This window comes from Macrococcus sp. DPC7161 (genome assembly GCF_004117835.1).
Classification (GTDB): domain Bacteria; phylum Bacillota; class Bacilli; order Staphylococcales; family Staphylococcaceae; genus SDSC01.
Genome location: NZ_SDSC01000004.1, coordinates 1 through 57,671 on the forward strand (window position 1 = coordinate 1; position 57,671 = coordinate 57,671).

Here is a 57,671-nt window from a genome sequence, read left to right on the forward strand (position 1 = left end):
TTATATGGAATATTATAATTTCGTTAGAAAGAAGAGAAAATTAAAAAGCAAGACTCCTGTAGAATACAGAAATCTTGCTTTAATGAAAGTAGCTTAATAAAAAGTTCAACTTTTTGGGTTCACTACATTTTTAGGCTTTTTTGTATGGAGTTATTTTTTACATTATTCATACAAGAGCGTACGAAAATGATTATCGATTACATGAATTATTTCTAATAAATTTTTTTTACAAATATAATTGAGAATATAGCATTTAATATTTCTATTAATCCAACGAATTTTCGAGGTGATTGAATGTCTGAACATGTTCAAATTGATGAAGTTCTGAAACAATATCGTGCATTAACACAGAAAGAATGTATTCGCATTAAGACACACGAAAGAACACCTGAAAATGTCTTTGACAGTAAGTTCGGGGGTTTACCGTACTTACCACATGATACATCGTGTCCAGTAACTGAGTCAGGTGAACAATTGCATTTTCTTGCGCAATATCATTTAGATGAGTTACCACCGAACAATATCGGATTACCTTCTATAGGTATGCTGCAATTCTGGGTTTTGATGGATGAATATATGGGGATTAATAATGATAATCATATTATTAATGACAAACATCGCGTTATTTATTACGAGACGATTGATCAGTCGGTAACACGTGATGATGTTCAGAAGAAATATACTTATCCTGAACATGAAATTTACAATCCAGTATTTAAAGAGTTAGCGATAACATTTGAATTAGGTCAAAATGTCATGTCATTTGGAGATAGGTATTCCGATGGTATTAGAAGTAAGATTGATGGTTTTTCTAATTTAAGTGAAAGTGATCATAATAAATTCTGGTTAGCAGTAAATGAAGAAGGGCATTTTATTGGTGGTCATCCTGTATATCCAGCACATGATGTACGTGATACACGTTATTCAGAAACGTTCAACAAGCTCAATATAGATTACTCTAAACATGATGTATTATTACTTCAAATGGATTCTGAGATGAATGACGATGGCAAAAACCTGATTGTTTGGGGAGATGTAGGTAATGCGCATTTTCTAATTACGAAAGATGATCTCGCATGCCGTGATTTTAGCAATGTCTTATATGAATGGTCATGTTATTAGGAGGGATAATATGTTTAATATTCAAGACACAAGTCATTTAACTGTAAAGGAGCAATTGGCTTATCAAAGGTTTGTGGATCAATTGATGGATGTTGAATTACCAACACGTCCGTATATTAAACTAACGTCTTTTGAACTGATTGATGAAACTTTATTAAGTAGTAAAGTTGGTGGCACACCTTTTTTAAAATCTTTTGACGATATACCAGTCGATGCAAATGATGAACATATGGCGTTACTTTTTCAGATTAATTTAAGTGATTTGCCGGATGAACAAGAAATTATTCCAGCGAAACGTGGTTTAATACAATTCTGGATTAGTGCTGATGAGGATTTATATGGTTGTGACTTTAATAAGGTGTCAGAGAAGGTCAATAATCGATTGATTTATATTGAAGATTTAGAGACGGGTTTAACGTTTGAAGCGATTAAAGCTCATTTTGAAGAATTAGAGATTGATGAAGATGTATTACCTTATAGAGGTGTCATCGGATTTGACTTTGAGCTCAGTGAACAATCGATTGTTCAATCGGCAAGTGAATTTCATCCGATAATGGATGACATATGGAAGAAAGCCAACCCTGATTTTGATTACAAACAAAATATAAGTGAGCATATTGAGTTAATGCATGTGGTACATAAGACATTTTCATCCAATGATGTATTCCACCAAATTGGAGGCTATCCTTTCTTTACACAAGAAGATCCTAGATACGGTTTTGAAGATTTGAGTGATTTTGATACTTTATTAATTCAAATTGATTCAGATAATGTAGCGGATGACACTGACGCTTCGATTATGTGGGGGGACTGTGGCGTTTGTAATTTATTTGTGAGACATGAAGATTTAGCCCAGATGAAATTTGATGACTATATTTATAATTGGGATTGTTTATGATGGAAAATCAAAAGCATGACTATTTTAGTCTAACCGCTCAATCTAAATCGAAGATGATGGATGATGTTACTAAAGAATGGATTAATAAAGGTTTAAATATTTATAAGATGGTAACCTTTGAGCGATTAACCAAAACGAAATATATATTAAATAATAATTTTTTCTTTTCGTACATTCATGGAGAATACATTATTGATACTGTAGTACACATCGGAAATACCATTAAAACAAAATCAAATGAAAAGTCTAAAGAAATTAAACATATATTAACTGTGTATGTGATTGATAAGCATACCAAAAAATTGGTTGAAGAAACCGATAAAATTTTAGCTGAGTTTTCAGAGCGGTTCTTTGAAGTGAAAGATGTTGTTAAACATGATTATATTGAAATTGACGATGAGGTCATTAATAAAGTGACTATGCCTTTGAAGAATCAAATTGAACAAGTATTAGATACAGAAGTGATTGTTTCAATGGATAGGGCAAGAACAAAGTTAATAAAGGATAATATCTATCGATGGATCCTTGTTATTTGTGATGAGGATACAATTGTTCCGATATCGGTAGCTGTTAATATGGAAAATTTACATATAATAGATATAGATGAGGCATCGAGACATTATTTTGAAGAAAGAAATGATAAATATCATACGACAAGTATTAGAATAATGATGGCTTTTCATAAACTGGTAGATGATTATTTTATGACACACGTTAATACGGCTTCAAATATAGATAAGAAATTAGAAGTCGGTTTGAAAAGGATTAACTGCACTTTTAAATATGACTCAGGTAATGAAAGAAAGATGTTAAGATTTGTATACTATTTTGGACATCCTAATATAAAAGTATATGAAGATAAAGTTTTGGTAAGTGAAGTCGATTTAATGTCTGTTTTATGAATGACTTATGTAACTGAAGGTATCATTCTTCTTACTAATGAACGTTTTTAATAATTAAGTTTGATGACGTGTGCAAATTTTGCACACGTTTTTATAATGTGTGCAAAAAATGATAAAATTTGCACAGGTTATTCATATATATAATTTGAAAAATATTTAAGATGATTTATGTGTTGAGTGAGCGAAGATAAGTGATAAACGCTCACTCACTATCAAATATCGATGATTTACGTATCGAGTGAGCGAATACAACCAAATATCGCTCACTCATCACACCATCCACTCATTTTATTCTCTTTTTTCACTTTTTATAACCGATTTGCATACAAAAGTGCTAAACTGAGTTTAAATAAATATTAAAGGATGTTGATAAGTATGCGTGAGCAGGATGGGATGAAGCGGTCTGGTTTGATTGTAACAGGAATTGTGTTATCGATTTTGACGTATTGGTTGTTTGCACAGACGTTTTTAAATTTAGGTGGGGTGCTGAATGGTACGTTCCATACGTCTGAGAGTATTATTAGTTTATCGATCAGTTTAACATCTTTGATTACTGGGATTTTTATGGTAGTGGCAGGGAATTTCTCTGATAGAATTGGTCCTATTAAGCTAGCATTAACTGGGATTGTGTTAAGTATTATTGGTTCTTTATTAATTATCATTTCACCAAGTAGTGTCTTATTGATTACAGGTCGTGTGATTCAAGGTTTCTCAGCAGCGATGTTAATGCCTTCGACGATTTCTATCATCAATCAATTATTTGAAGGTGATGCACGTCGTAATGCGTTAAGTTGGTGGTCGATTGGTGCATTTGGTGGTACTGGTTTCGCTTCTTTATTTGGTGGTTTTATTTCGACGTATTTCGGTTGGCAGTGGATTTTTGTTTTATCGATTATATTTGCTGTGATTGGTTTTGTATTATTGTTTGGTTTAAAAAATCATCCATTCGTGAAAGCCTCTACGCATCAAAAGTTTGATGTAGCTGGTTTATTTATTTTTACGGTAATGATGGCCGCACTGAGTATCTTTATTACACAAGGTAGTAAGTTAGGTTGGACGAGTTTAATCAGCATTGTGCTTTTACTTACTTTTATTATTGGAACGGTTGTATTTATTCAGTTTGAAAAGCGTCAAGCTGTGCCGTTTATTGATTTGTCTATTTTCAAACACCGTGATTATACGAGTGTTGCGATTGGGAACTTCTTAATGAATATGTCGGTTGGTACGATTGCGGTGTTTAATATGTTCGTTCAGTTGAACTTCCATATGACGCCATTCCAAGCTGGTTTAATGACGTTACCGTATGTGATTTTCTTATTGTTACTTGTTAAGATTGGTGAGAAGAGTATTAAGAAGTACGGTCCTAAGAAAGCGTTGGTAATGTCACCGATTATTTTAGCGGTAGGTGTATTGATTATTTCGTTGACGTTCTTAAGTGGTCAAGTATATTTGATTGCAGCTTTACTTGGTTTCGTACTATTCGGTGCAAGTGTTGGTTTATTTGCAACACCTGCTTTGGATACAGCAATTTCTTCTTTACCTAAAGAGAAAACAGGAGTTGCTTCAGCAATCTTTAAAATGGCTTCGACTTTAGGTGCTGGTTTTGGGATTGCGATTTTAGTGACGTTATTTATGGTATTGAAGTCATTTTTATCTATACAAATGGCAGCGATGTTTGCTTTTTATGTGAATATTGTTTTAGTATTCGGGGCATTTATGGTAATGAAAATTTATTTACCAGATAAAAAAGGTTAATTTAAATTTAAAAGAGATTCAGCGCGTTTTCGCACTGAATCTCTTTTTTATCCCATTCTGTTTAATACGATTTCAGCCAATGATTTTGCACAAATCATCATCGCATCTTCATTGATTGTGAATTTAGGATGATGATTTGGATAAGGTGTTTCAACCCCTTCTGGTTTTGCTCCTACGATGTAGAATGTACCAGGTGTTTTTGTTAAATAGTAAGCGAAGTCTTCAGATCCTGATAACGCTTGACCTTCAACAACTTTATCAAAGTATGTGCCTTCGCTTTGTTTTAATATATCACGAACGGCACTTGTTTGTTCTGGATAGTTATAAAGCACTGGGTAGTCGAATTTATAGTCTAAATTCACTTTTACGCCGAACGTCTTTTCTAATCCTTCGACTTGGTTTTTAATTTCTTCGTAAGCCGGTTGTTTAGACGCTTCGTTTAAATATCTCACCGTACCTCTTAACGTCACTTTATCTTGGATAACATTGTAACCACCAGGTGCTTCAAACGCACCTACAGTCACAACAACAGATTCCCTAGGATCCATACGTCTTGAAACAACCGTTTGTAATTGTGTTACCAAGTAAGCACCTGCAACTAAAGCGTCATTTGCTGTTTGAGGAAGAGCTGCATGTCCACCTTTACCTTGAATTTCAATGTCAAAGTTAGAGCGACCAGCATATGTTTCTTTTTCATGAATTTCAATCTTACCTTGGTCTACAAATGGGAATACGTGAATACCATAAACTTCATCTAAATTATCTAAAATACCAGACTCAACAATCCCTTTGGCACCACCAGGAGGTACTTCTTCTGCATGTTGATGAATGATGCGAATCGTACCAGATAATTCATCTTTCATTTCAATTAATGATTCAGCAAGAATTAATAAATAAGCCGTATGCGCATCATGACCACAAGCATGCATCACACCATCATTTTGAGATTTAAATTCAACATCTGTTTCCTCTTGAATCGGTAACGCATCAAAATCAGCTCTTACGCCAATAGTCTTACCAGGATGATTCGTTTCAATATCAACAATAACCGCATAACCTCCACCAACATTCGTGTGAAGGGTTACATCTTTGTCCTTGTAGAAATCTTGAATATACTTCGCAGTTAACTCCTCATGGAAAGATAACTCAGGATGTTGATGTAAATAACGACGAATCTCTAACATACGAGATTGCTTTTCTTCAAGCTTTTTGAATAATGCCTCTTTAATTTTCATATGTGAAAACCCTTTCTTATTTTTTCTTAAGCTTATCAAAACTTTGGAATTCAATGTTGCTAGAAGGGTTGTGTTCAATGATTTGTAAAGAATGAGTAGGGTTTATAGGGGATTTGGGGAGATGATGTGAGAAATTTCACATGAATGGATTAGATGTTGGGTGGAATGGTTAGTGGATTTTGTGTCGAGTGAGCGAAGATAGTCAAATAACGCTCACTCAACACCAAAAACCAATGAATTCTATACTGAGTGAGCGAAGATAGTCAAATAACGCTCACTCAACACCAAAAACCAAAGAATTCTGTACTAAGTGAGCGAAGATAGTCAAATAACGCTCACTCAACACCAAATAATTTACGGTCTATAGGATGCCCATGTTTTTGGAGTTTCAGAGATTTTTACTTCAACGATTTCTTTGATACCAAGTTCATTTTTTGTCTTATCGAATAAGTATTTAGCAATATTCTCAGCAGTTGGTTGCATTGGTAGAACATCATTCAGGTGTCTGTGATCTAATTCGTTATCTATATAATTTTTTATACTATCAAGTTCTCTATAATCCACCACAAAGCCAACTTCATTTAATTCATCTGCACCTAACACAAATACAGCGATGTAGTTATGCCCGTGTAATCTGCCGCAAGGGTGTGATTCTGGTAATCCGTTAAGTACATGGCTACTAGAAAAATGAAATTGCTTTTCGATTTCGTAAACGCATCTTTTCATTGTATTCTTCCTTTCAGGTTAATTTACATTTAATAGATGAGTTATTGTACCACGATTATTGAGATGAGGAAGGTTGTGAATATGACAAAGTGATTAATTTTGTATATATAAAAAGACCTTACGCACTTTTGTATTGCGTAAGGTCCAAGTTTTTATTTTTCTTCTTTATCAGCGTTATCTTTGTTTTCGCCGTTACCGAAACGGTCGTTCACGTAATCTTTACCTTGTTGGATGTACTCATCTTTGTTTTCGTTTAAGTGGTCTTGTCCTTGTTTTTTTAAATCATCGAAATTCATTGATTATACCTCCTAGTATAAATTAACTTACAGTTACTTTTTACCCTAGTGTGATGACTTTAAACACCAATGGAATGAAAATTTTATATAAAAAAAACAGCATTCCTTCGAATGCTGATGTATGATTAATGACTATTGTAAATTAACTGAGAAACCACCAAAACTGCGACCTACAGAGATTACTTGTGATTTTGATTGTTTTTCGTTTTGTTTATTGCTGAAGTTTTCTTTGTAAGTATTAAGAGATTTTTTGTTTGTTGTGTCCATCATTTGTAGATTCTCCTTTATTAAATAAAGTTTACTTTATACATACTCTAGCACAATTTAATATCGATTTGTGGATTTCGGCGCATTATTAAGGTAACTTTAAGGTTGGGTATACTTTTACACTTTTTATAGGTGGTGTCTTATATTTAAGTTGTTTATTGTTAATAGATGTTATAAACTTATACCAATTACAAAAAAAGTAAAAACAACAAATAATCATCACAAATATATAACAGGAGGTACAAATATGATTCCAAAGATGACGATGGGGGAAGCGTTTAAGCGTTTCTGGATAAATGGTTTAGTGTTTACGGGTAGATCGAGAAGACGTGAATATTGGTTGAGTATGTTAGCTAACTTATTTATATTAATTCCATTGTTTATATTAATGGGTTTTCTTATAAGTGGTTTTGGTGTTAGTGAACGTTTGATGGATGGCATTGCTTCTATTATAGGATTAATATTTTTAGTGCCAGGCACTGCTATGATGGTTCGTCGTTTTCATGATGTGAATTTAACGGGTAAAATTCCGGTGATATTTGCGATTTTATACGGTATTTATCTTATTTTAGATGCAACACCATTAAGTAACAACATGAGTTTTATTATAACTACTGGTTTAATCAATTTTGTTACGGGTTTATTTGAATTCATTGTAACGTGTATTGATGGTACTGCTGGCCCAAATAAATATGGTGAAGATCCGAAAAGAATGATTGTCGGATAATTGATAAGCATGTCTCGCATGCTTATTTTTTTGTTTACTGACACATTTATATGATTCTTCTATATAATAGATTCAAAAGGGGTGGTTTGATGTTAGGGTTTAAAGATACGTTTAATGATTCAGAAGTATTTGAGGATAATCAGCGTTATACGCACTATCATACGCCAAGCCAATTGATTAAGTATTATGCCAATTATTTTGAGTATAAAGTAATGCCTGATTTGAAGACATTTCAGTTGGATGAGGCTTATCAAGCGCGCTTTCATAGTGAGCGTGGTCAAAAGCATGGTTTATTCATGTTTCCTGATAATGAAGTGATTCCTGAAGATATTGTGCAGTATGCATTAAGTATGGGATATGGTTTAGAGAAGATGGAATTGTATGAGTTGGTTAAAAAGCCTGAGGATCGTGCGATTGATGAAGTTGTTTGTCAGCGTGTTGTGGCAGATGATGATGTGTTTTTAGACTTTTTAGAAGTTTGTCGTGAGGGTGAAATTCAATATGGTGAGGATTTTGTTGCGTTGAAAGATCAGCTTCACCGTCGTGATTTAGAGGACCCACGTAAAATTCAAATGGTAGCGTATATTCATGGTTTTCCGGCGGGTAAGATTGAAGCGATTATTGGTAAAAATACGATTGAGATTGATGATTTCTTTGTGGATGAAACGTATCGTAATCAAGGTGTTGGGACAAAGTTACAGCAATCGATTTGGCAAATGGCAGATGGTAAACGTGTCATACTTATTGCGGATGGCAATGATTCACCGCGAGAGATGTACCAACGTCAAGGCTATGAACTTGTTTGTGAACGTTATGAGTTATTGAAGAAACCAGAATAGGTGATAATATGAAAGACTATCAAGTGTCGTTTAATACATTTGTTGAAGATAACAATTTAAGATATTCAGGGTTAGGTATTGGGCTTGTACTAGAAGGTGAACTTTCATTGATGCTCAATCATGAAATGTCGACGATTCGTCCCGGAGAGTTATTTATTTTAAATCATAAAGCGTTAATTGAGTGTCACAATCAATCAGCATTAACGGTTATGGTTCAGTTAGAGCAAAGTTTTATTAAGAAATATGTACATGACTTTAATCATTTTCAATATGTGCTTTCTAGTAATACTGAAGCACAAGATCATTTGAAAAATATTATTGCTAGAATGGGGATTAATGCGATACGTCATGAACAAAATGAAGCATTAATGAATGACCAATTAAGTTTGTCATTACTTCAACATAGTATGCAATCGTTTGAAAAGTTGAAGACACAATCTATAAATGAAGGTGAAGCGCGTGTAGAACAGATTGTTCAGTTTATTGACAGTCACTACGATGAAGTTTTGTCTTTAGAAATACTTTCAGATGCATTAAATTTATCTCCAACTTATATTTCGAAATTATTTTCAAAATCAATGGATATGGGATTACATCAATATATTAATCACGTCCGTTTGCAGCATGCGAAAGAAGATTTGGTGAATACAGATTTATCAATGACAGATATTGCGATGAATAATGGCTTCTTAAATACGTCTTCATTTTCTAGAGCCTTTAAACAGTATGAACATTGTTCACCATCAAGTTATCGCGCGAATTATCAACAAGAAATCGCGCCAATCAATAAGCCGTATGAAGTGCATGATAAATATTTGATTCATTTATTAAGTGATTATTTATCCCATGAACAATCATTTTTAGAACCGATGAATATGGATAAACGTATTCATCGCATGCAGTTGAATGCGCCAACGGTGAAATTACGTCCGTTTAAACATATCGTACAAATTGGTGATTTAAAAAATGTGTTGATTGGGTCTTATCAAGAGCAATTATTGGCTTCTAAAGATGAAATCACGTTAGAACGTATATTGGTTACAGATATTATTGGCTCACAAATCATTACGAGCGATGTGCAAACGGATGAGAAGATTCCACATTCTCATAAGTACTATCAAGTAGATGCATGTATTGATTTTCTTGTGAAGCATCAAATTGGTTTGACTGTAACTGTGAAACCGACAATCGCCTTTGAAGCGTATAAGTCTGCATTTAAAGATTTGTATCAGCATATTGCAATGCGCTTAATGCACGGTAAAGATTTAAATTTGAAGTTATATTTTAAACAAATACCTCCGCGTCAAATTGAAATTTTATTGGATATTGTTCAACATTATTTTAAAGATTTGAAGATTGATGTCTTTGTTGAATTAGATGGGGCAAGACGTACGGATTTTGAAGCGTTGAAAGCTTTTGAAGCTTCTATAGACTTATTTGTTTTTGATGCCAATCAAAATGACTTAGTGGACTTTGATTCTATGAGTGACGCCGGATTTCAAAAAGCAAAAAATTTAATTTTAAATAAGACTAATGATTTAATTGCCCAAATGAAGCAAAGTGGTATTGTTAAGCCTTTAGCGTTACTTAACTGGAACACGTTAACGGGTAATACGATGTTGACGAATGGAGAATATTTTAGAGGCGGTATTATTTTTGAGCAGTTTATTCAGTTGAATCAAATGATTGACTATATTGGCTATTGGTTAAACTATGATTTGCATATGAGTCAATGTGTAACCAATCATGACTATTTAAATTCAATTGAACTGTTCCATCAATATCATGGTAAACGCCCGGCTTATTTTACGAGTTTCTTATTTCAAAAGTTAAGAGGCGAAATTTTGTTTCAAAATAAGGAATGTTTGATTACAGGACATGCGGATCATTTCCAAGTCGTTGTATTTGATGCGGTGCACTACAATCCGCATTTAACATTACATGAACATTTAAATCGCTCAGTATACCATGAAGCGGTGATTAAAGATCTTTTACCTTCAACATATCGTGTGAAGCATTATACGTTAGATAAAGAACATGGTGCACTTTATAAAGTGTGGCAAGCGTTTAATACATCGCAAGGGATTGATCGTGAATCGATTGCATACATCAATCGTATCAGTTATCCAAAGTTTGAAGTTGAAGAGCGAATTGTAACACAAGACTTGAACCTACAATTAATGATGCAAACGAATGCCATTCATTTGTTTGATGTTAAAAGAATGCGATAGAACAATTTTTGTTATACAAAAATTGTTCTTTTGTTTTTTGGGTATATAAATTTATATAAAATGTATAGAAAATATGCAATTTATGCAAAGAGGAGCCTTTGTATCTGTCCTATAATAAAACCAAGGAGATGAGCGATATGACAAAATTAATCGAAACTTTAAAAAACAAAGAAGAGAAAATGATTGAAATCAGACGTTATCTACATGAACATCCAGAATTATCATTCCAAGAAGAGAAAACGTCACAGTACATTGCAGATTTTTATAAAGGTAAAGACGTGCAAGTAGAAACAAACATTGGCGAACGTGGTATTAAAGTAACAATTGATTCAGGCAAACCAGGAAAAACATTAGCAATCAGAGCAGATTTTGATGCATTACCAATTCAAGAAGATACAGGATTACCATTTGCATCTAAAACGGCTGGCGTAATGCACGCATGTGGTCACGATGCACATACAGCATACATGTTAGTTCTTGCAGAAACTTTGGCAGAAATGAAAGATGCATTTACTGGTAAAGTCGTAGTCATTCACCAACCAGCAGAAGAAGTGCCACCAGGTGGTGCGAAAGGTATGATCGCTGATGGCGTATTGAATAAAGTGGATCACGTATTAGGTGTTCACGTTATGAGCACAATGGAAACTGGAAAAGTATATTACCGACCAGGATACGTACAAACAGGACGTGCATTCTTTAAATTAACAATTAAAGGTAAAGCAGGACATGGTTCTTCACCACATATGGCAAATGATGCAATCGTTGCAGGTAGCGCATTCGTAACAGAAGTACAAACCATTGTTGCACGTCGCTTAAGTCCATTTGAAACAGGTGTTGTTACGATCGGATCATTTGATGGTAAAGGGCAATTCAACATCATCCAAGATACAGTAGTTATTGAAGGTGACGTAAGAGGATTAACAGATGCAACAAAACAAACGATCGAAACAGAAATCAAACGTATTTCAAAAGGTATTGAAGCAATGTTCGGTGTAACTTGTGAATTAGATTACCAAGATGATTACCCAGCATTATACAATGACCCAGAATTTACGGAATATGTTGCTAAAACATTAAGAGATGCAGATTTAGAATTTGGTGTTGAATTATGTGACGCACAACCACCATCAGAAGACTTTGCTTACTATGCAAAAGAAGTACCAAGCGCATTCATTTATACTGGTGCAAGTCCTGAAAGTGGAGAAATTTATCCACATCATCATCCAAAATTCAATATTAGTGAAAAATCATTATTAATCTCAGCAGAAGCTGTAGGTACTGTCGTATTAGATTACTTAAAAGGAGAGAACTAACATGGAAACATACAAAGGCGGCAATAAATTAATTTTAGGGATTGTATTAGGTGTTATTACATTCTGGTTATTTGCACAATCATTAGTAAACGTTGTACCAAACTTACAACAAAGTTTTGGTGCAGATATGGGTACTATTAGTATTGCAGTAAGTTTAACAGCATTATTCTCAGGAATGTTCGTAGTAGGTGCAGGTGGTATCGCAGATAAAATCGGTCGCGTAAAAATGACTAACATCGGATTGATTTTAAGTATTGTAGGTTCAGCATTAATTATCGCAACAAACTTTCCAGCATTATTAATCGTAGGTCGTATCATTCAAGGTTTATCAGCAGCATGTATCATGCCTTCAACACTTGCAATCATGAAAACTTACTATGAAGGTAAAGAACGTCAACGTGCACTTAGCTTCTGGTCAATCGGTTCTTGGGGCGGTTCAGGTGTATGTTCATTATTCGGTGGAGCAGTAGCAACAATGTTAGGTTGGAGATGGATCTTCATCTTCTCAATCGTTATCGCAATCTTAGCAATGATCTTAATTAAAGGCACTCCAGAAACAAAATCAGAATCAACAACAACAGCAAAATTCGACGTAAAAGGTTTAATCGTTTTAGTTATTATGTTATTAAGTTTAAATGTTGTAATCACTAAAGGTTCAGCAATTGGTTACACATCATTATGGTTCTTTGGTTTAATCGCAGTTGTATTAGTATCATTTGTTGTATTCTTAAAATTAGAAAACCAAGTCGACAATCCATTAATTGACTTTAAATTATTTGAAAACAAACCATACACAGGTGCAACAATTTCTAACTTCTTATTAAACGGTGTTGCAGGAACATTAATCGTTGCAAATACATTTGTACAACAAGGTTTAGGATACACTTCATTACAAGCAGGATATTTATCAATCACATACTTAGTAATGGTATTATTAATGATTCGTGTTGGTGAAAAATTACTTCAAAAAATGGGTTCTAAAAAACCAATGTTATTAGGAACATTCATCGTAATCGTTGGTGTAGCATTAATTTCATTAACATTCTTACCAGAAACAATTTACGTAATTAGTTGTGTAATCGGCTACTTATGCTTCGGTTTAGGATTAGGTATTTACGCAACACCATCAACAGATACAGCAATCTCAAATGCGCCAGAAGATAAAGTAGGGGTTGCATCAGGTATTTACAAAATGGCTTCATCATTAGGTGGTGCATTTGGTGTAGCAATCAGTGGTGCAGTATACGCTGGTGCAGTAGCAGCAACAAACGTATACACAGGTGCAATGATCGCATTATGGGTCAACGTATTAATGGGTGTTATCGCATTAGTCGCAATCATGTACGCAGTACCAAACGACGACAAACGTGTTAAAGCAGTTAACGGCACAGTTGTAAAAGCAAAATAAAAGATAAATGAATTGAAGATTTTTGTGCTGAGTGGCTAGTATTTAGGTAATACTAGCCACTCGCTACTGTTTTGTGGCTAATTTTGAGCTGACTGGCTAGTATTTAGATAATACTAGCCACCCGCAAAATTCAAATAAGCAAATATATTTATAAATCTCGACTAACTCACTCTGATTATTCGAGTTTTTTGTTATTTTTCATATAAATTTAGTAATTACGACATTTTTTGTCTTTTTATTCAATTATAATCAAATATATATTGTTTCAGACTTTAGGGAATAAGTAAGAAATGCGCATATAGAGATAAAACAGAATGGATGATGAATGATGACATATAGCAATAAGACTTTTTCGGTTTTAGATTTGTATTATCAATTTATGAACAGAAAAAAGATTACATTATCAGAAATTGAATTGAAATACGATAAAGATCTAAGAACGATTCAACGCTATATTGATATGATTGAAAAGTTCATTAATCATATTGAAAGTAATCAAGGGGTTCCTAAAGAGAAGTTAACAAAGATTAAATTTGAGAAAAAAGAGAGTGCTTATGTTTTATACAGCGAACATTTATCAGTTGATACGGCAGCTGTACTTTCAGTGTTAATTCAAATGAAGAGTTTAACGCCATTTATAGCCCCTGAAGCAATTCAATTATTTCAGTATTTATCACAGCGTTTGAATATGCATGAACGCTTACTGATTAATCAAATGTTAAATCGTTTTAATAAAGATACCGAAAAGTTTCCAGAGGATTTAGTGCCTATACAAGATGCGATTGATAAAAGGCATCGTTTAACAATGGAGTTAGATACTTCTGATGAGTCTTGGACTAAAAAAGATAAAGAAACCTTACACCGAGTGCAACCTGTCTCAATCGTGTATCAATATTATCATTATTATTTAATTTTTCATCATAAAGGCGAAGTGAAGTCATGTAAGATTATTGATATTATTACCTTTAAAAGTTATCCATCTGAAATTAAAGAAATTGAAATCACACGTCCTATTGTACTGGAAGTTACAGATGATTATTACAGATCATTTAAAGAGACGTATTCAATGGGAAAAGAACGATTTTGTCCAGTAGAAGGTAAAAGACGTTTTGAAGTGAAAATGTCACGTGAAGATGCATTTTTCTTATGTTTCCGCATTCCTGAAAAATTAAAAATTGTAGAACCGATTGAATATGTGAATTTATTTAAATCAGATATGCAACGCATACTCAATCAATATGAATAAATGATGAAACTTGCTATTTTGCGAGTTTTTTTCTTTTTATATATTTGATTTTTGAGATATGATATTGGTATCAAAATGATCGGAGGACGGTTATGTCTAAATTAAGTAAAGATTTCTTATGGGGTGGTGCATTAGCTGCACATCAATTTGAAGGTGGCTGGAATCAAGGTGGTAAAGGCCCATCTGTTGTAGATGTATTAACGGCTGGTGCACATGGCGTGCCAAGACGTATTACTGATGAGATTGAAGCGGATGCATTTTATCCAAATCATGAAGCCATTGATTTTTATTCACATTACAAAGAAGATATTGCATTATTTGCTGAAATGGGTTTGAAAGTATTAAGAACTTCAATTGCATGGACACGCATATTCCCTAATGGTGATGAAACAGAGCCGAATGAAGCAGGTTTACAGTTTTATGATGATGTGTTTGATGAATTATTAAAGCATGGTATTCAGCCTGTTATTACGTTAAGTCACTTTGAAATGCCACTCCATTTAGCACGTGAATATGGTGGGTTTAGAAATCGACAAGTAGTAGACTTTTTTGTACGTTTTGCTGAAGTGGTATTCAAGCGTTATCAACATAAAGTGAAGTATTGGATGACGTTCAATGAAATTAATAATCAAATGGATGTTAATAATCCATTATTCTTATGGACAAATGCTGGTATTCAAGTAGAGCAGGGTGAGGATGCACGTGCGGTAATGTATCGCTCAGCACATCATCAATTGCTTGCGAGTGCAAAAGCAGTGATTGTAGGTAAAAAAATCAATCCAGAATTTAAAATTGGTGCGATGGTATCTCATGTACCTGTGTATCCATATTCTTGTGATCCTAAAGACATTATGGCAGCTGAAATTGCCAATCGTGAACGATTCTTCTTCCCTGATGTGCATGTAAGAGGGAAGTATCCAAACTATGCGTTAAAAGAATTAGAAAGATTAGGTGTTTCATTACCGATTGAACCTGGAGATGAAGCGGTTTTAGCGGAAGGTACAGTGGATTATATCGCATTCAGTTATTACATGTCGACAGCTGTGAAACATGATGCAGTTTCAGATACAACGAGCATATTAAATGGTGGATTAAAAGGTGGCATCGATAATCCTTATTTAGAAGCATCGGATTGGGGCTGGACGATTGATCCAATTGGTTTGAGATATGTGTTAAATACTTTGTATAATCGCTATCAATTACCGTTGTTTATTGTTGAGAATGGCTTTGGTGCCATTGATAACATTGAAGCAGATGGCTCAATTAATGATGATACTAGAATCAATTACTTTAAGTCACATATTGAAGCGGTGAAAGAAGCAGTCCTTACAGATGGTGTAGATTTAATCGGTTACACACCTTGGGGCATTATTGATGTTGTGTCATTTACAACAGGTGAAATGAAAAAACGCTACGGCATGATATATGTTGACCGTGACAACGAAGGGCATGGCAGCATGCAAAGGATGAAGAAAAAATCATTTGAGTGGTACAAACAAGTCATCGCATCAGATGGTGAAATATTGTAATAAAAAATGGATGAGCATGCTCATCCATTTTTTTATTCTCCATTTCCGATGTTCACAAGGGCGAATGGGTAAACTGTTTTAGCTTGTGGAAGGAGTTTTGAAGCACAGACAGTCATTGTCCATTTAGAATTAATCATTGAATCGATAAGTAAAATATTTTTACCTTGTATATCTACTCGTTCATCAAGTTGTATTGTATTTTGAATGTTTTGTTCTTGCATAATTGAATTGAGCATTTCTCTTTGAATATGACCTGGATTAGTTTTAATGAGTGGCTCTAAGTATTGTAATTGATACGTATTTGCAATGTGCTTTGCAAGTGTACTGACTAATTGTGGCTGCCTTAAGTTTGGCACAGGCACAATGGTATCAATTTGATGTGTTTGTATTAAATCTTTTAAGAATGTTTCAATAGTTTGGACAGTTTTTTCAGAATAGCTGCCATTGGATGCTTCAATCATCATTCGTGTACCTATTGGTGAGTATGGATCTGATGTAAAAGTCCAACCGGGTTGATATTGCAATGAATCATCTAATTTTTTATTGTTTGACCAACGTTTACGTGGCAATATTTCACCGTGCAATTTATTTTTATATTGGGCTGCTTTTTCTATGTAACTGCTTTGTTTGTCTAATGTGATAAATTGCCTGTTTCTACAATGCGCGCATATACCACATGTTTCTTTTAAATCAGGTGCATCGAGTTCTGTTGCGATGAATTTCATATAACAGCCATCGTAGTTAATAAATCTTTTTAAATTTGCAAGTTCATCTAAACGAGATTGATTTAATTGTTCTTGTGTCTTGCTATGATGTGCTATGTCAAAATGCTTATTTGGATTGTTCACATATTTGCGTTTATTCATCAAAATATATTCATGAACAAATAAATATTTCAAGACTTCACTTAGCTTAGAAACATTTAAATTAAAATGCGGTAATAAGTCATTTCGACCGAGACCTTCTGAACTTTGATTGATTAAATCTAAAATTTGAGACAGTAACATTGGATCTTTATTAGAAGACTCGATGAATGACTTTAATATTTCATCATCCTCATCACCATGCAATAAAATTGCAAGTGCAGGTTGACCATTACGACCCGCACGGCCAATTTGTTGATAATAAGCAATTAAATTTTGAGGGAGTTGAAAATGAATTACAAAACCAATATTTGATTTGTCATAACCCATTCCAAGTTTAATAGTTGCAACAATTACACGTGTTTCACCAGAATGAAAGGATTCTAAGATTTCCTCGGAAATATCCTCTCCAAATGCATTTTTCACACCAGAGTAATATGCCACAGCATCCACACCATTTTGATTTAAAAAGTTGGCAACAGATTCACACTCTTTTTTCGTTAAACAATAGATGATCCCTTGAGATTGACTTAAAAATGGATGGCTTGTCAAAGCATCTGTAACAAATGCAAGCCGTTCAACTTTAGATTGAGATGGATTAACTTGGATGGAAATATTATTTCTCATCAAATCGCCACGAAATACTTGTAAGTCATCTCCAAGTTGTGCCTTAATATCAGCGATGACGCGATCATTCGCTGTTGCAGTCGTTCCTAATATTGCTATATGATCAGGTAAATCCTTTATTAGATTTACGATACGCTGATAATCAGGCCTAAAATCATGCCCCCAATCAGAAATAGAGTGTGCTTCATCAACAACAATCAGTTCAATATTTTGTATCTGGGATAACGCTTCAATGAATCTAGGATCTGAAAGCTTTTCAGGAGAAACAATAATGGCATCAACCAAACTCAGATTTTCATAGATTGCGTCCCATTCCGTACGATTGTTACTATTAATGCTTACTACATCTAATCCTAATTTACTGGCGGCATCAATTTGATTATGCATTAAAGCGAGTAGTGGGCTAATAATTACAGTAGGACCAGCACCTTGTTCACGTAAAAGTTTAGTTGCTATAAAATAAACAATCGACTTACCCCAACCGGTCTTTTGAATAACCAATGATTTTTGTTTGTGTACTACAGATAAAATGGCCTCTAATTGACCCTCACGAAATGTACTATTAGGACCATATGAATCTTTCAATAAAGTAATGGCACGTTCTTTAAACATCGTATCTCCTCCAATATTAATATTATTGTAAGGTTATTTGGTTTGTTTTTGAAATCATATGATGTTAGAGTGTGTTTCGGGGCCATTTCGAGGTGCAAAAAGAGTCCGAAGTGTGTTTCTGGGACATTACGCGTCCAGTTATGAGTCATAAATGAAAATATGGGACACAACTTCTATCGTTGTGTCCCATAAAATCATTTGATTAATGTGATGCGTGCATGATTGATTTGTTTGTATAGGAAATATATATATCTACAAAGGACATAAATGACCATGGTAAAGCATAATATGAATTTAAAAAGTATACCTATCCACATGATACTTTGTATAAAATCAGGAAATAACTGCATTTGATATACACTCAATGATACAGTTGCACTGATCACAAGTGGAAATGTAAATGCTGAGTAACTTGGATAAAACGGTAATCTTAAAAGTTTAGGTAAGTGTATCACCGCAATCCAATAACATGTTTGTGATAGTACATAAAACAAGATGACGAATAATTGGTTTTTATGATCAATTACTGCTAAATAACCTGCTAAGCATAATGAACCAGGTGTGGATAATATTGTAATTAAAGGTTTCATCATATCTTTTAAGTCTTTTTTGATGAGTATTTTATAAAGTATAAATGGTAGTAATACTAAATAGCCAATTACAGATAGCCATAACATCCATTGTCCGAGTAGCCACTGATTAAATATTGGTGAAGTAGTCGTGATGACACCAAATCCTACAAATGGAATGAACCAACTTGGAAATAAGTCGTTCATAGTGATTCTTTTTAATGCGTGTCTCTTTATAAATAGGATAGATAGATACGTATGAAAAATGATTGCAATCAACCAAATGATTGCTGCTACCACTGGCATGAAATCATGTAACAAAACGGCACTCATCATAATAGACATACTGAATGTCGGTGAAACACTTAATACCACTGGATTATCTAATTGTTCATAAAAGTTATCATGTGCAAATATATATTTCGCTATCAATAAGATTTCTATACCCACCGCAATACCAATAAATAGATTGTAATAAGGTAATTGATGTGTTTTTAAAAAGATGCCACATGAAAATAATGCGAGCATTAAGCCACTCATCGGTACTGGAATGACATTCAATTTATTCATAATTTGTCACCTACTTTATTAATACCTCTATCGTATCAGTCATTGAAGCATTAATAAATACTTTGTTATAAAGTTCACAAATGCGTCATTTTAAAATAAAATAGTGTGATGTTTGCGTTATTTTTTGATATGTTACACTGTATGTTGAGGTGATACCATGTACAAATTAGTTTTATTCGATAAAGATGGCACGTTGTTAAATTTTGAAAAAGTTTGGCTTGCTGTTGGTATTAGGTTTGTTGATGATTTTATTGAGCATTTTAATGTGAGTGAAGATCGACTAACACTTCAACGCAAGATTGGGATAGATGGGAGAAAGATTAATCCAAATGGTGCACTTGCGAGCGGTACTGCAAAAAGCTATATAAAAATATTAAGTCAATATACGCAGGAAGCATCGTTACAAACATGGATTGACAAACAAATGAAATATTACGCACATCAATATGCGAACCGATTTGAAATGATTGAAGGTACGGATAAGATAATAAAGCAATTGAAGCAAGATGGTTATATGGTAGGTATGGTAACGAATGATGATTTAGCGAGTTCAAAGCGTTTTTTAGATCAATTTGATTTGTTGTGTTACTTTGATATTTTAATAACAAATGATAGTCAACCTCATCAAAAGCCTGATGCACGTGTGTTAATTCCTGCTTTAAAATACGCTCGTGCAGAAGAAATCATTATGATAGGCGACACACCATCTGATATATTGTTTGGAAAGCAAGCAGAAGTTGGATTAACAATCGGTGTGTTAAGTGGTACTGGAGGACAATCTGATTTAAAGGATGCCGATTTGATTATAGAAAGTGTTGACGCAATTTATAAAGGTGATTATATATGGAAAAAAGACTAGGTGAATCATCCTAGTCTTTTTCGTATTTATGTAAAATTTTATCCCACTTTTCAATCATTTGATTATCTGAAACACGCTTGAATTTCATTTTCTTTTTAGAAATAGGCTGTTCTTTTCCATAGTCATCCATTGGGGCAAAACCGCTACAAAAATCAATAATTGACACATCAACAATGAGTTCATAAACATTGCCATTGTCTACAAGGATATATTTATGAACTTGAGTATTAGGTTTTACTACTTTTTTATAGTTACTAGTACTTATGTATTTATAGATTTCATTTGTCTTTCCAGTGATGCATTTATTGGATGTATACATGGAAAGGCCACCTATAAATTGTGTGCTATTTTTAATATTATTTTATCACATTTTAAAGCGATACAATTTGCCAAATGACAAAGCGAGTAATATAATTTCTTAATAGTAATTATTACGGTTTAAGGAGTTAAAGATGATAGCTATTATAGGTGCTGGACCCACAGGTATCGGTTTGGGTTATTTATTAGAACAATTAAATGTGAAAGATTATATGATTTATGAACGTGAAACGGTTGGTGAATCATTTTATACTTGGCCAAAGGAAACGAAATTAATTACACCAAGCTTTAATGGACATGGTTTTGGTTTATTGGATTTAAATGCGATTATGCCCGACAGTTCTCCCGCATTTACTTTAAAGCAAGAACATATTAACGGTGAACGTTACGGTGAATATCTTCAACTCATTCAGTCTCAATTTGAAATCAATGTCACTGAAGGTTGCGAGATAGAAGCGATTGAACCACAAGATAAAGGCTTTTTATTGAAGTCAAATCAAGGAGATATTGAAGCGGATCATGTTATTTTAGCGTGTGGTGAATTTAATACACCAAAACGTTTATTTGATTATGGTATTCATTATGCGGATGTTGAAACTTGGAAAGATATAGAAGGCGAACGTATTATTATCGGTAGCGGTGAAAGTGCGATGGATGCTCTCATTAACTTGAACAAGCAAGGTGAACGCGTATTATTGATTCATCCAGAAAAATCACTCGTTTTAAATCATCATGATCCTTCTCAAACCATTAGTCCATATACGAAAGAACGATTATTATCGGTTAATCCTGAATTAATCCGTGTGATCAATAATAAGCGCGTTACGAATATTTCATTCGATGGCACTATGTATGATGTGACGTTAGATGATGGTGAAGTCTTTAGTACGACAAATGAACCAATCACTTGTACAGGATTCCATACGGTACCACCTGTATTTCAACAGTTATTTGAAATGGAAAATGGCTTAGCGAAACTTACTGAATTAGATGCTTCTACAAAATTTCCTGGGCTATATTTATGTGGACCGGGTGTTCGTCAATCAGATGTGATTTTCTGCTTTATTTATAAGTTCAGACAACGATTCTTAGTTGTGATTGAGGACATTTTAAAATCAATGGGCATTGAAGTGGATGAAGAAGTAAAGTCGGATTATATAAGACAAAATATGTACTTAACAGACTTGTCATGTTGTAATACGGAGTGTCAATGTTAATGAAAAAAGTACTTTTGATTGGATTAGAATCAAGTGGGAAAACATCACTCGTTAATAAATTGAAAGGCTTAGATCATGTTGCCATCAATGTGCGTGGATCGACGAAGACGTATGATAAACATCAACTTGAAAGTTATGAAATACTAGATACACCTGGTTTCAGATTAGGTGACCAGTTAGTGATTCATGAAATCTTACCGAAATATTTATTAGAGGCGGATGAGATATGGTTAGTCGCAAGAGGACCAGAATTGAATGCATCGATGAAAGCCTTTGATGAGATTGTTGCACGATATGAATTACAACATTTAAAGTTCAGATTGTTTATTACGTTTAAAGATAAAGGTGAAATCATCGAGTTTGATGAACGACTACCTGTTGAATATTTAGATTTAACGAAAGAAGTACCGACATTGCAAAATGAAGCGATTGACTATAAAGCACTGAAGCTTGTTAAAGCCCCACCCTCTCAGTCAATTTCATATCCGAATATATTGAAACAAGTCATCGCATTCATGCTCGTGGGCTTACTATTTGTTGTGCCTGTTTATATCAGTTATAAAATTTCTCAATTTTTAGAGCCGCTTTATGATGAATATATTTTGGCACACTTGCATTTTAAACATGAAACATTATCAACCTTATTGACTGGTCACTATGGCTTACTTTCTATCGGTGTATTTTCGATCATTTGGGCATTGCCTGTTGTGATTTTATTAACACTCACGACAGAGCTTTATAATGAAATAGGGATTAAGGACTGGATTACAGATGCATTGGATCCATTAATGCAAAAAATCGGCTTAACAGGTGCAGATTTATTACCGGTTATAACAGGGTTTGGCTGTAATGTTGTTGCGTTAGAAGAAACGAAATCTTGTTTTGTTTGTACGAAGAAAACATGTATTTCAGTCATCGCATTTGGTTCGGCTTGTTCATACCAACTCGGTGCAACATTGTCAGTTTTATCTGCGAACCAGCATTTTCATTTGTTGTTGCCATATATTTTGATACTAAGTATTGGGACAATCATACATGCAAAGTTATTTCAACAGAAAATGAAAGTGCCAAGACTTACACCGAGACAAGTATATTTAAAGTGGCCAAAGTTAAGCACCATCTTAAAAAGAAGTTGGCCATCGTTACATATGTTTTTCACACAAGCATTGCCTATTTTCTTCATCGTATGTATCGTTGCGAGTGTATTAGAAGTGTTCTCGATTCTCAATACGCTAAATCAATTCTTAGGCCCAATACTTGCGACGATTGGTTTAAAAGCAGCTTTTGCACCTGCAATTCTTGCAAGTATCATACGAAAGGACGGTATTCTTTTATTAAATTCAGAAGCAATGCATACGTCTCACTATGATGATATTTCAATTTTAATTGCATTGATAATTTGTAGTACTTTAACACCGTGTTTAGTGACGATGTTAAAGATTAAACAGTTACTTGGTACAAAAGAAGCGATAAAAATATTAATGAAACAAGCGACGACATCGTTGTTACTTGTAGTTTTATTATTAAGTTTAAGATCACTTTTACAATTTGTTTTGTAAATATGTTACAATTAATGATACATTTGCATTTAATAGGAGCGTGGTGAAATGACGTGGATACAACAATATTTACAATATTGGAAAAACACATTCAATTTAAAAGGTTTATCAACTAGAAGCCAATTTAACACACCAATTATTATCAATACATTGATTACTTTAATTTTATTGCCATTAATCACAAAAGTATTCGGAAAAGATTTATTTGTCGTGGCGAATTTTTGGAACATTTATATCGTTACATGTACGATGAGCGTATTGTTTGTACTTGTAACCATGATTCCGAATTTCGGGATGTTTTATAGACGCTTAAAAACAGTAGGTAAAAATGAGGATTTTGCATTATTTTATGCACTCGCACCCTTATTGTGTTTTATGTGGTTCTTTTTTATGATCATTGTAGGACAGGGATTATCAGGTGATATGTTTTCAATTGGTACAATCATCTATTTAGTGATATTGTTTGGACCAATCGTTTACTATATCTATAATGTCATTCATTTAATGTTCATAAATGACGGACAATAATGAATGACTATTTATATTTTTTAAGCAAGCAATATAATGAGTAAAAACAAGACATGATTAGTTTCATGTCTTATTTTTTTGAAATTTCTATAATAATTTTGTCACAAAGCCGCAAAAAAATATTTATTGTAAACGCTTTATTAACGTGATAATATTTATGTAAACGATTACACAAAGGAGAACTATGATGGCAACCATTAAAGATGTAGCGAAGGCCTCGGGTGTTTCAGTTGCAACTGTTTCAAGGGCCATTAATAACTCAGGTTATGTGCATGAAGACACTTTGAAGAAAATTAATGAAGCTGTAGCTAAACTTGATTATAAACCTAATGAAACTGCACGCGCATTGTATAATAAGCAATCAAAAATTATAGGCTTATTGATACCTGATATTACAAATCCATTCTTCACACTTGTTGCACGTGGTGTCGAGGATACGGCATTAGAAAATGGCTATCACATCTTTATAGGTAATAGTGATCAAAAGAATGATAAAGAAATAAAATATATCGATACGTTCCAGCAAAATAATTGTGTAGGGTTTATTTCTTCAGCATTACAATTAGAAGATTCAAAGAAATATGTTGAAGCTTCTGGAATGAAGCACGTAATGCTAGATCGTTTAAATGAAGCACCATTTTCTGTAGAAGCGGATCATTATAAAGGTGGTCGTTTACAAGCAGAGTGTTTAGTGAATCAGGGCTGTCAAAATATATTGGTTATTAGTGGCAATCCAATTTATAGTTCTTTTAAAAAGCGTTTAGATGGAACTGTTGATTATTTAAAACAAAATGATGTCTCATTTTCAGTGTTAAGAAAATCTTTAGAGTCTATCAACGAAATGCTATTGGATGAAATTAATTACCATAAATATGATGGGATTATTTGCTATAACGATTTGATTGCCATTCATGTGATGGGTGTATTACAGAACAATGGCATTAAAGTTCCTAATGATATTCAAGTAGTTGGATTTGATGATATTCAAATTAGTAAATACACATTTCCAAGTTTGACGACTGTAAGACAACCTGCTTATTTTCTTGGCAAGATTGCATGTGAGCAGCTATTAAAGATTTTAAAAAATGAGCCAGTTGAAGCCCAAATCAAAGTGGATGTTAGTTTAATTGAAAGAAATAGTACGAAATAGAACGGAGGATTATTATGCGCGAAATTTATGTAATAGGCAGCATGTCGATGGATTTAGTTGTACAAAGTGAAAAGCGACCAGCAAAAGGTGAAACGATTTTAGGAGATCACTTCTTTATGACAACAGGTGGTAAGGGGGCAAACCAAGCTGTAAGTGCTGCTCGACTTGGTGCGAATGTGCATATGGTTGGATGTGTCGGTGATGATACATTTGGTGAAACAATCGTTAAGAACTTGGTAGACAATGGTGTTCATGTGGAGAATGTGGAAACGATTCCACAATGTGCAAGTGGTACTGCGCATATTACACTTGCAGATCATGATAATTCTATTATCGTTGTGCCAAGTGCAAATTTTAAAGTGACAAAAGAACTAGTAGATCAAGTGTTCAAAAGTATGAAAGATGATGCCATTATTTTAATTCAAAATGAAATTCCTAAAGACGTAACTACATACATTATTGAATCTGCTTATGAAAAAGGCATTACAGTCGTTTACAATCCAGCACCATTCATAGAAATGGATGTTGAATTACTCAAAAAAGTAACTTATTTCACGCCGAATGAAACAGAAGTTGAAGCTTTCTTTGGAAGTGATTATGAAAGTATTATTCAAGATTATGATAAACAATTAATTGTAACGCTTGGTGATAAAGGTGCGGTATTTTATGATGAAGCATTGATTCATGTTCCTAGTATTAAAGCAGATGTTGTAGATACAACAGGTGCTGGTGATACATTTAACGGTGCATTTGCAGTTGGTTTAAGTGAGGGCATGAACATTCAAGAAGCCATTCAATTCGCGAACAAAGCAGCAAGTATATCAGTGACAGGTTTAGGTGCACAAGGTGGTATGCCTTATAGAAAGGATATGAATTAACATGTATAAAACAGGCATTTTAAATAGTGAGATTTCAAAGGTTTTAAGTGATTTAGGCCATACTGATGAAATCATCATTGCAGATTGTGGGTTACCAGTACCAGAAGGAGTTAAGAAAATTGATTTAGCTGTTGTGCATGGTTTACCAAGTTTTATGGACGTACTTAAATGTGTAGAACAGCATATGGTGATTGAACATATCACGCTTGCAGATGAAATAAAAGTACAAAATTTGAAAACATTAGATTCAATAAATGATTTATTTCCAACAACAGAAGTGGATTTCATCTCGCATGAAGCATTCAAACAAAAATCTCAATCTTCAAAAGCAATTATTAGAACTGGTGAAGCAACACCGTATGCCAATATTATTTTAAGAAGTGGTGTGAACTTTTAAGGAGGTGGCATAATGATTGAAATGAAAAATATCCATAAAGCATTTGGTGAAAACCAAGTACTTCGTGGTGTTGACTTTAAGTTAAATAATCAAACTGTCCATGCGTTAATGGGTGAAAATGGAGCAGGGAAATCTACGTTAATGAATATATTGACGGGGATTCATACGAAAGATCAAGGTGAAATTTTTGTTGATGGCAATGCTGTTCAATATAAGTCACCTAAAGCTTCTGAAGCGGATGGCATTCAATTTATACATCAAGAATTAAATATTTGGCCTGAAATGACGGTATTAGAGAATTTATTTGTTGGTAAAGAAATTCGCAATAAGTTTGGCATGTTAAATGAAAAGCAAATGAAACAAGAAGCATTAAAGGTATTTAAACGTTTAGACTTTCAATTACCACTTCATAAGCCAGCTGGGTTATGTTCTATTGGAGAACAACAAATGATTGAAATATCTAAATCCTTAATGACAGATGCAAAAGTCATCATCATGGACGAACCTACAGCGGCGTTAACAGAAAAAGAAATTGATAGATTATTTGTGATGATTAATCAATTAAAAAGTGAAGGCGTTAGCTTCGTCTATATTTCACATCGAATGGATGAAATATTTAAAATTTCTGATGAAATTACAGTCATGCGTGACGGCACGTCAGTAATGAGTAAGAAGACAAGTGACACAAACTATAATGAACTTGTTCAAGCAATGGTTGGCCGTAGTTTAGATCAACAATTTCCTGATCGTGCTACATCACCCGAAGAAGTCATCCTTGAAGTTAAAGGTTTGAGTAATGAAATCTTTGGTATGGAGGGCATTGATTTCAATTTAAGAAAAGGGGAAATATTAGGATTTAGTGGCTTGATGGGTGCTGGTCGAACTGAAATTATGAGAAGTTTATTTGGCCTTGATAAAGGACAAAAAGAAGTGAAGCTAAATGGACAAACCATTCATATAAATGGTCCTACAACAGCGATTAATCATGGATTTGCATTTATTACAGAAAACAGAAAAGACGAAGGACTCGTATTAGATGCTTCCATCAAAGACAATATGTCGTTAGCCAATTTAAAAAGCTTTTCTAAATCAGGTGTCGTATTAGAAAAACCACTTGATGAATTTGTAAGAAGGATGCAAGAAAGACTTTCAATCAAATCAGATAAAAATTTAAGTGTATCTTCTTTATCTGGTGGGAACCAACAAAAAGTTGTACTTGCTAAATGGGTCGGTAATGGTCCTAAAATTTTAATACTTGATGAACCTACACGAGGTATTGATGTAGGTGCTAAACGAGAAATTTATCAATTGATGAATGAATTAACCAATAGAGGTATATCCATCATTATGGTTTCCTCTGAAATGCCTGAAATTATTGGTTTATCAGATCGAGTATATGTACTGCATGAAGGAAAGATTACAGGTGAACTTCAAAAAGAAGCGATTACACAAGAAAATATCATGATATTAGCCACTGGAGGCGAATTAAATGGATAAAACATTAAAACAAAAAAGCAATATACTAGAAAAGCTTGGTCCATTACTTGGTTTATTAATTTTGGTTGTGGTCATTACGGTATTAAATTCAAGCTTTATCGCACCAAGTAATATTTTTAACTTATTACGACAAGTATCAATTAATGGCTTGATTGCATTTGGGATGACCTTTGTTATTTTAACTGGTGGTATTGACTTAAGTGTAGGTTCAATCCTTGCTTTATCAAGTGCATTAACTGCGTTAATGATTACAAGTGGCATTGATCCAATGATTGCTTTGTTACTTGGATGCATTATCGGATTACTTTTAGGTGCGATTAACGGGGCATTAATTACTTTTGGTAAAATGGCACCTTTCATTGCAACATTAGCAACTATGACAATCTTCAGAGGATTAACATTGGTCGTAACAGATGGTAACCCAATTACAAACTTAGGGGATAATTTATTATTCCAAATGTTTGGTAAAGGTTATATGTTCGGCATTCCTGTACCAGCAATTACGATGTTAGTTGTATTTGCAATTCTTTATTTCATTTTACATAAGACTGTTTTTGGTAAAAATACATATGCTATTGGTGGTAACGAAAAAGCAGCTTTTATTTCAGGGATTAAAGTAAACAAAGTAAAGATTATGATTTACTCTATCTCAGGTCTAATGGCAGCTTTAGCAGGTGCAATTTTAACATCAAGATTAAACTCAGCACAACCAACAGCAGGTACTGCTTATGAATTAGATGCCATTGCTGCTGTAGTATTAGGTGGAACTAGTTTAACAGGTGGTAAAGGTCGTATTTTCGGTACATTAATTGGTGTATTAATTATTGGTGTACTAAACAATGGTTTAAATTTATTAGGGGTTTCTTCGTTCTATCAACAAGTAATTAAAGGGGTTGTAATTTTAATCGCTGTGTTGTTAGACCGTAAAAAATAAAAATGATTAAAAAGGAGTGTTTTAAATGAAAAAGTTTTTGGCATTATTTTTAGTATTGGTATTAGGGCTTGCTGCATGTAGTTTAGAAAGTCCTGATAAAAAAGGATCTAGTAAATCAGACAAGGCAAACAAAGACATTACAATTGGTGTAAGTTTATCAACATTAAACAATCCATTCTTCGTTGCTATGAAAAATTCAATTGAAAAAGAAGCAAAAGCAAACAACTTCAAAGTAAAAGTAGTAGACGCACAAGATGATTCAGCAAAACAAGCAAATGATATTGATGATTTAATTCAACAAAAAGTTGATTACTTAATCATTAACCCAACAGATTCAAGTGCAATTTCAGCTTCTGTTGAAAATGCAAATAACGAAGGAATTCCTGTTATTACTTTAGACCGTTCTGTTGATAAAGGTAAAGTAGCACAATTTATCGCTTCAAACAACGTTGAAGGTGGTAAAATGGCAGCAGATTATGTTGTGAAAAAAGTTGGAGAAAAAGCTAAAGTTGCAGAATTAGAAGGTGTACCAGGTGCGAGTGCAACTCGTGAGCGTGGAAAAGGATTCCATGAAGTAGCAGATAAAAAATTAGATATTGTGACAAAACAAACTGCTAAATTTAACCGTGCAGAAGGCTTAAACGTAGCACAAAATATGTTACAATCTCATCCAGAAATTAAAGCAATCTTTGCACACAACGATGAAATGGCTTTAGGTGCAATTGAAGCTTTAGGTAACAAAGATATTTTAGTAGTTGGTTTTGATGGTAACGATGATGCATTAAAGTCAATCAAAAATAAAAAATTAGATGCAACAATCGCGCAACAACCTGGTTTAATGGGTGAAGAAGCGGTTAAATCAATCTTAAAACTTAAAGATGGTAAGAAAATTGAAAGTGAAATGAAAGTACCTTTAAAATTAATTGAACAATAATAATATTATGAGCGGCTAGTATTGATTAAATACTAGCCGCTCGTGTGTTAAAATATAGTAAATTAGAAATCTTTACAATTGAAAATTGAGAAAATCATGAAGTAGTGGCACTCAAAATAAATCTGAGTGCCACAACGCTGACAAAAGTTGAGGAATTTTGAAGTAGTGGCACTCAAAATGGATCTGAGTGCCACAACGCAGACAAAAGTTTTGGAATTTTGAAGTAGTGGCACTCAAAATAGATCTGAGTGCCACAACGCTGACAAAAGTTGAGAAATTTTGAAGTAGTGGCACTCAAAAATGATCTGAGTGCCACAACGCAGACAAAAGTTGAGAAATTTTGAAGTAGTGGCACTCAAAATGGATCTGAGTGCCACAACCGACAATTACCAACAACAACACACAACCACAAAATATGAAATGAGTGATTTTTTGAAACTGCTACGATATTTAATAGGTGTTATAAAAGAAATCGGTTTGATATACCTTGAGTTTTGGAAATATGCTTTCAAAATTACTGGTCGTGCGACTTGGGTAGATTATTGGGGGCCAGTGGGTTTACATTATATTTTTATACCAAGATTATTAAAGTATTTAGATTCGATAATGCCTTTAACTATAAAGATAAACGACACGCACTTTAATGTAATACCTTGCATTGTTTGGCTAATATTAATGGTGCCTACTTTTACATGTGGTCTGAGACGTTTGCATGATATGGATTATAGAGGTTTTTGGAATGTGTTTACACTTATCTTTCCATTGTCATTAGCAGGTTTTAATTTATTTCCTATAGGAATATCCAATGATCAAAATCCATCTATACTCGGAGTTATTGGCACTCTGATTTTTGGTGTGCTGTCATTCCTGTGTATTGTAGTGACATTTGCAAAATTAGGTATAGGGACAAGAGGGCCGAATCGATATGGCCCTGCTTATCGTGACTACAATCATTCACAAACTAATATTCAATAACGCGTTAAATTCAATAAGAACAGCGGATTACTGCGCTTATTTTGTTTGTGAAATTTCAAAAGATTATATTCAAATCATTCATAAATAGGTTTATAATGTGAGTGATAATGTTGATGGGGGTTAAGCTTATGGTGAATTGTCCAGATGTTTTAAACAAGAAAGTGATTAAGCAAATGAAAAAGGGAACTTATGCAATTAACGGAGTTCACTTTGGTGATACTTATGAAACTTTAAAAATGGCTTGGGGTACACCGACTCAAAAAAATGTAATTGCACCAAGTAAAGTAGATTGTTATCACGAATACCCACATCAAGTACTTTGTGTTTTTAAGGGAAAAGCGAAGTGGAAAAGGCGCAAGTTTAAATTGTATGCGATTGACTTTAATGAAGTGCCAAATGATTTAACAGAATGCCAAGTTGTGAAAAAATGGGGCAAACCTAAAAATGAACACAATATGTCTGTAGATGAGGCTTTTGGGGTAAAGCGCTATTGTTATAAAAATACGGTTTTTAACTTTGATGAAGATGGACATTGTATAGGTATATCATATATTAACCGTAAATTAGAAAAGAAAAAATGGTTTATAGATGATTTGTAATCAAAAATAAGGGAGAGACATTCAATGTCTCTCCCTTATTTTAGTTCAAATATTCACCAATTGTTTTATCAACTATGATTTCTACATTTGGATGTGTTAATAGAATAGATGCTGGTATATTTTCATCCGGTGTTGTCATTTTGCTAAGTTCAATAATAATGTCTTTTTTTGCTTCACCGAAAGCCAGTAAAATGATTCTTTTTGCTTTCATGATGGTTGAAATACCCATAGAAACCGCTTGTTTAGGTACTTCATTGATGTCTTCAAAAAATCGTGCATTGTCTTGTATAGTTGTTTCAGATAAATCAACGACTCTTGTAATACTATTAAATGGTGTATTCGGTTCATTGAATCCGATATGTCCATTACGCCCAATACCTAAAAGTTGAATATCAATGCCACCTAATGCATCAATTTGTTGATCATAAAGACTTGGATCTTCTTGATGTTCTTTTTGGTATGGAAAGTGGGTTTGCGCACTATCAATCCCAACTTTATCAAAAAATAATGTTTTCATGTAAGCGTGGTAGCTTTGTGGATTTTCTGATGTTATTTCATAATATTCATCTAGGTTAAATGTGTTTAGTTTCTTAACATCAATAGGGTTTTCATTGATCGATCCTGACAGTTTTTCGTAGAATGTGCTCATCGTGCCCCCTGTTGCAAGTCCTAGTACACTGTTTGGTTGTTTCTTTATTTGTTCGTAAAAAATGTCGCTTGCATATTTTGAAGCGGCTTCTTTTGTTTCGAATACTGAAATTTTCATACGCTCAACTCCTTACAAGTCGAGTATACCAAGTTCATTTTTAAAGCTCAAATAAATACATGTTTTGTTCGTTAATTGTCACACTATGCGATTTTGTTTCATAAAGTGTCACTGAATGAACACTTGCGTTTTTGTCTAAATAACGAGAAAAAGATTGATAAATATAACTAGCGATATTTTCAACAGTTGTGTTAAATGGTAGCATTTCATTTAATATTGGATTGTTTAACTTTTTAGCCAAATCATCATGATAGTTTTGTTCGATTTTATAAAAATCGATGCCTAAACCATATTCATCCACAGGTGATTGAATGCTCACTGTAAAATGATATGCGTGATTGAATAAATCTTTATGTTTTCCATTTGGAAAGAAGATTCGATTATTCGTCGTAAATTGAAATGATAAATTGAGTAATACTGGCTGCTGATTATTATTTGTTGGTTTGGTCATTTGAATATGATTTAGCATATAACACCTCCTAATGATAGTGTATCACGGTAACTTGTTATGGTGTTTTATTAAAAATAAATTGTTAACTAATTTTTATTTTAGGTTTACAATAGGTTGTTAAATCGCTATATTTATGATGTAGAGGGGGATGAACATGTTAGCAGAGCGAATAATCAATGGATTATTATTAACAAAAGAAGAAGCATTTCAATTATTAACAAATGAGGCAATGGATACTTATGATTTATTGCATGAAGCTTATAAAGTGAGACGTCACTATTTCGGTAGAAAAGTGAAATTGAATATGATTTTAAATGCGAAAAGTGGCATTTGTCCTGAGGATTGTGGTTATTGTGGGCAATCAAAACTCATTACAGATAAAGAACGTTATCACTTAGTGGACGAAGAAAAAATTAAAGAAGGTGCAACTTTTGCACATGAAAATAAGATCGGCACATATTGTATTGTAATGAGTGGACGTGGTCCTAGTGATAAGGAAGTCACACATATTACAAGTGCTGTTACAGATATTAAAGCGATGCACCCACAATTAAAAATTTGTGCATGTTTAGGCCTTGCTAATGACAAACAAGCTAAAGCGTTAAAAGCTGCAGGTGTGGATCGTTACAATCATAATTTGAATACGAGCGAAAATTATCACGATGAAGTCGTGACTACGCATAGCTATCAAGATCGTGTGAATACTGTAGAAATCATGAAACAAAATCATATTTCTCCATGCTCAGGTGTCATTGTTGGCATGGGTGAAACGAATGAAGACATTATTCATATGGCCTTTGCACTTAATGAGATTGATGCAGATAGTATTCCAGTAAATTTCTTACATCCTGTAAAAGGGACAAAGTTTGGCAATATGGATGACTTAACACCTGAACGTTGTTTAAGAATATTAGCAATGTTTAGGCTGATTAATCCATCAAAAGAAATACGTGTTGCAGGAGGGCGTGAGGTCAATTTAAGATCACTTCAACCTCTTGCATTATATGCTGCCAATTCAATTTTTGTTGGAGATTATTTAATTACAAACGGACAACCTAACGCAATGGATTACAAAATGCTTGAAGATTTAGGATTTGAAATAGATGCTTAAAAATATATATTTACATGTATAAACATATGTAAATAAACTTTTATTATTAAGGTAGGATTAAGGTTAATTTGGAATGATTCCTGTTAAAATGAGAGATAGTTAATTTTTTAGAGGTGTAACATGGAACAAACAATGACAATGCGTGAAGCATTTTTAGCTTACTGGACAAAGGCATTTATCTTTACTGGACGTGCGAGAAGAAGAGAATATTGGTTAAGTTTTTTAGCAAATGTTCTTTTATTATGTTTAATATCAGCAGTACTTGGTGTTACTGCAAGTCTATTGCATTTAGGCAATGGATTGATGTTTTGGTTTATGACGATTTATTCAATCATAACGGTCGTTCCCAACGCTTCGATTCTAGCAAGACGTTTTCATGATGTAGATATACATGGAAAATATGCAGTAATCATCACATTTGTATTCTTTATATATGATATGTTGGATACATTTAATGTTCATTTCCCATTACCTGAGTGGGTCAATATCATCCTATTTCTAACAGCTTTTATGACGATTATTACAATTTTTTATATTACAGTAAAGGATGGTATCAGTGGACTGAATACTTATGGTGAAGATACTAAAATGCAATCCAATTAAAACAAAGTGATATGTTTTCACTTTGTTTTTTTTGTATTGAAATGGCATTCAAGTGGAAAATATGGGAACAAAATTGGATATAATTTTAAAAATAATCGTGTAAAATGTAAGTGGGTGTTGTATAATTAATAAACTAACAATAGAATTGCTTACAATATTTACTGTTAGAAATTCACTCTGAGGGAGATTTTTATGAAAAATTTAATAAAAGTAACTTTAGCAAGTGCGGTCGTATTATCATCAGCGGCGATTACAACGAGTCCTGTAGATGCTGCAAAAAGCAATGTAACGTATAAAAACATTGATAAGAAAGTAGTCGTGAAGTATAAAACGGTTAAAAAAGCAGATGCGAACCTTTTAGAAGGTCAATCACGCGTTGTATCAGGTAAAAATGGTTATAAAATAAAAGTTTATAAATACAAATATAAAAATGGTAAATATGTAAGCAGAACGTATATTAAAACAAAAAAATCAGTAAGTCCTAAATCTAAAATAGTATATGTAGGGACTAAAAAATTCGTAGATCAATCACAATTTGCAAATATTAAATTAGAGTCAGGCGATGTGAAATATAAAAAAGCATTATCAACTCAAGCCTATTCAGCATTAACAGGAAATGATATTGCAGCTTTTAATGCAGGTGCGGTGATTAACACTGACGTATTGAATGCAGAATTCAATAAATTATTCAATGCAGACCGTAAAGCACACGGCTTAAAACCAGTGAGCTACTTACCATCATTACAAGCAGGATCAGATTTACGTGCTATGGAATTAGTAACAAATGCACCGAAATTAGAAGCACAAGGTAAATCAACATTAAGTCATATCAGACCAAATGGTGCATACCCAAGTACAGCATACAAAGGTATTACTGGTAAATATTTATTTGGTGAAAACATCTTATTATACAGCTATCAAGGTAACCCTTATACACTTGTTTCTGAAAAATACATTGCAAGTCGTGTATTCACTCAATTTAAAAATAACGATGCACATTACGAAGTGATGTTGCGCCCATTCTACACTAAGAGCACTATTTCTGTGAAGTTAGGTAAAAGAAGCGGTTATAATGTTATTTATGCAACACAAGGATTAACTTCTCAATAAAATAAATAAACCGGACAAGCATCAATTCGAATTGTTACTTGTCCGGTTTTTATTTGTGATTTACACTTTTCTTTAGTTTTAAATCAAGAAGAAATGAATTCAAAGTGGTATTGTGGCAATGCATTTTGTAGTTGCTTTGTTAAGAATAATCCTTCTTCGTTATGTGCATCGAGTAATGGTAAATTTGCTTCTATGATTTCATCGGTATCAAAGTCTAGCCATTCACCATATTTATTAATCCATTTAAAACACTTTGTTTTTAATGCTTCATCTAATTCAAAATCTTCAATATCTAAATTATAACCACACGTATGACACCATATCGGATCAGCACCAAAATCAGCTTGAACGTCAATTTTTGTCAGATTAGTACATTTACAATACATAAGCCACCTCCATACTGTCATTTTAAATCATTTTTAAGGTTATTTTAAGCTTATTTTTGATTGATTTATGCTAATCTATTTAGCGAGGTGATTGAATGGAACAAACGATTGATATCAAAAATGCCTACAAATTGTTTTGGAAATTATCATTTCGTATGAGTGGCAGAGCCAACCGTTTAGAATTTTGGATTCCTTGTTTAATTAACTTTCTAATAAGTGCTGTTTTATTTGCACTATTAACAATTATTGATGCGTTATTAGGTTATTCTGCTAAAGAAACATCGTTGTTTAATGATATTGTTTCTTATGGTTTTTCAATCATAGTATTACCACCATCAATCGCTGTAACTTCAAGAAGATTACATGATATCAATATTAATGGATGGTGGGGTTTGATTCCTAATTTATTATTATACATTTATCTTATTGCTGTTGTGTTTGAAGTATATTATTGTTTAGCACATCCACACTTTTTAGATGATACATTTGTAGTTATAAATATCATTGGATTAATATTAGTGATCATTATCTATATTGTTTTTATCATATTATTGAGTTTAAAAGGACAATCGCATCCTAACAAATATGGTGATGTGAGACATTAGTGTATCCGGTTTCAAAAAAATCATGTAACCCCTATCATAAACATAATAAAATGTCTATAATAGTAATATAATGACTTGAAAGTTGAGGGGTTTAAAGTGCAAAACGGGTTAGAAAAAAGTGATGTCATATTAATTGGTGGCGGAATTATGAGCGCCACTTTAGGTGTGTTATTAAAAGAATTAGATCCAACAAAACAAATTAAAATGTTTGAAGCATTAGAAGAACCAGCTTTAGAAAGTTCAAATGCATGGAACAATGCTGGGACTGGGCATTCAGCATTATGTGAATTAAACTATACACCACAAGATAAAGCTGGGAATGTAGATATTACAAAAGCCATTCGTATTAATGAACAATTCCAAATTTCTAAACAATTATGGGCATATTTAGTACGCACAGGCAAATTGAAAAATCCAAGTCAATTTATTAAAGCAGTACCGCACTTAAGTTTCGTACAAGGGGATGCGAATGTAGATTTCTTACATAAGCGTTACGAAGCTTTAAAGGATAATCCATTATTTAAAGGCATTGAGTATACAGAAGATCATGAAAAAATTAAGTCTTGGGTACCTTTAATGATGGAAGGTCGTAGTTCAGATGAGAAGATTGCATTAACAAAAATTGATGCAGGAACAGATGTGAACTTTGGACAATTAACAAAAGATTTATTCGAAGTATTAGAACAATCAGGTGCAGAACTGAACTATAACCATAAAGTAACAGATATCAAACAAGTAGAAGATGGCTCTTGGCAAGTAACAGTTTTACATCAAGGTAAAAAGTCAGTACACAATGCGAAGTTTGTATTTATCGGTGCGGGTGGTTATTCATTACCATTACTACAAAAGACAGGTATTAAAGAAAGTAAACATGTTGGTGGCTTCCCTGTAAGTGGATTATTCTTAGTGTGTAAAGATGAGAAAATTGCTAACCAACATTTAGCGAAAGTTTATGGTAAAGCAAAAGTCGGTGCACCACCAATGTCAGTACCACATTTAGATACAAGATACATCGATGGTAAACGTGCATTATTATTCGGACCATATGCAGGATTTAGCCCAAAATTCTTAAAGACAGGTTCATATTTAGATTTAATCAAATCGGTTAAACCAAACAATATTATTACAATGCTTGCATCTGGCGCGAAAGAAATGAAATTAACACAATATTTAATTTCACAAGTATTACAATCTAACGATAAACGTATCGAAGAATTACGTGAATTTGTACCTAATGCAAAAGCAGAAGATTGGGAAATTGTTGTTGCTGGCCAACGTGTCCAAGTCATTAAAGACACAGAAAAAGGCCGCGGCACACTACAATTTGGTACAGAAGTTATTGCGAATGAAGCGGGTACAATCGCTGCGTTATTAGGTGCATCACCAGGAGCATCAACAGCAGTACATGTTATGCTTGATGTAATGAACAAATGCTTTAAATCAGAAATGTCAAAATGGACACCTCAAATTCAAGAAATGATTCCGTCATACGGTAAAGCATTGTCAGAACATCCTGAGTTATTTGAACAAATCAATAAAGACGTTGCTAAAACACTTGAAATTAATGAATAAATTTAAAATAAACACGGGGACCGTGTTTATTTTTCTATATAGAGGTGATGGGATGATTAGAAAACTAACACAAGCAGATCATGAGAACGTGATGACATTGGTAAGTAAAAAACCAGCAGAAAATTTATTTATTATTGGGGATATCGAAATTTACGGATATGACAATGATATCCAAGAATTATGGGGTGAATTTGAGGGTAGTTCATTAAACGCAATCATGTTGCGTTTTGGAACGAATTTCATACCATATGCCGAAGGAGCATTTGATGCACTAGGATTTGCAAATCTTTTTTTACAACATGAAAAAGGCATTGAATTATCAGGGTTAAAGCATATTGTAGATCAACTGGCAGCATACATTCCATATGAAAGAATAAGACATATTGATACATACTATGCCGAATGTAAAACATTACTAATAGAAGAAAGTACAGAACATATTGAACCATTACAACCGAAAGATTATGCAGAAAATGTTGAAATGTTGCGTAGTATTCCAGAGTTTTTACATAGTGATGCATTTACGGTAGAAAGTAAAGAAAGAGAAGTACGAGACGGATTAGGTCGAACATATGTGATGTTTGAAGATGATGTTATGGTTTCAAGTGCATCAAGTTCAGCCGAAAACTCAATGTCAGCAATGATTGTAGGAGTCGGTACACGTCCAGGATATGAAAAACGCGGATATGCGACTAAAGTCGTGTATCAATTAACGAAAGATTTAATAGAAGAAGGTAAATCAGTATGTTTGTTTTATTCTAATGAAAAAGCTGGACGCATCTATAAGCGCATTGGTTTTGAAGACATCGGCATGTGGACGATATATAAATTTAAGAGGTGATGGGATGGAAATTTGGGATGGTAGGTTGAAGGATGATACATTAGCGCGTGTTGATTTAATTCGTGATGAAGTGATTCCTGATGGATTATATCATGGTGTAAGTGAAATTATTGTTAGGCATATTGATGGTGACTTTTTAGCTATGAGAAGAAGTTCGAATAAAACATATGGTGGTTTGTATGAAATCACAGCGGGTGGTAGTGTTTTAAAAGGTGAAACTTACGAAGAAGCTGCGATTCGTGAGGTTTTTGAAGAAACAGGGGTTATCACCAATAAAGTCCAACCACTTTATACGGTTTTACATGAAGATTATCATACGATTTTTCATGGATTTTTAGTGGAAACAGATATGAATAAAGAACAAGTAACATTGCAAAAAAATGAAACGGATCATTATTTATGGATTAAAACGAATGATGTGATTGATTTCTTAACAACGTCACCTCATGGTCAATCTTTCCACCAAAGAACTTTAAATGCACTTAAAAATATTTTATAAATATTTTTCATTTCACTTAAATTTCACTCTTCTTTTGTAATATAGTCTTATCAACCAAAAGGAGAGATTTAATATGAAAAAATTATTAGCAACATCATTAATCGCAGTAGGCGCTTTAACAATCGCATCAGGAGTAACAGATGTACATGCTGCAACAAATACAACTTCAAATACAACTACTAAAACAACGGATGCAGCAAAGACTAAGGATACAACAAAAGAAAAATCACATCATGAGCATGGTCAAAATCAAAATCGTCCAGCACCTCAACAAGGTCAAAGTCAACAAGCACAACAAACTCAACAACGTTAATTATTGAAAACCTGATGCATTTGCATCAGGTTTTTATTGAATATTTTTTGTATCCTAATTGTATTTTCATTAAAATTTCATTTTTCTAGGGTATATTATAACCATGAAGTAATCAGCCGAAAGATTATTTTTCATGAAACCTCCCAATGAAATAAATGACGCCTCACTTATGCCGAAAGTGAGGCGATTTTTTTATATTTCTTTTTTCATTTTTACAAATTCATGCAAAGTGCTGTAACTCATCATAAGTACATCATCATAATGCGTAAATCCACAGCGTTCATACACTTTCATCGCGCGTTCATTAAATGATACGACAGCGATATCAATGATCATAACTTCTGGATATTGTGTTTTGATGAAGTGGATAGCATTTTCAACAAATTGTTGCCCATTCCCTTGTCCAGTTTTATCAGGTTTCATTCCTAAACCTAAAGTTGCAATGTTGTCTTCTACATGAATTTCATATAAACCAATCAGCTCGTTGTTTTCGTATACTGAGTAAAAATACTGAGTGCGGTAATTTTCATTTAATATTTCGAGTTCATATTGTTCTGGATTTGGAAAGTTGTAGAAGTCATAAGGTTCATCATATTGCCACTTTATGATTTCTAATGCTTCATTTTTCGTCATTGTTTTGATTTGCATTGAGAAGCTCCTTATTGATATAGTATTGTTAAATATTGTATGGAGGTTGCTATGCTACATGTTTCTACGAGTTTAAGTGCAGGACGTTTATTACAACATGCATTGAAAGAGCCAGTGTTAATACTAGATTACGACTTTGAAGTAGGTAACTTAAAGCATTTGGAATTGCCAGTACATGCACAATTAAGCGATATAGATGAACCGGTGAAATTTTGGTGTTGTAACAATGCAAGAGAAATAACAGCACTTTATTACTTGTGTCATCAATTACCTTTTCATCTTATCAAATTAATGAATTTGAGTGAACATCTAGATCTTTTGAATTGGGATGTTCGTAGTACGAATGAAATTGGTGTTGAACAAGCAAAGATGTTAAATCAGTTGGAAGCAAGACAATTGAGTGAATCAGAATATAATCATTATCAAAGTGAATGGCAACGTTTAGCAAATGAATCAGGTGATTTACGTATTATGCGTCAACAAGTTTGTACGAATCAGGTAGATTATTATGATGATATTATTAAATATTTAATAGATACAAGTATCCCAAATGAACAAGGATTGGTTCATCCTGCACGTATTGTTGGTGAAATGTTAGGTAATACAGCGCAATGTATTAGTGATACGTTTTTTCATGAGAGATTAAAGCATGTGATTCATTGTGAAGGTATTAAGGTTATTGGTTCTTTAAAAGAAATGAGAGATTATCAAATAAAAGTACCAGGCGTTGTCCATTTTCCTATATACAATGGTTTAGAATATGTTTATGTTGAAGGTGACGGTCCGTGTAAAGTCATTTTGCAACCTTTAGATGAAGTGTTTATTGGATATTATTATCAAACGGATGATGATCATTTCTTAATGATGAATCCCGCAGGCGTTGGTCATAGCAAACCGTGTGATGATGAAAGACATTTAGAAGACTATGCAAGAGAATTTTATGAACTGATAAAGGGTTTACATATTAAGTCATTTGAAATCATTGCTTATAACGATGCTTATTATGTCGCAAAGCAATTGGTTAAAATGTATGATTTGAAAGTTGAGATAGAGCATATTGATTCTCTTGAAGATGATGATATTGAAGGTCGTTTAATGATGGCTTCAATAAAGAAAGATCAGTCTGATGAAGCGTTGTTGGATGGCATAAGCATTCAAAGTGATAGTGATGTTGTTTCAAAAGCGATGATGCAAAACTATACTTCTCGAAAATTATACGAAGCGGCCTATAAAAGACTTTCACATTGGGACAGTGATTTAGCAAAATTAAATTTTTAAAAACATCTATTCAATTTCTGTTGAGATTGAATAGATGTTTTTTTAATTCTTAAGCGCTAAAATTGAAAAACTGTATGAAAGCATGTGGTTAAAGGGTTTTAGGGACTTTACAAAGGAGTGAGTTTTCCATTATATTGCAAATGGAGGTGACATTTTGATACTCAAAAAACATCAACAATCGAATTACCAAAAATATTTAACGACAGTGCATGAACGATGTCTTTTAGAAAAATACGATAAAGCCAAAATTTTTGGCTATGTGCAAGGATATTATGGTGAATTAAAGTTTTTTGAAATGATCAAAGCGTTTAAAAATATACATATTATTTGGGATGTGAGTTTAGAATTACCGAACAGGTGTCAGTATGATTTTATTGTGATTACTGAAAGTACTGTGTTTCATTTTGAAGTAAAGAATTTTTCTGGATTTTATTCATATAGAAGAGGAAGCTTCAAAAGTGAAAAAGGATATGTACAAAAAGATGTGTTGCAACAATTAGAAGAAGCACATCATAATTTAAATGGATTTCTCGCGCAACATGGTTACACACAAAAATTAGTCAGTCGTATCGTTTTGATTAATGACAATTTGGAGTTACATGGATTTGATGGTGATGAGCGATTTTTGTTTCCGGCTGATTTAAAGAAAGTTCAAAATTATTTATCATCGTGCAACGTCGTAACAAAAGAAATGACACAGCTGGGTCAGCATTTAGTCAAATTGCATAAGCAAGCCAATCCAAATGAACGCATACATTATTATGATTTCAACCAATTAAAAAAAGGATTAAAATGCACAAACTGTAATGCGATTGCAATAGAAGGCATAAAGCAAAAGCAAGCAATGAAATGTGTTAGGTGTGGCCATAAAATTTCAAATCAAATGGCTGTTCTACAAGCTTATGAAGAAATTGAGACACTAACCAATCGATTACCTACTAAAAAAGAAATAGTCGAGTGGACCGGATTACATGAGAAGACTGTTAGAAGATTGCTAATGAAAAATTATGATTTTAATGGGGTAACTAGTGATCGGAAGTATTATCGTAAGAAGGACAATCATTTTTAGATTTGGCTATATAAAGAAATGTCCGAAAAAGTAACAAACTTCGGACATTTGCAAGAGAAGAATAGGTGAATATGTAATGAAATGTCCGAAAAAGTAACAAACTTCGGACATTTGCAAGAGAAATCAAGGTGAATATGTAATGAAATGTCCGAAAAAGTAACAAACTTCGGACATTTTCAAGAGAAATCAAGGTGAATATGTAATGAAATGTCCGAAGAAATAACAAACTTCGGACATTTGTAAGAGAAGAATAGGTGAATATGTAATGAAATGTCCGAAGAAGTAACAAACTTCGGACATTTGTAAGAGAAGAATAGGTGAATATGTAATGAAATGTCCGAAGAAGTAACAAACTTCGGACATTTGCAATACAAGGATAGGTGAATAAGTAAAGAATTATCAAAAAACACTCCTATCTTCGGACATTTTACAAACTCAGTAAACATACCATACGTACAAACCGTAATGAATACGGAGTTTGCCACAAAATATTCAATAAAATGGGTAACCATAATAACACATTCATTATATAATATATGTGAAAAGATTCACAAACATAAAACAAATACAAAATCAAAAAACAAAAATGAACCGGAGGGGTTAATATGAAAGCAGCAGTAGTGAGTAAAGAAAATAAAGGTTACTTAGATTTAGTGGAAAAAACGTTACGTCCGATTGAAGCGGGTGAAGCTTTAGTAGATGTAGAGTATTGTGGTGTTTGTCATACGGACTTACACGTTGCAGCAGGGGACTTTGGTGATGTTGCTGGTACGGTTGTTGGTCATGAAGGTATTGGTATTGTTAAGGAAGTTGCACCTGATGTAACAAGTTTAAAAGTAGGTGATCGTGTTTCTATTGCTTGGTTCTTTGAAGGATGCGGTCATTGTGAATATTGTGTGAGCGGTAAAGAAACATTCTGTCGTGAAGTAAAAAATGCGGGTTACTCAGTAGATGGTGCGATGGCTGAACAATGTATCGTTAAAGCTGACTATGCTGTTAAAGTACCTGAAGGTTTAGACCCAGCACAAGCTTCAAGTATTACATGTGCGGGTGTTACTTGTTATAAAGCGATTAAAGTTTCTAATGTAAAACCAGGCCAATACATTGCAATTTATGGTTGTGGTGGTTTAGGAAACTTAGCAATTCAATATGCTAAAAACGTATTTAATGCAAAAGTAATTGCAATTGATATTAATGATGATAAATTACAATTAGCTAAAGAAGTAGGTGCAGATTTAATCTTCAATCCTACAAATGGCGATGCGGGGGAATGGATTCAAAAAGAAGTTGGCGGTGCACATGCAGCTGTCGTAACTGCAGTTTCAAAAGTAGCATTCAACCAAGCTGTAAATAGTGTTCGTGCAGCTAGTAAAGTAGTTTGTGTTGGTTTACCACCAGAAACTATGGATTTAGCAATCGTTAAAACGGTATTAGACGGTATCGAAATTGTAGGTTCATTAGTTGGTACTCGTGAAGATTTAAAAGAAGCTTTCCAATTTGGTGCTGAAGGTAAAGTTGTACCGATTGTAGAAACTCGTTGTTTACATGAAGTAAATGATGTATTTAAAGAAATGCATGACGGTAAAATTCAAGGTCGTATGGTTATTGATATGCATAAAACTTGCGATCATCATCATTAATATTAAAGAACGCCCGTACTAATCGGTACGGGCGTTTTCATTTTATTGATAAATACCTTTAGCTTGATCTGAGAAGTCGATGTATAAGTTTTTCACTTGTTGGTAATGACGTAATGTTTCTTTGTAAGTTTCACGTCCAATTCCTGATTTTTTGTAACCACCAAACGGTGAACCTGCTTGAATTTGGTTGTAAGTATTAATCCAAATACGACCAGTATCAATTTGATTTGCGACTTGTAATGCGCGGTTAATATTAGAAGTGAAGATACCACCTGCTAAACCATAAATTGAGTCATTAGCCTTTTCAATGACTTCTTCTTGTGTTTTAAATTTAGAAATCACTACAACTGGTCCAAAGATTTCTTCTTGAACAAGTCTTGATTTGTTATCTTCAAATTCAATAATTGTTGGTGGGAAGAAGAATCCTTTGTCGCGACCATTATCCATTAATCTTTCGCCACCAGTGACAATGTTTAATCCTTCTTCTTTAGCAATCTTAATATATTCTTCGATTTTATCCATTTGTGCTTGTCCAGTTTGTGAACCATAGTGGTTGTTAATGTCTAAAGGATCACCGACACGAACGTTTTCAAATGCTGTTTTTAATTTACTTAAGAATTCTTCATAAATGCCTTCTTGTACATAAAGTCTTGAACCTGCAGAACATACTTCACCTTGGTTAAATAAAATACCAAGTTGTGCACCTTCAACAGCTTGATCTAAGTTTGCATCATCAAAAATGATATTTGCCGATTTACCACCAAGCTCTAATGTCGCTGGTACTAATCGTTTTGCAGCTGCATCTGCCACACCATAACCCACTTCTGTTGAACCTGTAAATGAAACTTTTGCGACATCTTCATGATTGAAAATGGCATCTCCTGATTCAGACCCTTTTCCTGTTAATACATTTAACACACCTTTAGGTAACACATCTTTAAGAATTTCTGCTAAATATAATAATGACAGTGGTGTAGATGATGATGGTTGAATGACTACACTATTACCTGCTGCTAGTGCAGGCGCTAATTTCCATGATGCTAAAATCATTGGGAAGTTCCATGCGACTACCGCACCAACAACACCAATCGGTTCGTGACGAATAATACTTAATGTGTTTGCTGCTAAGTCTTTACTTGTTCCTTCATCAGCTGTAATCACACCTGCAAAATATCTAAAATGATCTGCTGCCATTGGAATATCGATGTTTAATGATTCACGTAATGCTTTACCAGCATTCATTGATTCAATACGTGCTAAAGTTTCTCTATGTTCATCAATCACGTCTGCGATTTTATTTAAAATTGCAGCACGTTCATTTTGAGTTGAGTGTCTCCAAGTTTTAAACGCGTCTTTTGCTGATTGAACTGCTTTATCTACATCCCCTTTTGTAGCTTTAGCAATTTTTGTTAATACTTCTCCTGTAGCAGGGTTATGCACTTCTAATGTTTCTTTGTTTTCTGCATCAACAAATTCACCGTTAATAAATAATTGATATTGATCTTTAAATTCTACTTTCATTTAAATATCCCCTTTTTAAGTAAATTTTTTACTGCTAAATCTATTGTATTAAAAAATATTACATGACGCCAACATATTGTTTGAAAAATCTGAATTTACTACATTTTGTAACATTTGACTGTAATATTAAAAGTTATAGTTTTATATGAAGAGTCGGGAAACAATGATATATCAGCATTTGGAAGCTAATGCATGAAAAAAACATTTTAAAATATTTTTGTAACATTGTATCGCTAAACATAGTATTTATGTAACAAATACATTACAATACACTATTTGTATTTTTATTTTGCTATAGTTATGACATCAAGAAAACGTATAAAAACTAACGTATGAACTTATGGAGGATATTATTTTGAAGAAAACATTATTAGCTTTAGCAACATCAGCATTAGTTTTAACTGCGGTGCCAACACACGAAGCAGATGCAGCAAAAAAATATTCTACTAAATATAAAAAACCAAGTAAAAATGTAGTTGCAGTAGCTAGAAACATTGCAGCACATCGTGTTTATCAATATGGAGCAAACAATAACTATGCAGTAGATTGTTCAGCATTTGCACAACAAGTTATGAGAGCGATGGGTAAAAAAATCCCTCGTACAACATATGCGCAAATGAGAGCAGGTAAACGTGTATATAAACCAAGAGCTGGAGATTTAGTATTCTTTAATGGTGGAAGTCACGTTGGTGTATATATTGGAAATGGTCGCATGGTAGATGCATTAAACCCTTATAACGGTGTTGGAGAACGTCGTGTAGATTGGGTACACGGATATGTATCGGGTTATTATAGATATTAATTTTAACGTCGCTTATGCGACGTTTTTTTTGTACAATATATTAAGAGGTGAATTATGTTAGCGAATTATTTAATGTATATTTTAATGGCAGTAGTAGGCATTTATTTAATATATGTAGGCAAAAATATAAGAAACATGGAAATTAAAACGAAGTATAAAAAAGAAAATTTAGCAAAATTGTATCCTTATATGGGGATTGCATTTATAGTAGCTGCTATTGCTTCGGTGATTATTAAAAGTACAATACCACAAATGGAAGTGATTATTCCGTTTGCAATGATCATCATTTTACTCGTATTAAATTGGAAATATAGAAGATAAAATCAACTGAATAATGGTCTAATAAGCATGGGAACATGCTTATTTTTTATGAAATATTTTGTAATATTTGCATATGAAATTATGTGTATAATGATTTCGATTTAATATTAGAAGCCTATTGTAAAGGGATTTTAGCATTGATATTTGTAAAAAGATGTATGTTACAGCAAAAAAATAAATATCACACTTGTATAACAAAACAATAACATTGCCCATATGGCTATTTAAACGTGTTATGATTCATTTTGTAATTTTAATTCACATATTCAGCAACATAAAATAAAAGATTATTTTGGAGGATTTATTTTTTATGAAAAAAACTATCGTAACTTTAACAACATTAGCATCATTAGCAACAGTAGGGACACATACAGCAGATGCAGCAGCATATGGTAAAGTGAATGCGAACACAACTTCTTATTCAACATCATATAATACTTATAACCAAAATTTTAACGCTTCAAACTTAAACCCAGTTTCATTTGATACAACATACACAACTTCAAATGAATCATCATCAGTAGTACGTTCATTTTCACAAAATGCAGAACGTCAATATAAACCAGCAGCAACAACTTCAGTAAATAATAATGTTGCAAGTGTTGCATTATCAATTGCAGCAGGTAAATCATATGTATTTGGTGCTAACTCAGCTACAGCTGTAGACTGTTCATCATTCGCTCAACAAGTAATGGCAGCAATGGGTAAATCAATTCCACGTACAACTTACGCTCAAATGGCGGCAGGTACACCTGTAAGTAATCCACAACCTGGAGATTTAGTATTCTTCAACGGCGGTAGCCACGTTGGTGTATATATTGGAAATGGTCAAATGGTTGACGCTTTAAACCCTTATGAAGGTGTTGGACAACGTGCAGTATCTTATATCGATGGTTCAATTACTGGTTACTACAGATATTAATTAAATAAGTTTAAAAGAGATGTCATTTGACATCTCTTTTTTTGTATAAATAATCATATAATATGATAATAATACTTTATTTCCCGTAATATATGGTATAAAATCATTACAACGTTAGGGGGAATTAGCATGTGGCATTATAAACAATTAGAAGATTTATCACCATTAGAATTGTTTTATATTTTAAAATTAAGAGTAGATACATTTGTTGTTGAACAAAAGTGTGATTATCCTGAAATTGATGATGTGGATCTAACTGCAACACATGTATATATGAAAGGATTAGATGAAATTAAAGCATATGCACGTATCATTGAAAAAAATGACGCAATTTATATTGGTAGAATCATTACAAATCCTAAATTTAGAGGACAAGGATTAGGTAAACAATTACTTGAAACATGCATTGCTTATATAGAAGAGCATTACCCAAATAAAAAGATTGCATTACATGCACAGGCGCATTTAGAAGGTTTCTATGGACAATTTGGATTTGTAAGACAATCTGATATTGCGTTTGAAGACTTTATTCCACATATTGAAATGGAGCGCGTTTAATGACAATTTATATTAGTGAATTTGACATTCAAAATGTACATCATGTTTTGGCAAGTACAAACAAAGGTGTCATGTACTTTGCTAATGATGATAACAAAGATGATTTGTTACGTCGTATTCAACGCTATTTGAAAGATGAAACGCTAATATACGGTCAAGCTGCTTATGACTTTAATGAAAAATACATTAAAGATATTCACCTTTATTACAATAAACAGTTAACCATCTTTGATTGGACGTTTGATTTGTATGGAACAGCATTTCAAAAATCTGTTTGGCAAGCATTGATACAAGTCCCATTTGGTAAGACAAGTACTTACGGAGAGATAGCAAATGAGATTCAAAATCCTAAAGCAGTTCGTGCGGTAGGCGGCGCGATTGGTGAAAATCCTGTATTCATTGCAATTCCCTGTCACCGTATCATCGGTAAAAATGGCAAATTAACTGGCTTTAGAGGCGGACTTGCAATGAAAAGAACATTACTTGATATTGAATCTATCTTATATACAGACTAATATGGTATTATAAATTATCAAATATCGATTATAAGGAGAACTTATGACAATTCCAAATTGCCCACAATGTGAATCAGAATATGCTTATGAAGATGGGTTAAATTACGTATGCCCAATGTGTGCTCATGAATGGCCTATTAATGAAGAAGTTGAAGTCGTTGTCATCCGTGATGCAAACGGTAATCCACTTCAAGATGGTGACACTGTATCTGTCATTAAAGATTTAAAAGTAAAAGGGTCTTCATCAGTTATTAAACAAGGAACAAAAGTAAAAAACATTAAACTTGTTGACCCAGAAGACGGACATGATATTGACTGTAAAATTGATGGTTTCGGTCAAATCGGCTTGAAATCAAGTGTTGTTAAGAAAATATAATCAGTCTTAAAAAATAAAACAGAAAGGGGTATACTCCTTTCTGTTTTATTTTTTATATACCTTTTTAATTTTTAATATACGGTCTTTTTCACGTCCATACCCATCTAAGAACATTTGGTTTTTATAAATTTTTAATACGGCAAAACTATTTTTATTTTTAGTTTCAAGCATTCCTTTTAAATTCATATGGTGGACACCATTTCTGATATGATAATAGCCCTCGTGAGAATGACCATTAAAATACGCAACTACGTTATTGTATTTATCCATCAACTTTAACACTTGATCTGCATTCCAAGCATTGTCTTCTTTAACAGGGAACACAGGATGATGTGCAGTAATAATCACTTTTTCACCTAATTTTTTTGCTTTTTTGAGTTCTTTTTCAAACCAAGCTAATTGATTTTTACTTAATGCACCATTGTAATGCTCAGCAAATATTTTATGTTGTTGTTGCAAGCCACTTAACATATGAATGGCTTCATCGTATTCTTTTGTACCTGCTTTTGTAGCGTATGTACTGATTTCATTCGTATTTAAAAAGATAAAGCGATATCCTTTTTTAGAAAAGCTATAATAATCGCGTTCCATTTTTAAAGGCTTTAATGCATCTAAATTATGATTCGGAAAATCATGATTTCCTAAAACGTTATATAGAGGTTTATTAAGCTTGTCGTAACGTTTTATCACCGGTTTGTAAGAATTAAAGTCATGATCTATAGAATCTCCTGCATTCATCGTAAAATCTACATCTTTTTTATTGAATGTTTGAACTGCTTCATCTAATTTCTTCAAAGACTTTCTGTAATGGCGATCTGACCAAACAATTTTAAATACTTTACGTGAATCACAATCACAATATTGAATGTCTGTCATTAAACCAATTGTAAGTACAGGTCCTTTTTGTTTCGCTTCTACGAAAGATTTTATAGGAAAATAACTGATTCCCATTAAGCAAACACAAATTAATAATGTAATCAGTAACTTTATTGATTTCATATATACCTCCAAAATAAATTGGTTTATAATGATTTTACAATGCAAGTATATAAAATGTAGGTCGCATGAAGTTAAAATTTACACAAACTTAAAAGCATCTTTGAAATACATGTATTTATTAAGAAATTGTTAATAAAATGTATTTTTTATTGTTAGCATATATATGTAATTTGTGTTAAAATCAAAAGGCTAATGAAAATAATTGAGGAGGTGCATCAATGAGAAGTGAGTTACAAGATAAGATTGAATATTATGTTTTAGGTGGCAACTTTGAAGCTGTCAAAGAATTGATGCAAACTACCGACTTTTTAATGTTTGAAGAAGCTTTTATTAGTGCGAGTCACGATAGTGAGTCGATTCAATTTTATACATTTTTAATGGAATTAATGAAAGATCATGAAACTGTTGAATTGCATGATTTGGCATTTTTATTGTTAGTGTATCCATTAAGTGAAGTGTCTGGCGCATTTGAAAGTGCGTATTACCATGCGACACGCTCTGTAGAATTAACAGACCATAAAGAAATTAAAAGTTTATTACAACTTCTATTCTTATACGCGGTACCGAATCCAGTGATTAGTGATAAAGAAGCATTTGATGTATCAAAGCAAATATTAAAGTTGGATCCTAATAATCAAGTGGCTAGAAATATGATGAAACAAGCCGCTAAAAAGTTAGACCAAGTCGTTGTAGACATTCATTCATTTACTAAAAGGGCATAGTTAGAGGCTGGGACATTGTTGTTCCAGCCTCTCAATTTTTATTCTTCACTAAACCAATGATCTACAGGAACGATTAATGGGAATGAACCACGATCTTCTGATAATTTCGCAATGACAGCACTTGCTTTTGAATATAATGGGATTGCATAGCCATCTTCGTCTTTTTTAATATCTTCCATCACATCAACTGGCGTGTCTGTAGGATTTTGTACAAGGATACTTGATTCAATGACACCATCAATTTGTGTGCCGAAATGTGCAAACATAAAAGTTAATTTAAACTCAAAAATATTTGGGTCTTGAGGGTTTTGTACATAATCTAAACGATGCATACTTGTTGGTTCTTCTTGCATTTCAAAGTCTCTTACATGCGCTTCACGTAAAAATGTTTGTAAGACTTGTTTATTTAATTCCATAATCATGCTCCTTTGTTTTGAATTAACTTTAGTATACCAATTTTTAAAAAACTTTGATAAGTAAAACCATTTGAATCCAATATGAAAATTTTGTATATTTACACAGACAGCGATATTGTTTTCATGAAGTAAATAGTGTAAGATGTATAGACATAAAATGAAGTTAAACGAATGGTGATATGCGAGTGGGTTTCAGTAAGGCATATATTCATTTAGATCAATATTTACAAACATTAAAATAATTTTTTAGAAGTGGTGTAAACCACTTCTTTTTATGGAGGCAACATGAAAAAATCAAACATCATTATGATTACTTTTTTAATTGGTGCATTTTTTACATTTTTAAATGAAACACTTTTAAACATTGCGATGACTGAAATCATGCATGTATTTAAAGTAGATGCACCGACCGTACAATGGTTAGCTACGGGATTTATGTTGATAATGGGTATTTTGATGCCGTTATCAGCGTCATTAATTCAATGGTTTACAACGAGACAAATGTTTATTGGTTTGATGAGCATTTTCTTGGTTGGAACATTAATTTCTGGTTTAGCAATTAACTTTCCGATGATATTAATTGGACGTATGATTCAAGCGGCTGGAACAGGATTACTTATTCCTACGATTATGAATGCTATGTTGAATTTATTTGAGCCCCATGAACGTGGTAAAGTGATGGGTAATTTCGGATTGGTAATGATGTTCGCTCCAGCAATTGGTCCAACTTTATCAGGTGTTATTGTGGACATGCTAGGATGGCGTTGGTTATTCTTTAGTGTCGTGCCGTTTGTTATTTTCTCAATATTATTCGCTTTTAAATATTTAGAAAATGTTGGGGAAGTGACGAAACCGAAAATTGATTTATTATCGGTTATTCTATCAACGATTGGTGTTGCTGGTATTATTTATGGGTTTAGTTCGGTAAGTAATACAGAAGGCGGCTTTTTAAATCCAGTCGTTGCGACAATAATTATTATTGGCTTGGTATCATTAATTGCATTTGGTATTCGTCAAGTACGTCTTGAAGTACCATTACTTGATTTATCGGTATTTAAATATGCAAACTTTGCGCGTGGTATATTCATCTTTGTGATAGTGGTTATGGCCATGTTTGCTTCAGAAATTGTGATGCCGATTTATTTACAAGGTCCGATGGGCTTTAGTGCGAAAGCTGCGGGGATGATATTATTACCCGGGGCATTATTGAATGGGTTTTTATCACCTGTAATGGGACGTATTTTTGATAAAATTGGCCCTAGAAAAATGATTATTCCAGGCATGTTATTATTAAGTTTAGTAATGATTTTTTATTCAACGATTCATCCAGGGATTCCGATGTTTGTCTTTATTTTGGTTTACATCGTATTAATGGTTAGCATTTCAATGATTATGATGCCAAGTCATACAAATGGTATTAACCAATTGCCTAAACATTTATATCCACACGGCACAGCAGTAGGTAATATGATGCAACCGATAGCAGGTGCAATGGGTGTGTCAATATTTGTGAGTATTATGACACATGGGCAAAAGAAAGCATTAGAAGGTGTTACACCTACGAAACAAGCAATCAATGATGCTTTAACTGTTGGTGTGCATCATGCATATTGGTTTGCGATTGTATTAGCAGTTATTGGATTAATTACAGCATTCTTTATTACAAAATCAACACCTCCTGAAGATGAAAATCAACATATCACACATTAATATAGTATTGAAACACAAATGGAAATTTTACCATTTGTGTTTTTTTATTTATATATAGGGAATATGTTTTTAGTAAATTTAAGAGGAGGATTGATATGAGTAAAAATCAAGAAGCAATGAAAATAGGCGCTGCATATGTCGGTGTGATCGTAGGAGCAGGGTTCTCCACAGGACAAGAGGTTTTGAAATTTTTCACGAATTACGGTATATATAGCTTTTTGGCTATAATCATCTCGGGATTGATGCTGACATTCTTTGGTCGTCAAATTACAAAGATGGGGCATGCGTTAGAAGCAGAAAGTCATGAACCGACGATAGACTACTTATTTGGTGAAAAATTTGGAAAACTCATCGATTATATTTTAGTATTCTTTCTTTATGCCATTTCAATTATTATGATTGCCGGAAGTGGAAGTGCATTTCATGAAAGTTTTGGTATACCCGTTTGGTTAGGTAGTTTAATCATGGTAACGGCCATTATTATTACACTATTGTTGGATTTCAAAAAAATTATGACAGCACTTGGCGTTGTTACACCATTCTTAATCGTTGTAGTGACGATAATCGCTGTTTATTATTTTTTTAATGGACATGTTTCATTAACTGATTTGAATAAACATACAGATCCTACAAAACAGCCATTCCACTTATCGTTTTTACCAGATAATGCATTATGGTGGTTCTCAGGTATTAATTATGGCGGTCTTGCCTTTGCAACAGGCTACAGTGTCCTTGCGGCAATTGGTAATGATGCAACGCGTATGAAAGTAGCGGGTCGTGGTGGTTTTATCGGTGGTATAACATTGCTAATACTGTTATGTATGGTTAACTTAGGGCTTGCAAGAGAAATTGATACGATTAAAGATTCAGCAATCCCAACACTTATTTTAGGGCGCATGATACATCCTTGGATTGGTGTAAGTTTATCGATTATTATGTTAATGGTAATCTATAATACAATTGTAGGATTAATGTATTCATTTATCGCACGATTTACTAAACCACGTTCAAAGAACTATACAATCATGTTAATTGTAACGATGTTAATCGGCTATGGATTAAGTTTTGTTGGGTTCGTCCAACTTGTAGGTACTGTTTATCCATTGATGGGCTATATTGGCCTTATATTATGTGCAGGTATTACATTTAAATACTTTAAACGAAAAAGTAAAGGAAAGCAGCATATTGCTTAAAACAACAATCATCAAAGGAGGGATTGTATGAAAAAAATAAAAAAACGATATGTCATCATCCTTCTTTTAATGATAACAGTCAGTTTAATCGGTTATTGGTTTTATCAAAATTACAATAACCAACCAGTGATTTCATTAGAGCAACAAGAAATTGCATTACCGTATAATAATGTTAAGATGTATCGTAATGTGAAATATAGTAATATTGAAATGAGCCAAATGGATATTTTAATGCCAAAGAAAATAAAAAAAGGGGATAAGTTACCTTTAATCATTTGGACACATGGTGGTGGTTTTATAGCAGGTGATAAGCATCATAAAAACCCATATCTTGCTCAAATTGCTGAAAAAGGATTTATTGTTGCGAATATGAATTATGCACTTGCACCCAATCAAAAGTATCCAACACCTATTAAACAACAAGTGTTGGCAAGTCGCTTTTTAAAGAAGAACAAATTAAACTTGCCGATTGATTTCAAACAAGTTGTAATTGGTGGTGATTCTGCTGGTGCACAACTAGCGAGTCAATTTGCTGCGATTCAAACTAATGAAGAGTTACGATCACAAATGAAATTACCACAAAGTTTTAAACCGAATGAAATACGTGCAGTTGTATTGTTTGGTGGCTTGTTTAATATGAACACTGTAAGAGCAACGAAGTTTCCTCGAATTGAATTGTTTATGTCTAGCTATACAGGGGAAAAACAATGGGAAAAGCATTTTAAACCAATACGACAAATGAATACGACTGAACAAATTACTAAAGATTATCCACCAACATTCTTAACGGTTGGTGATGCAGATCCGTTTGTGAGTCAAAATAAAGAAATGGTGAATGCATTAAAAGCAAAAGATATTCCTGTGATGACATCGTTTTTTGATGGCAGTCACCATCTTAAACATCAATATCAATTTCATTTAGATTTACCAGAGTCTAAACTTACATTTAAAAAAGTCATGATGTTTTTAGGGCATTATACAAACCAATCGCCTTATAACCATCAAGGTAAAGAAGAGAATGTTGAAAGTGTTGTATTTAAAAAGAAAAAATAATCTCTAGGAGGCTATTTATGAGTACAAATGTATTTTTAACAGGTACGAATGGTTATATTGGCAAGAATTTATATGAAACATTAAAGGATAGTGCAACGATTTATTCGATTAGTAAATATCCCGAACAAAGTCAAGGTGATGTGCAGTATTTTAAAGGAGACCTCTTCTCTTTAAATGATATGATTGAAGCGTTAAAAGACATAGATGTTGCAATTTATTTCTTAGATCCAACAAAACGATCAAATAAATTAAATGATGCAACCTTTAAAGATATGAATGCGATCAGTGCAGATAACTTTGCACGTGCTGCAGAAATCAATGATGTTAAAGAAATCATCTATATTAGTGGTACATTAGAAGATACAGAAACAATTAATATCTTAAAGTCATACAAAGTACCCGTTCGTATTTCTGATACAAAAGTACGTCGACCTGGAATACTCGCTCAAACACAATCATCAAAGACGGATGATGTTAGAAGTATTCAACGAACATTAATGCCACATAGTTGGTCTATTGAACAAGCAGCCAATCATTATTTTGAATGGTTAAATACGACATTCTTTAAATTTGTAAAAACAACACAATCTGATGACGTTGTACGCATTTACTTTGGTTCACAGCATTTATTAACATTGACGAAAGATACAGATAAGTGTGATGAATACCGATTGGTTTATAAAATTAACGGTGGTAAGATGCATTATGCTCATGAAAACTCACGCGCACGTATGGAGTTTAGACGATTAAAAGGCACCGATGTATTAATCATCGCTTTACATGATTACGAACCGACTCTACCATGGTTACTTTATATGGTGACACAAGCCCCAATTCACCACTTAACAATGAAAATATTTGATGTAGAAATGCGAATTGAACGTTTTAGTGATGATGCAGCAAATGGTGTGAAAAAGACATATACGAAATAATATGTAAGATGAAATATATTTAATGCATTGAAAAATATTGTGCGCACTTAATCAAAAAGACATACAATAAATGATGTTGTATGTCTTTATTTGTGTTATTTTACATCAAGATGTCTAAATAAACCACTCAAATTTACAATACTGTAACATAAAATAAACGTTAAATTTACAAAAATAAAATAGAATTTACTAGTAGTAAATAATCTCAACAAAATTTACACTAGATTAACATTTTGCTATGCAACGACAACATTATGTTTTACACTAACGATGTATTCAAAAATACATCGTAAAATATTAGGAGGCTTTTTTATGTTTGGTAAGAAGAAAGACAAATTTTCAATTCAGTTAGAAGAAATTGCAGAAAATTTAAATCGTGGTGCAGAAGCATTTGGAGAAATGAATTTTCATTCAGCATTTGATTTAAAAAAATATGCTGACACTGTAAAATCATTTGAAACAAATGGTGATAAAATGATGCATCAAATCATTTCAGATTTGAATCAAACATTCATCACACCAATCGAACGTGAAGATATTTTAGCTTTAGCGAATGCAATGGATGATGTATTAGATGATATGGAAGAAACTTCGGCAATGTTCGAAATGTATTCAATTGAATATTCTGATGAATACATGTTGGAATTTGTTAAAAACATTAAAGCGGCCGCTGCAGAAATTAAGGTTGCAGTTACTTTAGTTGCAGAGAAAAAATTATCACATGTACGTGTTCACTCAATTAACATTAAAGAATTTGAAACAAATTGTGATGGTATCTTACGTCAAGCAATTAAACATATTTTATCTGTTGAAACAGATCCATTAACAGTAATGAAAGTAAAAGACATTTACAATGCATTAGAAGCAATTTCAGATAAATGTCAATCTGTTGCAAATATTTTAGAATCAATCATTATGAAAAATAGCTAATTGATAAAGGAGTTTTACTAGTGGAACCTATTTTAATTATTACGATTGCAATCGTAATTTTCGCATTAGCATTTGACTTTATCAATGGATTTCATGATACAGCGAATGCGATTGCAACAGCCGTGTCAACAAAAGCATTAAAGCCAAGACATGCGATTTTAATGGCAGCAGTATTGAACTTTTTAGGAGCAATAATGTTCCATGGCGTAGCGAAAACAGTAAGTAAAGA

The 57,671-nt window shown here is 33.1% G+C and carries 62 protein-coding genes (1 of these 62 running past the window's edge); 48 read left to right on the forward strand and 14 right to left on the reverse strand.

Translation table 11 applies throughout. The features are described from left to right. The first annotated feature begins 4 nt into the window (after positions 1-4). The 5 genes from ER639_RS12570 (at position 5) to ER639_RS06765 (ending at position 4,677) form a co-directional block, all read left to right on the forward strand. Positions 5-97: an IS3 family transposase gene (locus ER639_RS12570; RefSeq protein ID WP_368665656.1), complete on the forward strand. Its 93-nt coding sequence runs from the start codon at positions 5-7 to the stop codon at positions 95-97. Positions 98-294: 197 nt separating this feature from the next. Then, the gene (locus ER639_RS06750; protein WP_129065018.1) at positions 295-1,122 is read left to right on the forward strand and encodes a YwqG family protein; all 828 of its coding nucleotides are present in this window, start codon (positions 295-297) and stop codon (positions 1,120-1,122) included. Positions 1,123-1,132: 10 nt separating this feature from the next. Continuing rightward, complete coding sequence (locus ER639_RS06755) at positions 1,133-2,020, forward strand: YwqG family protein (protein WP_164993380.1); 888 nt, start codon at positions 1,133-1,135, stop codon at positions 2,018-2,020. Beyond that, on the forward strand, positions 2,017-2,922 hold the full coding sequence (locus ER639_RS06760; protein WP_129065020.1) for a hypothetical protein: 906 nt from the start codon (positions 2,017-2,019) through the stop codon (positions 2,920-2,922). The genes ER639_RS06755 and ER639_RS06760 overlap by 4 nt, the downstream gene beginning before the upstream one ends. Positions 2,923-3,297: 375 nt before the next feature. After that, entirely contained in the window at positions 3,298-4,677 is a 1,380-nt protein-coding gene (locus tag ER639_RS06765; protein WP_164993381.1) for an MFS transporter, read from the forward strand. A gap of 47 nt (positions 4,678-4,724) precedes the next feature. On the opposite strand, the gene ER639_RS06770 is transcribed toward ER639_RS06765, so the two are convergent. The 4 genes from ER639_RS06770 to ER639_RS12270 form a co-directional block, all read right to left on the reverse strand. Further along, positions 4,725-5,912, reverse strand: coding sequence for an amidohydrolase (locus ER639_RS06770; protein WP_129065022.1), 1,188 nt, complete (start codon positions 5,910-5,912; stop codon positions 4,725-4,727). Positions 5,913-6,266: 354 nt separating this feature from the next. Further along, positions 6,267-6,638 (reverse strand): 6-pyruvoyl trahydropterin synthase family protein, encoded by a 372-nt coding sequence (locus ER639_RS06775; RefSeq protein WP_129065023.1) that lies wholly within the window; start codon positions 6,636-6,638, stop codon positions 6,267-6,269. 152 nt (positions 6,639-6,790) lie between these two features. Next, positions 6,791-6,934, reverse strand: coding sequence for a hypothetical protein (locus tag ER639_RS12265; protein ID WP_164993382.1), 144 nt, complete (start codon positions 6,932-6,934; stop codon positions 6,791-6,793). A gap of 132 nt (positions 6,935-7,066) precedes the next feature. Continuing rightward, positions 7,067-7,204, reverse strand: a complete 138-nt coding sequence (locus ER639_RS12270) for a hypothetical protein (protein WP_164993383.1) — start codon at positions 7,202-7,204, stop codon at positions 7,067-7,069. 244 nt (positions 7,205-7,448) lie between these two features. Between ER639_RS12270 and ER639_RS06780 the strand changes: the two genes are divergently transcribed. The 7 genes from ER639_RS06780 to ER639_RS06810 all read left to right on the forward strand — a co-directional run bounded on the left by ER639_RS06780 (position 7,449) and on the right by ER639_RS06810 (position 16,494). Next, positions 7,449-7,928: a DUF805 domain-containing protein gene (locus ER639_RS06780; protein ID WP_129065024.1), complete on the forward strand. Its 480-nt coding sequence runs from the start codon at positions 7,449-7,451 to the stop codon at positions 7,926-7,928. A gap of 89 nt (positions 7,929-8,017) precedes the next feature. Further along, complete coding sequence (locus ER639_RS06785) at positions 8,018-8,767, forward strand: GNAT family N-acetyltransferase (RefSeq protein WP_164993384.1); 750 nt, start codon at positions 8,018-8,020, stop codon at positions 8,765-8,767. Positions 8,768-8,775: 8 nt separating this feature from the next. Further along, entirely contained in the window at positions 8,776-10,998 is a 2,223-nt protein-coding gene (locus tag ER639_RS06790; RefSeq protein ID WP_129065026.1) for a helix-turn-helix domain-containing protein, read from the forward strand. 137 nt (positions 10,999-11,135) lie between these two features. Then, positions 11,136-12,311, forward strand: a complete 1,176-nt coding sequence (locus ER639_RS06795) for a M20 family metallopeptidase (RefSeq protein WP_483306231.1) — start codon at positions 11,136-11,138, stop codon at positions 12,309-12,311. A 1-nt stretch (position 12,312) separates the two neighbouring features. Next, a complete protein-coding gene (locus tag ER639_RS06800; RefSeq protein ID WP_129065027.1) occupies positions 12,313-13,719 on the forward strand; it encodes an MFS transporter in 1,407 nt (468 codons plus the stop codon). A gap of 328 nt (positions 13,720-14,047) precedes the next feature. After that, the gene (locus ER639_RS06805; RefSeq protein WP_129065028.1) at positions 14,048-14,965 is read left to right on the forward strand and encodes a helix-turn-helix transcriptional regulator; all 918 of its coding nucleotides are present in this window, start codon (positions 14,048-14,050) and stop codon (positions 14,963-14,965) included. Positions 14,966-15,057: 92 nt separating this feature from the next. Next, positions 15,058-16,494 carry a 6-phospho-beta-glucosidase gene (locus ER639_RS06810; protein ID WP_129065029.1) on the forward strand — a complete coding sequence of 479 codons (1,437 nt, stop codon included), beginning with the start codon at positions 15,058-15,060 and terminating at the stop codon, positions 16,492-16,494. A gap of 32 nt (positions 16,495-16,526) precedes the next feature. Here the strand turns inward: ER639_RS06810 and ER639_RS06815 are convergent, their stop codons facing one another. Continuing rightward, on the reverse strand, positions 16,527-18,596 hold the full coding sequence (locus ER639_RS06815) for a RecQ family ATP-dependent DNA helicase (protein WP_129065030.1): 2,070 nt from the start codon (positions 18,594-18,596) through the stop codon (positions 16,527-16,529). A gap of 194 nt (positions 18,597-18,790) precedes the next feature. Next, positions 18,791-19,735 (reverse strand): TDT family transporter, encoded by a 945-nt coding sequence (locus tag ER639_RS06820; protein ID WP_129065031.1) that lies wholly within the window; start codon positions 19,733-19,735, stop codon positions 18,791-18,793. Positions 19,736-19,892: 157 nt separating this feature from the next. Between ER639_RS06820 and ER639_RS06825 the strand changes: the two genes are divergently transcribed. After that, entirely contained in the window at positions 19,893-20,594 is a 702-nt protein-coding gene (locus ER639_RS06825; RefSeq protein ID WP_129065032.1) for an HAD family hydrolase, read from the forward strand. A gap of 10 nt (positions 20,595-20,604) precedes the next feature. Here ER639_RS06825 and ER639_RS06830 read toward each other — a convergent pair whose 3' ends face one another. Next, positions 20,605-20,913: a hypothetical protein gene (locus tag ER639_RS06830; protein ID WP_129065033.1), complete on the reverse strand. Its 309-nt coding sequence runs from the start codon at positions 20,911-20,913 to the stop codon at positions 20,605-20,607. Positions 20,914-21,046: 133 nt separating this feature from the next. On the opposite strand from ER639_RS06830, the gene ER639_RS06835 reads away from it, so the two are divergent. From ER639_RS06835 to ER639_RS06885, 11 genes are all read left to right on the forward strand, one after another. Beyond that, positions 21,047-22,129, forward strand: a complete 1,083-nt coding sequence (locus tag ER639_RS06835) for an NAD(P)/FAD-dependent oxidoreductase (protein WP_129065034.1) — start codon at positions 21,047-21,049, stop codon at positions 22,127-22,129. Beyond that, positions 22,129-23,688, forward strand: coding sequence for a nucleoside recognition domain-containing protein (locus ER639_RS06840; protein WP_164993385.1), 1,560 nt, complete (start codon positions 22,129-22,131; stop codon positions 23,686-23,688). Before ER639_RS06835 ends, ER639_RS06840 begins: the two co-directional genes overlap by 1 nt. 48 nt (positions 23,689-23,736) lie before the next feature. Then, positions 23,737-24,216: a hypothetical protein gene (locus ER639_RS06845; protein WP_129065036.1), complete on the forward strand. Its 480-nt coding sequence runs from the start codon at positions 23,737-23,739 to the stop codon at positions 24,214-24,216. A 187-nt stretch (positions 24,217-24,403) separates the two neighbouring features. After that, on the forward strand, positions 24,404-25,366 hold the full coding sequence (locus ER639_RS06850; RefSeq protein ID WP_129065037.1) for a LacI family DNA-binding transcriptional regulator: 963 nt from the start codon (positions 24,404-24,406) through the stop codon (positions 25,364-25,366). A 14-nt stretch (positions 25,367-25,380) separates the two neighbouring features. Then, positions 25,381-26,244 carry a ribokinase gene (gene rbsK / locus ER639_RS06855; RefSeq protein ID WP_129065038.1) on the forward strand — a complete coding sequence of 288 codons (864 nt, stop codon included), beginning with the start codon at positions 25,381-25,383 and terminating at the stop codon, positions 26,242-26,244. Position 26,245: 1 nt separating this feature from the next. After that, a complete protein-coding gene (rbsD, locus tag ER639_RS06860; protein WP_129065039.1) occupies positions 26,246-26,641 on the forward strand; it encodes a D-ribose pyranase in 396 nt (131 codons plus the stop codon). Between the two features lie 12 nt (positions 26,642-26,653). Further along, a complete protein-coding gene (locus ER639_RS06865) occupies positions 26,654-28,138 on the forward strand; it encodes a sugar ABC transporter ATP-binding protein (protein WP_129065040.1) in 1,485 nt (494 codons plus the stop codon). Further along, positions 28,131-29,072, forward strand: coding sequence for an ABC transporter permease subunit (locus ER639_RS06870; RefSeq protein WP_129065041.1), 942 nt, complete (start codon positions 28,131-28,133; stop codon positions 29,070-29,072). The genes ER639_RS06865 and ER639_RS06870 overlap by 8 nt, the downstream gene beginning before the upstream one ends. Positions 29,073-29,097: 25 nt before the next feature. Continuing rightward, the gene (locus tag ER639_RS06875; protein WP_129065042.1) at positions 29,098-30,006 is read left to right on the forward strand and encodes a D-ribose ABC transporter substrate-binding protein; all 909 of its coding nucleotides are present in this window, start codon (positions 29,098-29,100) and stop codon (positions 30,004-30,006) included. A 330-nt stretch (positions 30,007-30,336) separates the two neighbouring features. Beyond that, complete coding sequence (locus tag ER639_RS06880) at positions 30,337-30,981, forward strand: DUF805 domain-containing protein (protein WP_129065043.1); 645 nt, start codon at positions 30,337-30,339, stop codon at positions 30,979-30,981. Between the two features lie 128 nt (positions 30,982-31,109). Next, positions 31,110-31,580 carry a hypothetical protein gene (locus ER639_RS06885; protein ID WP_129065044.1) on the forward strand — a complete coding sequence of 157 codons (471 nt, stop codon included), beginning with the start codon at positions 31,110-31,112 and terminating at the stop codon, positions 31,578-31,580. A gap of 40 nt (positions 31,581-31,620) precedes the next feature. Here the strand turns inward: ER639_RS06885 and ER639_RS06890 are convergent, their stop codons facing one another. Further along, the gene (locus ER639_RS06890) at positions 31,621-32,346 is read right to left on the reverse strand and encodes a glucosamine-6-phosphate deaminase (protein WP_129065045.1); all 726 of its coding nucleotides are present in this window, start codon (positions 32,344-32,346) and stop codon (positions 31,621-31,623) included. 40 nt (positions 32,347-32,386) lie between these two features. Continuing rightward, a complete protein-coding gene (locus ER639_RS06895) occupies positions 32,387-32,815 on the reverse strand; it encodes a 6-pyruvoyl trahydropterin synthase family protein (protein WP_129065046.1) in 429 nt (142 codons plus the stop codon). 136 nt (positions 32,816-32,951) lie between these two features. On the opposite strand from ER639_RS06895, the gene bioB reads away from it, so the two are divergent. From bioB to ER639_RS06910, 3 genes are all read left to right on the forward strand, one after another. Next, positions 32,952-33,908, forward strand: coding sequence for a biotin synthase BioB (bioB, locus tag ER639_RS06900; RefSeq protein ID WP_483306232.1), 957 nt, complete (start codon positions 32,952-32,954; stop codon positions 33,906-33,908). 120 nt (positions 33,909-34,028) lie between these two features. Then, positions 34,029-34,511 carry a DUF805 domain-containing protein gene (locus ER639_RS06905; RefSeq protein WP_129065048.1) on the forward strand — a complete coding sequence of 161 codons (483 nt, stop codon included), beginning with the start codon at positions 34,029-34,031 and terminating at the stop codon, positions 34,509-34,511. Positions 34,512-34,703: 192 nt separating this feature from the next. Next, positions 34,704-35,621: a G5 domain-containing protein gene (locus ER639_RS06910; protein WP_129065049.1), complete on the forward strand. Its 918-nt coding sequence runs from the start codon at positions 34,704-34,706 to the stop codon at positions 35,619-35,621. Between the two features lie 83 nt (positions 35,622-35,704). Here the strand turns inward: ER639_RS06910 and ER639_RS06915 are convergent, their stop codons facing one another. Further along, positions 35,705-36,007, reverse strand: coding sequence for a hypothetical protein (locus ER639_RS06915; protein WP_129065050.1), 303 nt, complete (start codon positions 36,005-36,007; stop codon positions 35,705-35,707). A gap of 95 nt (positions 36,008-36,102) precedes the next feature. Here ER639_RS06915 and ER639_RS06920 point away from each other — a divergent pair, with 95 nt between their 5' ends. The 5 genes from ER639_RS06920 to ER639_RS06940 all read left to right on the forward strand — a co-directional run bounded on the left by ER639_RS06920 (position 36,103) and on the right by ER639_RS06940 (position 39,837). Next, positions 36,103-36,612, forward strand: coding sequence for a DUF805 domain-containing protein (locus tag ER639_RS06920; protein WP_129065051.1), 510 nt, complete (start codon positions 36,103-36,105; stop codon positions 36,610-36,612). Positions 36,613-36,708: 96 nt separating this feature from the next. Further along, the gene (locus ER639_RS06925; protein WP_129065052.1) at positions 36,709-38,184 is read left to right on the forward strand and encodes a malate:quinone oxidoreductase; all 1,476 of its coding nucleotides are present in this window, start codon (positions 36,709-36,711) and stop codon (positions 38,182-38,184) included. Positions 38,185-38,236: 52 nt separating this feature from the next. Beyond that, complete coding sequence (locus ER639_RS06930; protein WP_129065053.1) at positions 38,237-39,025, forward strand: GNAT family N-acetyltransferase; 789 nt, start codon at positions 38,237-38,239, stop codon at positions 39,023-39,025. A gap of 4 nt (positions 39,026-39,029) precedes the next feature. Next, entirely contained in the window at positions 39,030-39,524 is a 495-nt protein-coding gene (locus ER639_RS06935; RefSeq protein WP_164993386.1) for an NUDIX domain-containing protein, read from the forward strand. A 73-nt stretch (positions 39,525-39,597) separates the two neighbouring features. Then, positions 39,598-39,837, forward strand: a complete 240-nt coding sequence (locus ER639_RS06940) for a hypothetical protein (RefSeq protein ID WP_129065055.1) — start codon at positions 39,598-39,600, stop codon at positions 39,835-39,837. A 192-nt stretch (positions 39,838-40,029) separates the two neighbouring features. Here the strand turns inward: ER639_RS06940 and ER639_RS06945 are convergent, their stop codons facing one another. Further along, a complete protein-coding gene (locus ER639_RS06945; RefSeq protein ID WP_129065056.1) occupies positions 40,030-40,485 on the reverse strand; it encodes a GNAT family N-acetyltransferase in 456 nt (151 codons plus the stop codon). A gap of 51 nt (positions 40,486-40,536) precedes the next feature. On the opposite strand from ER639_RS06945, the gene ER639_RS06950 reads away from it, so the two are divergent. From ER639_RS06950 to adhP, 3 genes are all read left to right on the forward strand, one after another. Further along, on the forward strand, positions 40,537-41,763 hold the full coding sequence (locus ER639_RS06950) for a DUF3658 domain-containing protein (protein ID WP_164993387.1): 1,227 nt from the start codon (positions 40,537-40,539) through the stop codon (positions 41,761-41,763). Between the two features lie 154 nt (positions 41,764-41,917). Further along, the gene (locus tag ER639_RS06955) at positions 41,918-42,832 is read left to right on the forward strand and encodes a nuclease-related domain-containing protein (protein WP_129065058.1); all 915 of its coding nucleotides are present in this window, start codon (positions 41,918-41,920) and stop codon (positions 42,830-42,832) included. Between the two features lie 605 nt (positions 42,833-43,437). Continuing rightward, positions 43,438-44,472 carry an alcohol dehydrogenase AdhP gene (gene adhP, locus ER639_RS06960; protein WP_129065059.1) on the forward strand — a complete coding sequence of 345 codons (1,035 nt, stop codon included), beginning with the start codon at positions 43,438-43,440 and terminating at the stop codon, positions 44,470-44,472. A 42-nt stretch (positions 44,473-44,514) separates the two neighbouring features. Here adhP and ER639_RS06965 read toward each other — a convergent pair whose 3' ends face one another. Beyond that, positions 44,515-45,993 (reverse strand): aldehyde dehydrogenase family protein, encoded by a 1,479-nt coding sequence (locus tag ER639_RS06965; protein ID WP_129065060.1) that lies wholly within the window; start codon positions 45,991-45,993, stop codon positions 44,515-44,517. A gap of 355 nt (positions 45,994-46,348) precedes the next feature. On the opposite strand from ER639_RS06965, the gene ER639_RS06970 reads away from it, so the two are divergent. The 6 genes from ER639_RS06970 (at position 46,349) to ER639_RS06995 (ending at position 49,487) form a co-directional block, all read left to right on the forward strand. Beyond that, a complete protein-coding gene (locus ER639_RS06970) occupies positions 46,349-46,795 on the forward strand; it encodes a C40 family peptidase (RefSeq protein ID WP_240664007.1) in 447 nt (148 codons plus the stop codon). 54 nt (positions 46,796-46,849) lie between these two features. Continuing rightward, on the forward strand, positions 46,850-47,116 hold the full coding sequence (locus tag ER639_RS06975; protein WP_129065062.1) for a hypothetical protein: 267 nt from the start codon (positions 46,850-46,852) through the stop codon (positions 47,114-47,116). A gap of 310 nt (positions 47,117-47,426) precedes the next feature. Continuing rightward, a complete protein-coding gene (locus ER639_RS06980) occupies positions 47,427-48,038 on the forward strand; it encodes a C40 family peptidase (protein WP_129065063.1) in 612 nt (203 codons plus the stop codon). A 129-nt stretch (positions 48,039-48,167) separates the two neighbouring features. After that, the gene (locus ER639_RS06985; RefSeq protein ID WP_129065064.1) at positions 48,168-48,596 is read left to right on the forward strand and encodes a GNAT family N-acetyltransferase; all 429 of its coding nucleotides are present in this window, start codon (positions 48,168-48,170) and stop codon (positions 48,594-48,596) included. Then, positions 48,596-49,111 (forward strand): methylated-DNA--[protein]-cysteine S-methyltransferase, encoded by a 516-nt coding sequence (locus ER639_RS12525; RefSeq protein WP_129065065.1) that lies wholly within the window; start codon positions 48,596-48,598, stop codon positions 49,109-49,111. Before ER639_RS06985 ends, ER639_RS12525 begins: the two co-directional genes overlap by 1 nt. A gap of 43 nt (positions 49,112-49,154) precedes the next feature. Beyond that, positions 49,155-49,487 carry a zinc ribbon domain-containing protein YjdM gene (locus ER639_RS06995; protein WP_129065066.1) on the forward strand — a complete coding sequence of 111 codons (333 nt, stop codon included), beginning with the start codon at positions 49,155-49,157 and terminating at the stop codon, positions 49,485-49,487. A gap of 45 nt (positions 49,488-49,532) precedes the next feature. On the opposite strand, the gene ER639_RS07000 is transcribed toward ER639_RS06995, so the two are convergent. After that, on the reverse strand, positions 49,533-50,486 hold the full coding sequence (locus tag ER639_RS07000) for a metallophosphoesterase (RefSeq protein WP_129065067.1): 954 nt from the start codon (positions 50,484-50,486) through the stop codon (positions 49,533-49,535). 218 nt (positions 50,487-50,704) lie between these two features. Between ER639_RS07000 and ER639_RS07005 the strand changes: the two genes are divergently transcribed. Further along, complete coding sequence (locus tag ER639_RS07005) at positions 50,705-51,208, forward strand: hypothetical protein (protein ID WP_129065068.1); 504 nt, start codon at positions 50,705-50,707, stop codon at positions 51,206-51,208. 38 nt (positions 51,209-51,246) lie between these two features. Here the strand turns inward: ER639_RS07005 and ER639_RS07010 are convergent, their stop codons facing one another. Then, on the reverse strand, positions 51,247-51,624 hold the full coding sequence (locus ER639_RS07010; protein ID WP_129065069.1) for a hypothetical protein: 378 nt from the start codon (positions 51,622-51,624) through the stop codon (positions 51,247-51,249). A 285-nt stretch (positions 51,625-51,909) separates the two neighbouring features. On the opposite strand from ER639_RS07010, the gene ER639_RS07015 reads away from it, so the two are divergent. From ER639_RS07015 to ER639_RS07040, 6 genes are all read left to right on the forward strand, one after another. Beyond that, a complete protein-coding gene (locus tag ER639_RS07015; protein WP_129065070.1) occupies positions 51,910-53,334 on the forward strand; it encodes an MDR family MFS transporter in 1,425 nt (474 codons plus the stop codon). 95 nt (positions 53,335-53,429) lie between these two features. After that, positions 53,430-54,527, forward strand: a complete 1,098-nt coding sequence (locus tag ER639_RS07020) for a YkvI family membrane protein (RefSeq protein ID WP_129065071.1) — start codon at positions 53,430-53,432, stop codon at positions 54,525-54,527. A 27-nt stretch (positions 54,528-54,554) separates the two neighbouring features. Beyond that, on the forward strand, positions 54,555-55,580 hold the full coding sequence (locus tag ER639_RS07025) for an alpha/beta hydrolase (RefSeq protein ID WP_129065072.1): 1,026 nt from the start codon (positions 54,555-54,557) through the stop codon (positions 55,578-55,580). 17 nt (positions 55,581-55,597) lie between these two features. Further along, positions 55,598-56,512, forward strand: a complete 915-nt coding sequence (locus ER639_RS07030; protein WP_129065073.1) for an NAD-dependent epimerase/dehydratase family protein — start codon at positions 55,598-55,600, stop codon at positions 56,510-56,512. 312 nt (positions 56,513-56,824) lie between these two features. Continuing rightward, the gene (locus ER639_RS07035; protein WP_129065074.1) at positions 56,825-57,442 is read left to right on the forward strand and encodes a DUF47 domain-containing protein; all 618 of its coding nucleotides are present in this window, start codon (positions 56,825-56,827) and stop codon (positions 57,440-57,442) included. A gap of 20 nt (positions 57,443-57,462) precedes the next feature. After that, on the forward strand, positions 57,463-57,671 hold the beginning of the coding sequence (locus ER639_RS07040) for an inorganic phosphate transporter (RefSeq protein ID WP_129065075.1). 793 nt of this gene lie beyond the right edge of the window; 209 of the gene's 1,002 nt are visible here — the first part of the coding sequence; the start codon lies at positions 57,463-57,465; its stop codon lies off the right edge, out of view.

Bases quoted from the DNA above. Each gene is read 5' to 3' on its own strand.
- ER639_RS06825 (WP_129065032.1), top strand. From the start codon at position 19,893: ATGTACAAATTAGTTTTATTCGATAAAGATGGCACGTTGTTAAATTTT.
- ER639_RS06895 (WP_129065046.1), bottom strand. From the start codon at position 32,815: ATGCTAAATCATATTCAAATGACCAAACCAACAAATAATAATCAGCAG.
- ER639_RS12265 (WP_164993382.1), bottom strand. From the start codon at position 6,934: ATGAATTTCGATGATTTAAAAAAACAAGGACAAGACCACTTAAACGAA.
- ER639_RS06765 (WP_164993381.1), top strand. From the start codon at position 3,298: ATGCGTGAGCAGGATGGGATGAAGCGGTCTGGTTTGATTGTAACAGGA.
- ER639_RS06910 (WP_129065049.1), top strand. From the start codon at position 34,704: ATGAAAAATTTAATAAAAGTAACTTTAGCAAGTGCGGTCGTATTATCA.
- ER639_RS07005 (WP_129065068.1), top strand. From the start codon at position 50,705: ATGAGAAGTGAGTTACAAGATAAGATTGAATATTATGTTTTAGGTGGC.
- ER639_RS06755 (WP_164993380.1), top strand. From the start codon at position 1,133: ATGTTTAATATTCAAGACACAAGTCATTTAACTGTAAAGGAGCAATTG.
- ER639_RS12270 (WP_164993383.1), bottom strand. From the start codon at position 7,204: ATGATGGACACAACAAACAAAAAATCTCTTAATACTTACAAAGAAAAC.
- ER639_RS06985 (WP_129065064.1), top strand. From the start codon at position 48,168: ATGTGGCATTATAAACAATTAGAAGATTTATCACCATTAGAATTGTTT.
- ER639_RS07010 (WP_129065069.1), bottom strand. From the start codon at position 51,624: ATGGAATTAAATAAACAAGTCTTACAAACATTTTTACGTGAAGCGCAT.
- ER639_RS07035 (WP_129065074.1), top strand. From the start codon at position 56,825: ATGTTTGGTAAGAAGAAAGACAAATTTTCAATTCAGTTAGAAGAAATT.
- bioB (WP_483306232.1), top strand. From the start codon at position 32,952: ATGTTAGCAGAGCGAATAATCAATGGATTATTATTAACAAAAGAAGAA.
- ER639_RS06930 (WP_129065053.1), top strand. From the start codon at position 38,237: ATGATTAGAAAACTAACACAAGCAGATCATGAGAACGTGATGACATTG.
- ER639_RS06795 (WP_483306231.1), top strand. From the start codon at position 11,136: ATGACAAAATTAATCGAAACTTTAAAAAACAAAGAAGAGAAAATGATT.
- ER639_RS06890 (WP_129065045.1), bottom strand. From the start codon at position 32,346: ATGAAAATTTCAGTATTCGAAACAAAAGAAGCCGCTTCAAAATATGCA.
- ER639_RS06750 (WP_129065018.1), top strand. From the start codon at position 295: ATGTCTGAACATGTTCAAATTGATGAAGTTCTGAAACAATATCGTGCA.
- ER639_RS06915 (WP_129065050.1), bottom strand. From the start codon at position 36,007: ATGTATTGTAAATGTACTAATCTGACAAAAATTGACGTTCAAGCTGAT.
- ER639_RS06865 (WP_129065040.1), top strand. From the start codon at position 26,654: ATGATTGAAATGAAAAATATCCATAAAGCATTTGGTGAAAACCAAGTA.
- ER639_RS06995 (WP_129065066.1), top strand. From the start codon at position 49,155: ATGACAATTCCAAATTGCCCACAATGTGAATCAGAATATGCTTATGAA.
- ER639_RS12525 (WP_129065065.1), top strand. From the start codon at position 48,596: ATGACAATTTATATTAGTGAATTTGACATTCAAAATGTACATCATGTT.
- ER639_RS06885 (WP_129065044.1), top strand. From the start codon at position 31,110: ATGGTGAATTGTCCAGATGTTTTAAACAAGAAAGTGATTAAGCAAATG.
- ER639_RS06850 (WP_129065037.1), top strand. From the start codon at position 24,404: ATGGCAACCATTAAAGATGTAGCGAAGGCCTCGGGTGTTTCAGTTGCA.
- ER639_RS06965 (WP_129065060.1), bottom strand. From the start codon at position 45,993: ATGAAAGTAGAATTTAAAGATCAATATCAATTATTTATTAACGGTGAA.
- ER639_RS06835 (WP_129065034.1), top strand. From the start codon at position 21,047: ATGATAGCTATTATAGGTGCTGGACCCACAGGTATCGGTTTGGGTTAT.
- ER639_RS07025 (WP_129065072.1), top strand. From the start codon at position 54,555: ATGAAAAAAATAAAAAAACGATATGTCATCATCCTTCTTTTAATGATA.
- ER639_RS06810 (WP_129065029.1), top strand. From the start codon at position 15,058: ATGTCTAAATTAAGTAAAGATTTCTTATGGGGTGGTGCATTAGCTGCA.
- ER639_RS06875 (WP_129065042.1), top strand. From the start codon at position 29,098: ATGAAAAAGTTTTTGGCATTATTTTTAGTATTGGTATTAGGGCTTGCT.
- ER639_RS06820 (WP_129065031.1), bottom strand. From the start codon at position 19,735: ATGAATAAATTGAATGTCATTCCAGTACCGATGAGTGGCTTAATGCTC.
- ER639_RS06785 (WP_164993384.1), top strand. From the start codon at position 8,018: ATGTTAGGGTTTAAAGATACGTTTAATGATTCAGAAGTATTTGAGGAT.
- ER639_RS06950 (WP_164993387.1), top strand. From the start codon at position 40,537: ATGCTACATGTTTCTACGAGTTTAAGTGCAGGACGTTTATTACAACAT.
- ER639_RS06920 (WP_129065051.1), top strand. From the start codon at position 36,103: ATGGAACAAACGATTGATATCAAAAATGCCTACAAATTGTTTTGGAAA.
- rbsD (WP_129065039.1), top strand. From the start codon at position 26,246: ATGTATAAAACAGGCATTTTAAATAGTGAGATTTCAAAGGTTTTAAGT.
- ER639_RS07015 (WP_129065070.1), top strand. From the start codon at position 51,910: ATGAAAAAATCAAACATCATTATGATTACTTTTTTAATTGGTGCATTT.
- ER639_RS06905 (WP_129065048.1), top strand. From the start codon at position 34,029: ATGGAACAAACAATGACAATGCGTGAAGCATTTTTAGCTTACTGGACA.
- ER639_RS06775 (WP_129065023.1), bottom strand. From the start codon at position 6,638: ATGAAAAGATGCGTTTACGAAATCGAAAAGCAATTTCATTTTTCTAGT.
- ER639_RS06940 (WP_129065055.1), top strand. From the start codon at position 39,598: ATGAAAAAATTATTAGCAACATCATTAATCGCAGTAGGCGCTTTAACA.
- ER639_RS06815 (WP_129065030.1), bottom strand. From the start codon at position 18,596: ATGTTTAAAGAACGTGCCATTACTTTATTGAAAGATTCATATGGTCCT.
- ER639_RS06935 (WP_164993386.1), top strand. From the start codon at position 39,030: ATGGAAATTTGGGATGGTAGGTTGAAGGATGATACATTAGCGCGTGTT.
- rbsK (WP_129065038.1), top strand. From the start codon at position 25,381: ATGCGCGAAATTTATGTAATAGGCAGCATGTCGATGGATTTAGTTGTA.
- ER639_RS06975 (WP_129065062.1), top strand. From the start codon at position 46,850: ATGTTAGCGAATTATTTAATGTATATTTTAATGGCAGTAGTAGGCATT.
- ER639_RS06790 (WP_129065026.1), top strand. From the start codon at position 8,776: ATGAAAGACTATCAAGTGTCGTTTAATACATTTGTTGAAGATAACAAT.
- ER639_RS06945 (WP_129065056.1), bottom strand. From the start codon at position 40,485: ATGCAAATCAAAACAATGACGAAAAATGAAGCATTAGAAATCATAAAG.
- ER639_RS06780 (WP_129065024.1), top strand. From the start codon at position 7,449: ATGATTCCAAAGATGACGATGGGGGAAGCGTTTAAGCGTTTCTGGATA.
- ER639_RS06980 (WP_129065063.1), top strand. From the start codon at position 47,427: ATGAAAAAAACTATCGTAACTTTAACAACATTAGCATCATTAGCAACA.
- ER639_RS06770 (WP_129065022.1), bottom strand. From the start codon at position 5,912: ATGAAAATTAAAGAGGCATTATTCAAAAAGCTTGAAGAAAAGCAATCT.
- ER639_RS07030 (WP_129065073.1), top strand. From the start codon at position 55,598: ATGAGTACAAATGTATTTTTAACAGGTACGAATGGTTATATTGGCAAG.
- ER639_RS06805 (WP_129065028.1), top strand. From the start codon at position 14,048: ATGACATATAGCAATAAGACTTTTTCGGTTTTAGATTTGTATTATCAA.
- adhP (WP_129065059.1), top strand. From the start codon at position 43,438: ATGAAAGCAGCAGTAGTGAGTAAAGAAAATAAAGGTTACTTAGATTTA.
- ER639_RS07020 (WP_129065071.1), top strand. From the start codon at position 53,430: ATGAGTAAAAATCAAGAAGCAATGAAAATAGGCGCTGCATATGTCGGT.
- ER639_RS06760 (WP_129065020.1), top strand. From the start codon at position 2,017: ATGATGGAAAATCAAAAGCATGACTATTTTAGTCTAACCGCTCAATCT.
- ER639_RS12570 (WP_368665656.1), top strand. From the start codon at position 5: ATGGAATATTATAATTTCGTTAGAAAGAAGAGAAAATTAAAAAGCAAG.
- ER639_RS06870 (WP_129065041.1), top strand. From the start codon at position 28,131: ATGGATAAAACATTAAAACAAAAAAGCAATATACTAGAAAAGCTTGGT.
- ER639_RS06800 (WP_129065027.1), top strand. From the start codon at position 12,313: ATGGAAACATACAAAGGCGGCAATAAATTAATTTTAGGGATTGTATTA.
- ER639_RS06830 (WP_129065033.1), bottom strand. From the start codon at position 20,913: ATGTATACATCCAATAAATGCATCACTGGAAAGACAAATGAAATCTAT.
- ER639_RS07000 (WP_129065067.1), bottom strand. From the start codon at position 50,486: ATGAAATCAATAAAGTTACTGATTACATTATTAATTTGTGTTTGCTTA.
- ER639_RS06840 (WP_164993385.1), top strand. From the start codon at position 22,129: ATGAAAAAAGTACTTTTGATTGGATTAGAATCAAGTGGGAAAACATCA.
- ER639_RS06845 (WP_129065036.1), top strand. From the start codon at position 23,737: ATGACGTGGATACAACAATATTTACAATATTGGAAAAACACATTCAAT.